Origin of the sequence: Paenibacillus zanthoxyli JH29 (assembly GCF_000520715.1) — a bacterium.
Taxonomy (GTDB): domain Bacteria; phylum Bacillota; class Bacilli; order Paenibacillales; family Paenibacillaceae; genus Paenibacillus_AQ; species Paenibacillus_AQ zanthoxyli.
On record NZ_ASSD01000175.1, the window covers coordinates 1 to 44819 of the forward strand.

The 44819-nt window shown below is 44.4% G+C and carries 38 protein-coding genes, 1 pseudogene and 1 riboswitch; of the genes and pseudogenes, 10 read left to right on the top strand and 29 right to left on the bottom strand.

All coding sequences use genetic code 11. The features are described from left to right. Positions 1 to 106: 106 nt before the first annotated feature. The 4 genes from L691_RS0106815 to L691_RS0106830 all read right to left on the bottom strand — a co-directional run bounded on the left by L691_RS0106815 (position 107) and on the right by L691_RS0106830 (position 2653). Positions 107 to 295 (bottom strand): hypothetical protein, encoded by a 189-nt coding sequence (locus L691_RS0106815; RefSeq protein ID WP_025689581.1) that lies wholly within the window; start codon positions 293 to 295, stop codon positions 107 to 109. 10 nt (positions 296 to 305) lie between these two features. After that, positions 306 to 686, bottom strand: a complete 381-nt coding sequence (locus tag L691_RS0106820; protein ID WP_025689582.1) for a YidH family protein — start codon at positions 684 to 686, stop codon at positions 306 to 308. A 100-nt stretch (positions 687 to 786) separates the two neighbouring features. Continuing rightward, positions 787 to 1233, bottom strand: a complete 447-nt coding sequence (locus L691_RS0106825; RefSeq protein ID WP_025689584.1) for a MarR family winged helix-turn-helix transcriptional regulator — start codon at positions 1231 to 1233, stop codon at positions 787 to 789. A gap of 76 nt (positions 1234 to 1309) precedes the next feature. Then, a complete protein-coding gene (locus L691_RS0106830) occupies positions 1310 to 2653 on the bottom strand; it encodes a voltage-gated chloride channel family protein (protein WP_025689585.1) in 1344 nt (447 codons plus the stop codon). Between the two features lie 64 nt (positions 2654 to 2717). Next, positions 2718 to 2777: riboswitch (Fluoride riboswitch) on the bottom strand. Between the two features lie 136 nt (positions 2778 to 2913). Between L691_RS0106830 and L691_RS0106835 the strand changes: the two genes are divergently transcribed. Then, positions 2914 to 4161, top strand: a complete 1248-nt coding sequence (locus L691_RS0106835) for a stalk domain-containing protein (RefSeq protein ID WP_025689586.1) — start codon at positions 2914 to 2916, stop codon at positions 4159 to 4161. Positions 4162 to 4288: 127 nt separating this feature from the next. On the opposite strand, the gene L691_RS0106840 is transcribed toward L691_RS0106835, so the two are convergent. The 3 genes from L691_RS0106840 to L691_RS0106850 all read right to left on the bottom strand — a co-directional run bounded on the left by L691_RS0106840 (position 4289) and on the right by L691_RS0106850 (position 8452). Then, entirely contained in the window at positions 4289 to 5179 is an 891-nt protein-coding gene (locus L691_RS0106840; protein WP_036735794.1) for an Abi family protein, read from the bottom strand. Between the two features lie 293 nt (positions 5180 to 5472). Beyond that, positions 5473 to 6330: a hypothetical protein gene (locus L691_RS0106845; RefSeq protein WP_036735797.1), complete on the bottom strand. Its 858-nt coding sequence runs from the start codon at positions 6328 to 6330 to the stop codon at positions 5473 to 5475. Between the two features lie 46 nt (positions 6331 to 6376). Then, a complete protein-coding gene (locus L691_RS0106850) occupies positions 6377 to 8452 on the bottom strand; it encodes a copper amine oxidase (protein ID WP_025689590.1) in 2076 nt (691 codons plus the stop codon). A gap of 272 nt (positions 8453 to 8724) precedes the next feature. Here L691_RS0106850 and L691_RS0106855 point away from each other — a divergent pair, with 272 nt between their 5' ends. Continuing rightward, positions 8725 to 9441: a response regulator transcription factor gene (locus L691_RS0106855; RefSeq protein ID WP_025689591.1), complete on the top strand. Its 717-nt coding sequence runs from the start codon at positions 8725 to 8727 to the stop codon at positions 9439 to 9441. A 64-nt stretch (positions 9442 to 9505) separates the two neighbouring features. Then, complete coding sequence (locus L691_RS0106860; protein WP_025689592.1) at positions 9506 to 11599, top strand: ATP-binding protein; 2094 nt, start codon at positions 9506 to 9508, stop codon at positions 11597 to 11599. Positions 11600 to 11614: 15 nt separating this feature from the next. On the opposite strand, the gene L691_RS0106865 is transcribed toward L691_RS0106860, so the two are convergent. Beyond that, positions 11615 to 12133, bottom strand: coding sequence for a MarR family winged helix-turn-helix transcriptional regulator (locus L691_RS0106865; RefSeq protein WP_025689594.1), 519 nt, complete (start codon positions 12131 to 12133; stop codon positions 11615 to 11617). Between the two features lie 148 nt (positions 12134 to 12281). On the opposite strand from L691_RS0106865, the gene L691_RS30590 reads away from it, so the two are divergent. From L691_RS30590 to L691_RS0106880, 3 genes are all read left to right on the top strand, one after another. Further along, positions 12282 to 13040 (top strand): flavodoxin family protein, encoded by a 759-nt coding sequence (locus tag L691_RS30590; RefSeq protein ID WP_025689595.1) that lies wholly within the window; start codon positions 12282 to 12284, stop codon positions 13038 to 13040. Between the two features lie 177 nt (positions 13041 to 13217). Further along, positions 13218 to 13679 carry a VOC family protein gene (locus L691_RS0106875; RefSeq protein ID WP_025689596.1) on the top strand — a complete coding sequence of 154 codons (462 nt, stop codon included), beginning with the start codon at positions 13218 to 13220 and terminating at the stop codon, positions 13677 to 13679. Between the two features lie 214 nt (positions 13680 to 13893). Then, entirely contained in the window at positions 13894 to 14481 is a 588-nt protein-coding gene (locus L691_RS0106880; protein WP_025689598.1) for an MFS transporter, read from the top strand. Between the two features lie 135 nt (positions 14482 to 14616). On the opposite strand, the gene L691_RS0106885 is transcribed toward L691_RS0106880, so the two are convergent. The 4 genes from L691_RS0106885 to L691_RS0106900 form a co-directional block, all read right to left on the bottom strand. Next, positions 14617 to 15078: a helix-turn-helix transcriptional regulator gene (locus L691_RS0106885; protein WP_025689599.1), complete on the bottom strand. Its 462-nt coding sequence runs from the start codon at positions 15076 to 15078 to the stop codon at positions 14617 to 14619. Beyond that, on the bottom strand, positions 15069 to 16199 hold the full coding sequence (locus tag L691_RS30595; protein ID WP_025689600.1) for a response regulator: 1131 nt from the start codon (positions 16197 to 16199) through the stop codon (positions 15069 to 15071). Before L691_RS30595 ends, L691_RS0106885 begins: the two co-directional genes overlap by 10 nt. Before the next feature lie 29 nt (positions 16200 to 16228). Continuing rightward, a complete protein-coding gene (locus L691_RS0106895; protein ID WP_025689602.1) occupies positions 16229 to 17830 on the bottom strand; it encodes a sensor histidine kinase in 1602 nt (533 codons plus the stop codon). A gap of 375 nt (positions 17831 to 18205) precedes the next feature. Further along, positions 18206 to 19189 (bottom strand): aldo/keto reductase, encoded by a 984-nt coding sequence (locus L691_RS0106900; protein ID WP_025689604.1) that lies wholly within the window; start codon positions 19187 to 19189, stop codon positions 18206 to 18208. A 191-nt stretch (positions 19190 to 19380) separates the two neighbouring features. Here L691_RS0106900 and L691_RS0106905 point away from each other — a divergent pair, with 191 nt between their 5' ends. Further along, entirely contained in the window at positions 19381 to 20298 is a 918-nt protein-coding gene (locus L691_RS0106905) for an AraC family transcriptional regulator (RefSeq protein WP_025689606.1), read from the top strand. Here L691_RS0106905 and L691_RS33425 read toward each other — a convergent pair. Further along, positions 20287 to 20922 carry an MFS transporter gene (locus tag L691_RS33425; RefSeq protein ID WP_232229117.1) on the bottom strand — a complete coding sequence of 212 codons (636 nt, stop codon included), beginning with the start codon at positions 20920 to 20922 and terminating at the stop codon, positions 20287 to 20289. The two genes, L691_RS0106905 and L691_RS33425, sit on opposite strands and share 12 nt — an antisense overlap. Next, positions 20853 to 21353, bottom strand: coding sequence for an MFS transporter (locus tag L691_RS33430; protein ID WP_232229118.1), 501 nt, complete (start codon positions 21351 to 21353; stop codon positions 20853 to 20855). The genes L691_RS33425 and L691_RS33430 overlap by 70 nt, the downstream gene beginning before the upstream one ends. A 170-nt stretch (positions 21354 to 21523) precedes the next feature. On the opposite strand from L691_RS33430, the pseudogene L691_RS31140 reads away from it, so the two are divergent. Continuing rightward, positions 21524 to 21685: pseudogene (locus L691_RS31140) on the top strand (alcohol dehydrogenase); the annotation flags it as partial. A 1100-nt stretch (positions 21686 to 22785) separates the two neighbouring features. Further along, positions 22786 to 24216 (top strand): radical SAM/SPASM domain-containing protein, encoded by a 1431-nt coding sequence (locus L691_RS0106920; protein WP_025689608.1) that lies wholly within the window; start codon positions 22786 to 22788, stop codon positions 24214 to 24216. 79 nt (positions 24217 to 24295) lie between these two features. Here the strand turns inward: L691_RS0106920 and L691_RS0106925 are convergent, their stop codons facing one another. The 15 genes from L691_RS0106925 to L691_RS0106995 all read right to left on the bottom strand — a co-directional run bounded on the left by L691_RS0106925 (position 24296) and on the right by L691_RS0106995 (position 44092). Further along, the gene (locus tag L691_RS0106925; RefSeq protein ID WP_025689609.1) at positions 24296 to 25051 is read right to left on the bottom strand and encodes a MurR/RpiR family transcriptional regulator; all 756 of its coding nucleotides are present in this window, start codon (positions 25049 to 25051) and stop codon (positions 24296 to 24298) included. 109 nt (positions 25052 to 25160) lie between these two features. Beyond that, positions 25161 to 26846 (bottom strand): glycoside hydrolase family 13 protein, encoded by a 1686-nt coding sequence (locus L691_RS0106930; RefSeq protein WP_025689610.1) that lies wholly within the window; start codon positions 26844 to 26846, stop codon positions 25161 to 25163. A 1-nt stretch (position 26847) separates the two neighbouring features. Beyond that, on the bottom strand, positions 26848 to 27270 hold the full coding sequence (locus L691_RS0106935; RefSeq protein ID WP_025689611.1) for a PTS sugar transporter subunit IIA: 423 nt from the start codon (positions 27268 to 27270) through the stop codon (positions 26848 to 26850). A gap of 31 nt (positions 27271 to 27301) precedes the next feature. Next, complete coding sequence (locus L691_RS0106940; protein ID WP_025689612.1) at positions 27302 to 28120, bottom strand: PTS system mannose/fructose/sorbose family transporter subunit IID; 819 nt, start codon at positions 28118 to 28120, stop codon at positions 27302 to 27304. Then, positions 28113 to 28916, bottom strand: coding sequence for a PTS mannose/fructose/sorbose/N-acetylgalactosamine transporter subunit IIC (locus L691_RS0106945; RefSeq protein WP_025689614.1), 804 nt, complete (start codon positions 28914 to 28916; stop codon positions 28113 to 28115). Before L691_RS0106945 ends, L691_RS0106940 begins: the two co-directional genes overlap by 8 nt. Before the next feature lie 22 nt (positions 28917 to 28938). Then, entirely contained in the window at positions 28939 to 29415 is a 477-nt protein-coding gene (locus L691_RS0106950) for a PTS system mannose/fructose/N-acetylgalactosamine-transporter subunit IIB (protein ID WP_025689615.1), read from the bottom strand. A 417-nt stretch (positions 29416 to 29832) separates the two neighbouring features. Beyond that, positions 29833 to 31635 (bottom strand): ATP-dependent helicase, encoded by a 1803-nt coding sequence (locus tag L691_RS0106955; RefSeq protein ID WP_232229119.1) that lies wholly within the window; start codon positions 31633 to 31635, stop codon positions 29833 to 29835. Beyond that, on the bottom strand, positions 31628 to 33613 hold the full coding sequence (locus tag L691_RS0106960) for an ATP-dependent nuclease (RefSeq protein WP_051459321.1): 1986 nt from the start codon (positions 33611 to 33613) through the stop codon (positions 31628 to 31630). Before L691_RS0106960 ends, L691_RS0106955 begins: the two co-directional genes overlap by 8 nt. A gap of 117 nt (positions 33614 to 33730) precedes the next feature. Then, the gene (locus L691_RS0106965) at positions 33731 to 34402 is read right to left on the bottom strand and encodes a hypothetical protein (protein ID WP_025689618.1); all 672 of its coding nucleotides are present in this window, start codon (positions 34400 to 34402) and stop codon (positions 33731 to 33733) included. A 98-nt stretch (positions 34403 to 34500) separates the two neighbouring features. Beyond that, on the bottom strand, positions 34501 to 36369 hold the full coding sequence (locus L691_RS0106970) for an ATP-dependent nuclease (protein ID WP_025689619.1): 1869 nt from the start codon (positions 36367 to 36369) through the stop codon (positions 34501 to 34503). 101 nt (positions 36370 to 36470) lie between these two features. Beyond that, a complete protein-coding gene (locus tag L691_RS0106975) occupies positions 36471 to 38237 on the bottom strand; it encodes a TniQ family protein (RefSeq protein WP_198022994.1) in 1767 nt (588 codons plus the stop codon). A 68-nt stretch (positions 38238 to 38305) separates the two neighbouring features. Further along, on the bottom strand, positions 38306 to 40363 hold the full coding sequence (locus L691_RS0106980) for a TniQ family protein (protein ID WP_025689621.1): 2058 nt from the start codon (positions 40361 to 40363) through the stop codon (positions 38306 to 38308). Between the two features lie 31 nt (positions 40364 to 40394). Continuing rightward, positions 40395 to 41276, bottom strand: coding sequence for a TniB family NTP-binding protein (locus L691_RS0106985; RefSeq protein ID WP_025689622.1), 882 nt, complete (start codon positions 41274 to 41276; stop codon positions 40395 to 40397). Further along, the gene (locus L691_RS0106990; protein WP_025689624.1) at positions 41269 to 43353 is read right to left on the bottom strand and encodes a Mu transposase C-terminal domain-containing protein; all 2085 of its coding nucleotides are present in this window, start codon (positions 43351 to 43353) and stop codon (positions 41269 to 41271) included. The genes L691_RS0106985 and L691_RS0106990 overlap by 8 nt, the downstream gene beginning before the upstream one ends. Further along, a complete protein-coding gene (locus L691_RS0106995; RefSeq protein WP_025689626.1) occupies positions 43343 to 44092 on the bottom strand; it encodes a TnsA endonuclease N-terminal domain-containing protein in 750 nt (249 codons plus the stop codon). Before L691_RS0106995 ends, L691_RS0106990 begins: the two co-directional genes overlap by 11 nt. Before the next feature lie 205 nt (positions 44093 to 44297). On the opposite strand from L691_RS0106995, the gene L691_RS30600 reads away from it, so the two are divergent. Continuing rightward, positions 44298 to 44783 (top strand): helix-turn-helix transcriptional regulator, encoded by a 486-nt coding sequence (locus tag L691_RS30600; RefSeq protein ID WP_025689627.1) that lies wholly within the window; start codon positions 44298 to 44300, stop codon positions 44781 to 44783. Positions 44784 to 44819 lie beyond the last annotated feature (36 nt).

Consider the following 44819-nt stretch of genomic DNA (forward strand, 5'->3'; position numbering starts at 1 on the left):
TGTCTGTTCGTTAATTGGGCAGACGTAGAAAAAAAACGCAGAAATACAGAAGGGCGCTGCTCCATTCCGGAGAGCGTCCTCTGTAATCTACGGCTTGTTCATCAAGTCAGTTATCCTTTTTCTTGCCGCCGCTCTTCATAAATTTCCACATCGCCAACAGGCAGCCGACCAGTCCAAGTCCGAGCAGGATCTGCTGCAAGGCGCCGAGCATTTTTGATTGATATGAAGGAATCTGGCTGCTGATGATAATGAGTATAATGGAGACGGCAACCATGATGCCGGTTCTGTTCTTCACTGTGACCCTCCTAAAATGGATTTCTGTAAAGCATTAACACGACCAGCACGATCAGCAGCAGTTCAATGGCAGTCAGGGAAAAGAACACCAGCCGGATGAGCATAGAGGACGAACGGAACTGCTCTTTGTTGATCCCGTCTCTTTTTCGCAAATAATCCCAGGTAGCTCCGGCTACCACGCCTCCCCCAAGCAGCACTGCGGAAATGCCTGCGATGGCCGCGACCATGTGGCCGACTCCGCTGTATCGGTTATCCCCGAACACGAGACCGGCCGCCAGAAAGCCGAGACCCACCAAGGCGACTGCGGTGCGAATCCAGGCCAGATACGTCCGCTCGTTCGCCAGATGCTGCTGTGTGTATCTCGATTCCGATTCATTCTCCTGCGGCGTCAAATGCTTCAACCCCTTAATTATTAAAACCCTTAATCCATCATCAGGTTGATGAATCAAGGGCTTATCTTTACTTTAGCGGCGCTGCTCCAGTAGTGACGGATTAAGAATCCGCCGAGCTTCCTTTGGCCTCAAGAAGCTGGTTCAGCACACTCTCAAGCTCCCTGCCTGGAAGAGCATCCAGAAGAACGGATTGAACGGTGCTGTACGCCCGGTCCACCTTCTCCTGGCCATACGGGGTTAATGAAGTATAGACGCTTCTGCGGTCCTCCTCGCATACATGCCTTTTCAGCGCACCGCAGCCTTTAGCCTCGAACCGGCTGACTAACCGCGACATCGCGCTCTGGCTCAGCCCAACCATGGATTCGAGCTGTTGCAGACGCAGCTTTTTCCCGGGTGCTTCGGACAAAAACAACAGCAAATAAAATTCCTTCAGGGACATCCGATGTCTTTCTTGCAGCGCTTGTTCCAGCCTGCCCGCCGTATTCGACTGAATATGGGTCAGCGCCAGCCAGCCGGCCATAAGCCCGTTCGATTCCGCAAATTCCATATGGTAAATTCCCTTTCGTCTAAGCTACCTTTATTATATCATCCGCGCATTCTTTTCACACGGCGTATACAGGGCTTTATCTTTTGACCGGATCGTGAGTTCCCTTGTCCTTCTGCTTCCTCAGATCTTTCACACCTGCCAAGGTTGTCCCTTGAGGGATCGGCAGGAGATAGCTCTTGGATGTCCCGATTAGCTGAGAGGTGTAAATGCCCGTATGGCCCGAGAACAGATAGCTGACGAGACAGGCAATGAACATGTAAATCGCCGCGTCCGACCCGAACAGCTCAATTCCCATCAGAAAGCATGCGATTGGAGTGTTAGTTGCGCCGCAAAATACGGAGATAAATCCGAGACCCGCCAAAAATGGAGCGTATAGATGAAAAAATCCGGACAGCGCGTTCCCCAGAGTGGCCCCGATTGCGAACAAAGGAGTCACCTCGCCTCCCTGAAATCCGGCTCCCAAGGTAAGAGAGGTAAAGACCAGCTTGCCCAAAAAAGCGAACGGAGAAACACTCTCCGTAAAGGAGTTCTGAATGAGCGGAATACCCAGCCCCAAGTAATCGCGGGTTCCCAGCAAATAGACCAGACCGATGATGACCACACCGCCCACCGCGCTTTTCAGCATAGGGTTCTTGAACAGCCTGGTGTACCCTTTTTTCAGCGCATGCGTCAATTCACTGAATGCAATACTGGTCAGCCCGAACAGGATCGCAGCGACTACGACCTTGAGGACGACAATCCACGTTAAACCGGGCACTTCGCCGATATGGTAATGAATATGGGAAACGCCCCAGAACGATGTCGTGACCAGATTGCCCGTAAAAGCGGCCACAAAAGCCGGAATCAGCGCTTCGTGACTGATTAACCCGATCGCAAGCACCTCCAGGCCGAACACAGTGCCCGCCAAAGGAGTTCCGAAGATTGAGCCGAAGCCGCCACTTATGCCGCAGATCAGCAGGATTTTGCGGTCGGCGGACCGGACGCGGAGTATTCTGCCGAACCATTCGGCCAGGCTTCCGCCCATCTGTACGGCTGTACCCTCGCGGCCCGCAGACCCGCCGAACAAATGCGTGACCAAGGTTCCGAATAAGACGAGCGGGGCCATCCGCAGCGGAATCGTCTCATTGCCATTGTTGATTTGTTCAAGAATCAGGTTGTTTCCCTTCCCGCTGTTCTTGCCGACCTTTAGATAAAGGAAGCTGACCAGCGCCCCGCCGAGCGGAAGCAGAAACAGCAGCCAGGGATTTGCGATTCTTACATCGGTCACATAATCCAGACTTTTGAGGAAAAATGCGGAAGCCGTACCGGAAAGTATGCCCACACCGCTCCCGAGGACCAACCATTTCAGCAGCGTGCCCGCTAGAGCGGCAATCCTCCATTTTTCGCTCCACAGCGCCCGCTTTTGTCTTGCAGCATTCATCTTCTTCTTTCCTTTCCTATGAAAATATCCATAAAAAACAGACTCCTACCAGGGAAGTGAAAATCCTCTGGTAGGAGTCATCAGCCTCGCGGCGGTTACGGCGAACTCCATCGCCCTGTATTAGTTAGGACGATTCTAAATCATTTTCGGGAGATCGTCAATGATATAACTTATAATAGAACTTATACGCACAGCAAAACCATTTCGCTTTTTCTTAGTCTAACTATACATAATGAATCCATCTACAAGGTGATGAACTTATGACGATACGCAGAAACGCACTGCTTTCCATTCTCGCCCTATCTCTGTTATATGCATCCTCCGCTCACGCGGAGGATGCGGCCAAGCCGAGCACCCCGCCGGCTGAAACGACCTCTCGGACGGCCGGAACCGATCCGGCCGCCGGGACCGTTCAGGCGGCTCCGGATGCCCAGACTATCCAGCCGTCCCAGACCATTCCCGCACCGATATCCATTTATCTGGACGGCTCGCTGCTTCAGACCGAGGCCGAGCCGGTTAATGTGAACGGCACGCTGCTCGTTCCCATGCGGCGTCTGTTTGAGGGGCAGGGGGCCAAGCTGTCCTGGAATAATACGGATAAGACGGTCACGGCCACGAAGGACGGCACGACTCTGACCTACCGCATCGGGGATCTTTCCGCCACGGTGAACGACCGGATAGTGGAGCTTAATGTGCCCGGGCAAATATCCGGGGGATATACGATGGTTCCGCTGCGCTTCATCAGCGAAGCTCTTGGCAGCACCGTTACCTGGGACCAAGCGGCCCGCTCCGTCCAAATCTCCACGATGACCTTTGAAACGACTATCCGGTGGGGCGTCAATCTGTGCAGCTCGCCGGATTCAGGCAGCGGCCCGGCGGATGGGGCAGCCCCTTCGCTGAAGCTGGTTAGCCGTTCAGCGGATGTTGGCGTCCGTTCACCAGCTTCGGCTCCCAGTTCGCCGGATACGGGCGGCGGCGCAGACATCCTGGGGCTGCTGCCTACTGGATCAAAAGTCCATGTCGTGCGCGAAGTAGACGCCTTCTGGCTGGAGGTGCGGACCCCGGATAACCAAACGGGATACATATCCGCAAAACCGAAGTACACCGACTATACCAGCCCGTCCCTCACCGATAAGCAGACGGACGAGCTGATCGCCTACGGCGAGACCTTTCTCGGTACGCCTTATGTATTCGGAGCCTCGCCGGATCAGACAGGCAGCTTCGACTGCTCTTCCTTTGTAAAGCGCGTCTTTCAGGATACGCTCGCGGTTGACCTTCCCCGCGTGTCCTACGACCAAGCCAAGACCGGCACGGAGATCGGGCTGGACGAGCTGCGCAAAGGCGACCTGCTGTTCTTCAGCGCGCGTGATTTGAACATCGGGCACGTCGCTATCTATGCGGGGGACAACCAGCTGCTGCATACCTATTCGGTGAAATACGGCGTCCGCACCGAAGCCTTCAGTGACTATTGGAAAAAACGGTTCGTGACGGCGCGGCGGGTGTTTTGAAATTTTGACTACACTAAAGGCACAGTCTCACCAATTGAACAAGTGGTACTGTGCCTTTGGTTTTTAGGAACTGATTCTTGCGATCATCATCCTCTTGGGTTACGGATTTCATACAAACCGTAGATTGTTACTGCCCGATTTGTCTCCTACTGATTAACAAAGCCTCCCAATCTTCCGGGAATCCTATACGATCCAACTCTACAACTTCTTTATACTTTGTAATCAATGCCTCCAAACGTGTTATGAAATCAGTCCATTTTTCATAATCTGGAATCAGATGCTTAAGAGCAAAGAGATGTGCGAATATTTTATTTTGTTGAATGCCTAATTTTTTAGCATGAGAACTCAATCTCGGTTTACTGGTTAGAGGGCGATTATAGAGTCTGCCATAGTGGGCACAAATATTCCGAACATAAGACAAACATTGTAACCAACTTTCAAGATAAATTGCCGGAATATAATAGTTGCTTCTTGCAATCTGATTTTTATCTTCATTCTTCATGTTCTTGAACAGTTTCGATAAAGCTCCAAATGAAAGAACTTCAACTGCCACCCAAATAGGAATAATGCCGTTATATTTCTCGAAATGATGCTTAATAAATATTTCTTGGGACCGCTTAAATTCCTTGTTTAACTCATTCAAGAAAGAGCTATGGTATGTAGAGTTCTCAAAATGCGTTCCATCTAAATACCCTAACGCCCCATATTTATGAGCGATAAGATAAGAAATATGAGTCCGAAAAGCAATCTCGATCTGTTCGGTCATATCCATAAGAAGATATCGAAATTGATGATCAAACTCGTATAGAGCGCAAATTCGGGAAAAAGTAACTCCTGGATTATATCGATCATCTCTCTTTAAACTTAAGCCATAGGCGGTCAGGCGATAGTAGTTAACCCTCTGCAGCGTGCGAATTGCTAAATCCTCATTATCAATAATCAAACCACGGCTTCTTAGAATTTCAATTTGCTGCTCAAATGTAGCTGGCGCCTTTACATGCGAAATCTCCTGATCCATTAAGTTTCCTCCGGATATAAAAAGGCCCACCTTGGTACGCATTGTTAAGAGGCGTGGTGGGATCTGTTACCTATATTATACATCATATTCCTATTAACGTCAATTCAAAAGCGAGCATCCTTGCATACTGAAAGATACCAGAACCCGTTTGTGCTTTTTTTTGCGGTGGAGCTTACCCCAAAATAAAACTGTACGGCAGTCCTCCAAGCACAGGATATTGGATTGCTGGTCACCTGTTCACCTCTTCATTCTTACGAGTGCAGCTTCTTAAATCTGCCCGCTATCGGGACGCTTTAAGGAACCTCAATCGTGAAAGGAACGGTGACAATCCAGCTGCTCCGTTTGAATTGCCCCCACATTTTATAGATACCGCTCTCCGGAAATGCAACCGAAAAGGCGGCCTGCGGGCCGGAGGAACCCCAATTCAGCGGGTGGACATGGAGAAACGTTCTCGCCGTGCTGTCCACGATCATCACATGCCCGACCGCCCCCAGGTATAGCTCCAAATCGCGAACGGGCCGACCTGTCCTTGAATCTTTGAAGGTGAAGGTCATCATGGTGTTCATCTTGGCCATCAGATGGTCGTAATGAAGGGAAACCTCCATGCCATCAAACTGGCCGCTCAGTTGTGCGTCAGGCTTGAGTGGCTGCGGCGCTGGCTTCTCGCCGGGAACTTCCACGATTATGCTGCGAGTCAGCGCATGATACCCGGTTGGCGTAAAATCAGCGAACAGCGTGTACGGACCACCGCTTGGAAAAGTAACGGCAATTTCAAAGCTTCCGTCGCCGTTGTAATTGGGGTGAATATGCTGGAAATGCTGCAGGTCACCGCTTACGGCAACGAGGTGCAGCAGCTGTTCATGGACAATGTCCAGCTTGGTCAGCGGCTTCCCCGCTCCGTCCGCAAGCTGCAGCTTTAGCATGGCCGGTTTGCCCGCTTCAGGCTTACCTTCCGGCCACGACCAAACCGCCTCGATGGCTTTCTCGGCCGATGTCTCGGCTGCGGCGCCGCCATGAGCATGTCCCATGGACAAGGACATCGGGTCCAAATACGGGTCCTGCAGCTCCTCTTTGGCGGCAGCGCCGCATCCGGAAAGCATGACCGTAACGACAAGGATAAACACGGACAAGCGGTTGCACTTCAGCTTCATTTCCCACTCCCTCCACTACCCGAATACATATCCGAAGTTATCCCTATTATTTCTTCGTATCGCTTTCCGTCGGCGCAGGCAGATCGAGAGTCGGCGTCCGGTCAATAAAATTGAACGGCTTCAGCATCGCCGACGCCCATTCGGTCGACATCATCGGCCACTCCTCCGAACGCGGAATGTGCGTTGTTCCCGTCGTAATCCAGACCACGTCATCTTTTTCATAGATATCCCGGTCCTGAGATGCCCATTTCGCAAGCCCTGTATCGTTCGGGTTCTGGTTGATGTACTTGCCCTCGGGGTAGATTTCGTCCGGTGAATAAGGAGTTACCCAAATATGCTTTTTCAAATAGCCCGCACGCTTGATCAGATAGTCGTCATCCCCGAACAGCGGGTCTTCTGCGAAAGGATGAGTGCCGCCCGCATTCGCGATAATTTGGTAGCCGGTCAAGTAACCCAATTTGTTCTTCTTCTCCGGGTTGGTAACAAGAACAACCTTGTCCGGATCGAATTTCTGTGCGGCTTCGAGCTCCGTATGATAAGTCTTCTGCTCCAGCACCATCTCCGTCTTCTTGCTCGGATTGCCCGTAATCGGCGCCGCTTTCGGATCAAGCTCCAGCACGGTATTCTTCTCGCCGTCCACATCCATGTCGAGGCGGAAATTATAAATATGCTGGTGATACACGGCCACCGTATGCTTATCGACAAGTGTACCGTTGCGGATTTCCGCATTGTTCGGATCAATATAGTGCTCGTCCGTACTCTTTACGCTGGTTGCTGCCGCGCCTTTCACCGCCTCAATGCCGGATGCGCCGACGTTGATCTTGATATTCGCGTTCTGCTGGAACACATAATCGAATGTATAGTCATAGTTCCCGACTGTGGAGATGAACCGGACGACAAGCTCGAGACGGGCCCGGCTATCGGTCACTCCGGCCTCGCTATGCGTCCAGTCGGAATCGGCGTAGCGCTCGAAAATCCCGATAACCTTCGGTGACGTGTACGGATTGCCGTTATCGTCGTTAAGCGTGGCGTCAATGAAAGTGGTATTGTTCGGCACGTCTGCGCCTAGCACCATCGGACGCCCAAGCTTGCCGACGCCGTATTCGCCGGAATCCATGTACGTCTTCCAGTACCAGTTCAGGCCGGGGTCGCCATATGGAACCGTCATCCCGCCAAGTCCGCCGCTGTACATAACTTTGCGCTGCTTGCCATGATCGTTGAAGGTCGCTGCGGAAATGACGGGACCGCGGCGCGCGTCCAGAATAACGTGGAATTTCCAGCCCTGCCAGCTGATCTCCTGCCCTTTGATCGTATAATTAACGCCTTTAGGCTGAGTGATGACGATCGGTTTAGCCGGCTCTCGTGTGCTGTCTTTGTCACCTTTCCGGTATCCATGGTCGTTCATCGGCACCGGGATCACACCGTCATCCTCGACTTTAAGCACTTTTTTCTCATCTATATCAACGGTTACAACCAGGTTCTCGATCGGATGGGTAAAAAAGTTGCCGTCCCCCGTGTCCAGATAGGCCGTGTATTTGTACAGGCGGCGGTTGGGATCGGCGTTGTCCGGTCCGTAATAGCCTACGGTAAGACCGACCAGCTTCACCTTGTTTACTTTGCCCGCCAGCCCGCGCTTTTTCAGCGCTGCCAGGAACTCGGGATTTTTGTACACCACATCGGACGGATCTTCGGCAAAGCTCACCATCGCATATCCGCCGGTTGTGTTCTCTTTCCATTCCACGATTCGCTTCGAATCGAGATCCACAACTCCTTCGTACACTTTACGCTGCTCGGAGATAACGAACGCCGCCTGGCGCGGAAGCTTGTTCGCCTTCATCTTTTTGGCCGCGTCGCTTAACAGCACCCAGTTCCATACCTTCTTCTTGTCCGGCTCCTTCAGCGTAATCTCGGTAAAGCGCATGTCCTTTTTGTACTTCGAGCTGTGCTTGATAATATAAGACACCGACCTAATCTCCTGCTCCGTCAGCGGATTCAGCGGATCATACGCCACTTTCGGAGCAACGATCGCCGCCGCCTCGGATTTCCACGGTGACCCCGGAATTACGCTTGTCAAAAACAGCGCGGCCGCCGCAGTTCCGGCCAGAATCATTTTCTTTTTCATCAAACATCCTCCCCATTCTTAAAGATCAGTTCGCTCAACCCAACCCCAATTAATGTGAGGTATGTTAACGTATAGAGCTTGGCTGTTCGTCCTGCTATTCGAATGGTACTCATCCAAAGTAAAGATTCTAAGGTGTTCCAGGTAAAAATGATTCAAGTTTTTATTAAATTCAGGTAAAGTGGAATTAGGCTCGATACTTCACCGCATTAACTGTTAACTAACTTGACATAGTTTCAGTCTTGTTTGACCAGATCATGGGGAGGGATTGTACCATGCCGGGAGAGATGATCATGCTCGTCGATGACGAAGCGGATATTGGAGAAATCATTGAAATGTACGCGGTATCGGACGGTTTTCAATTCCAGCAGGCGATGAACGGGGCCGAGGCGCTTCGGATGGTGGATGCGTATTCGCCGGAGATCATTATTCTTGACGTGTTTCTGCCGGATATTGAAGGCTACGAGCTCTGCCGGCAGCTCCGCGCGGTCACTGATGCCCCTATCGTATTTCTTACCTGCAAATTTACGGAAATGGATAAAATCATCGGACTCAGCGTCGGCGGGGACGATTATATGAGCAAACCGTTCAGCCCGCTCGAGCTGATTGCCCGGATTAAAGCCCATTTGAGACGCACCCGGATGGCAATGCGGCGGATGGAGGAGCCGAGAAAGGCCAGCATACTCGCCTCCGAGTCGCTGCAGGTGAACCTTTCCGCGCATGAAGCTTATTTGTACAGCCAGCGCCTGGAATTATCCGCGAAAGAATACCAGCTGCTTACCTTTTTCATGAATCATTCCGGACAGGTGCTTACGGCGGAGCAGCTGCTGGACAAGCTGTGGGGATACGGCAAGGGCCTTGGCAGCAAAACGCTTCAGGTGCATATTGGCAACCTGCGGCGCAAAATCGAGGACGACCCGGCCAGACCCGAACGAATCGTAACGATTCGCGGCGTCGGCTATAAATTTTGCGAGCATGCGGCGATTATTTGACTTCTGCAGGCACCTCCAGGACCGATTCGCGCCAAAATCGCTGGCGGCGCAGCTGCTGTGCGTGATGCTACTTAGCGCCGTCGGGCCGCTTTTGCTGATTGGCTGGTTGACAAACGAGTCGACGCGAAGTCATTTTGATACCTATGCCAAGATGCAGACGGGTCTTGTTGAACGGGATTACGTAACCATCTACCAATCCTACTTGCAGGAGCAGATTTATGCCATCGACGCTGAAATGCGTAAGGTCGAGCATGCCGTAACAACCGCCCGAAGCCAAGCCGAGGCCATCCTTAACGGCGGCGCGCTATATCCCGGCCGGCCGCTTGCCCTTACCTCTCTCGGAAACGGGGCCTATGTCGAGGACCACGGCAGATGGGCCATCAAGCTGACCAAGGAACCTTCAAGCGCTTTCCCGAGGTCCATGCTGCGGGATTTGGCGCTCAGCACCTATCTGAACCCTTTTTTCGCGGGAGAACTGGACCGTAATCCTAATATTATTGCCATGTATTATATGCATCCGCTGGGCGGTACGCTGTATTACGGCTCTCAATCGGGATATGGCCGTCTTTTTAACGGAGAGGGTCCTATTACCGGCTATGCCTTCTACCAGGATGCCCTGCAAATTTCAAGTTCGGAGGATAGGGTGGTCTGGACGAAGCCGTATTGGGACATCACTCCGAATGGCCGAGTCTTCACAGCGACGGCGCCTATATATGACAGCAGCGGTACGCTTCGGGGTGTCGTCGCCGCCGATGTTACGGTTGATGATTTTGTGGCTCATGTCCTGGGTGCCCATTTTAAGAGCAGCGATGCTTTCGCCTTCCTGCTTGGCGCGGATTATCAGATGATGGCCGTTCAGCGCCAGGGCGCCGCAGTGATCGGTCAGCTTGATCCTGAGGAATTCATAGCGCTCGCGGAGGGCAATGGGTACGGACAAGCCATGCTAAACGGCCAGACCAAAATGCTGTTTGCCAAAAAAGTGCCCGCCACGGGCTGGTATTTGGGCTACGTGCTGCCAAAAGAACGGCTGCTCGCCGGTGTGACCCGCTCCTCCTCGGAGCTCACGGCCAGCACAAGCAAGCATCTGTTCCATCAATTGACGCTCATTTCCATCATTTCCTTCCTCCTTTGCACCGCGCTTGCCGTTCTGCTATGGCTAAGAATTTCCCGCCCGCTTAAGCGGCTGGACGGTGCCTTTCATGATATGGGCAACGGACAGTTCCGATTAACACTTAAAGATACGCGCATCCGGGAAGTGCATCGGCTGCTTCAGTCGTTTAACCTGATGTCCGCACGAATCGGAGAGCTGATGGAGCAGCAGACGAAGCTTCAAGAGGAGCTTGAGCACAAAGTCGAGGAACGGACACTTGCGCTAAAGCAGGCGAATCATGAGCTGCGGCAGCGGATCGACGAACTGACACGGCTGGGGAACTGGCGGAAGAAATGGTTCTCCCATATCTCGCATGACTTGAAGACCCCCGCGACGATTGCCGGAGGATTCATTGATGCGATCATCGACGGCAAAGTCCAGCCGGCGCATATCCCGCGCTATCTGGGCAAGATTTCGGACCGCCTGTGGACCATTAACCAGTTGGTGCAGAATCTGCATGATTTAAGCTTGCTTGAGACCAGACAGACCCGATTAAAATTGGAGACGATGCCTGTATATGCCCTGCTGGAACGATTGCTTGCTAAATGGAACGACCCTCTTGTTCTTAACGGCCGGACATTGAACTGCGAGCTGCCGATGATCATGGACATGCCAGTCACCGCCGATGTCCACTATTTGGGCAGAGCGGTCGACAATGTGCTGGATAATGCAGTGAAATACTCCCATCCGAGCTCTGCCATTACCATTCAAGCCCGGATGGCGCCCCGTTCCGTGCTGCTGCATGTGAGCGATTACGGAATCGGCATACCTTCAGAGTCGCTGAAGCATGTGTTCGACTCCTTCTACCGGGTCGATCCTGCGCGCAACAGCGGCGTTCCGGGGAGCGGGCTGGGGCTGGCGATCGCCCGCGAGGTCCTTCATATGCACGGCGGCGAAATTCATGCCTCCCTGAACGAGAATCCCGGATGTACGTTTACGATCGAAATCCCGCTGGAGGAAGCAGAGCGGGACGTTAGAATCAAAGACCCCGTTAGGCGTAATGCCTGACGGGGAATTTTCATATCATTTATTTATCTCTTTGATTCCAATTCTTATATGCTTTAAATTTTCTATAAAAGATTTTAAGCTTTCACTTTCCAAAGATCCCAGCAGTCTGCTTAATAAAGCGAAATGCTTTGGACATAGCTCATCCATAAGTTTTACACCCTTTTCAGTTATTTTAATTGTCAGCATTCTCCCATCAGAAGGATGTTTACATCTTTCTACAAGCATATCTTTTTCTAGACCATCTAAAAGTCCACTAATTGTTGCTCTTGTAACATTTAATTGGCTGCTTAATTCAGATGGTATTAATTGATGATTATCCTTGTTGTACAAAGTCATAAGTACAGAAAATTTGCCATCAGATACCCCATATTTTTGAAATTGACTATCCACTATCTTGAAAATTTCATCTGTAGTTCTAATTAAATATAAACATGCCTGAATAGCATTTATATTTAAAGGGTTATTTTCATTTGAATACTTTAGCAAATCCTCTTTTTTAGGTATGTCTTTTAAATCGAAATTAAAATTCCCCATAATATCCTCCACATAAATAGATTGACAAAATTAATTAGCCGCCTTATCATAATAGTAAATTAATGGTATATTTTTGTCTATATTTTTTTAGCCATTTAGTTAGGCGCCTTATTATATATCTAATTTAGGTGAAAGGAATGATACAGTTATGAAAGTATTAGCAATAAATGCAAGTCATAGGGGAGAAAAAGGATTTACTCAGTTTTTAATCAATCAAATTAGAAGTGGAGTTATTGATGCAGGCTCTGAATTTGAAACAATAGTTCTTAATAAATATAAAATTAATCAATGCTTAGGTTGTGAATTGTGTCACACAGAAAAAAGTTACTTGAAGTGTATTTATGAAGATAAAGATGACATGAAAGGTATTTTGGAGAAGATGTCTAAGGCAGATATTATTATATATGCTACGCCTATTCATGTTTTCAATATGTCAGGATTAATGAAGAACTTTATTGATAGGTTTAACTCTACAGGGGATATAAGCAAGGTTACTGTATCTAAAAAGGGGCTATTTTTTCATCACATAGATGCCAATATTTGCTCGAAACCTTTTGTTTTATTGACTAGCTGTGGAAACATTGAAAATGAAACATCAAAAAGCGTAGTATCTTACTTTGAAACTTTTTCTAAATTTATGGATGCGCCAATGGTTGGTGTCCTTATAAGAAAGTCTAGCTTTTTACTAAGAAATATGGATGAAAAATCAATTCCTAAAAAAGCTATAATACTTAATGCGTTTCGTGAAGCTGGGAGAGATTTAGCTACAAAAGGCACAATCAGTAAAAAAAGCAAAAAGTATGCTGAATTAAATATTCTACAATTCCCTGTTTTAATAAAACTTTTAATGAAGATAAGACCTCTGAAGTCAACACTTGTTAAAAGTGGATTGATTAAATTAAAATGAGCACTAAATGTGTAACATAAGAAAGTATAGACATCAAATAATTTTCATATATCTATACTTTCTTATTTTTACAGTACATTACTTATAGCGGGTAATTGCATTTAAATATGTAATATATTTAAATCTTCGCTTTGTGAAAATATAAAACCGACTATGATTAAAAAGGAGAAAAAGAATATGATTAAAGAAAGCATGCAACTCCAAGGAATTCATCACTTGAAATTTACTGTCTCAGACCTTGAGAATAGTCAATCATTTTATGAGAGGGCTATAGGGGCGCGACGCATCACAGCTTATGATCATCGCCATAGTGACGGTTCGCTCTACGCTATAATTTTGGAAATACCAGGCTTAGGTACATTACTAGAGCTCAGACTTAACCCAAGTCGTGCCAAGAAAGATTGTGGATTGGATCCAATAACGATAGCTGTAAAAGATAGAACTGCATTGGAGAGTTGGATTGAACATTTTGATACAGTTGATATCGAGCATTCATCGATTCTCACTGCACTCATAAGCTGGCTAGTTGTGTTCGAGGATCCTGATGGGCGCCGATTGAGACTTTGTACACTAGAGACACACAGCCCTGAAATACTATCAGACGAAACATCCTCTTGGCTAATAGACATTAACCGATAAATAATTTTCTCAATAATAAAAATTTGCAATATTAGCCTAACTTTAACTTCCAAGCTTCTTTTTTAATTCAATCCATTGTAATATGCCTGTTGCAAATAACAATCCTAATATACTTTTTAAATCTATTTTTATCACTTTTTTATTATAAAATATTTTATAATTATTTACTAATTATGTATAAAAAAATCATACTATACTATTCATTAAGTGGTAAATGGCGACCGGCGTGTTCGAGGCATTCCGCACTTTGGTCCGGATTCCGGCGCTGCTCGTCGCCTACGGGGCGGCGGTAACGATATTAATGAGCTTTGTCACCATGTTCTTCGGGCTTAACGAATTTGCGGTAAAGCAGCTGCATCTGTCTCCCGAGCGCATTCTTTGGCTTAGACTGATCAGCATGACCGGAGTGGTATCCGCGTTGTTTTGCGGTTCCTGGATTCGCCGCTTCGGGCCAGTTCGCGTCCTCGTGGCGGGATTTCTTACCGCTGCGGCTGGATTGGCCGGGGAAGCGGCGTTATCCGGCGTCAATATGGCGCTGTTCATCGCCGCGACGGTTGTCTTTGTCGCCGGAATCGCCGCAGCCGTTCCAGCGATCATTTCCCGGATCGGCCTGCTGGGTTTGGCCGCACGCGGTATGGCTCTGGCGCTCTACGGATTTTTTGTATTCGTTCGCAAGTCTGGGCCCAATCCTGGCCGCTGCGCTGATGCCCTTCGGATTCGCGGCTTTATGCGGGACGCTGTCCGTCATCATGTTTACGGCAGCGGCCGTTTCGGCGTGGAGCGCCAAACCGTCCGCGGATGAAGAACGTCTGAATGCAGTTAATTCTTAAAGAGGAGATGAATCTGAACAAGCCTGCGACCGCGTCCACTTGATTAGCGAACGAAGGCCACAGGCCTTTTTTCGCCCTAGAAGTCTCCCTTGGGGCCTGTGATAAAGTCATGACGAACAGCTTTCTCCGACTCTGATCATATGGTCCTCTCTGTACTGGCCGGGGCTTACGCCCACATGCTTCTTGAACACCTGGCAGAAATACCGCTGGTTATCGTACCCGACGTGCTGTGAGATTTTGGAGATTTTGAAGCTGCTCTCCCTCAGCATCCGTTTCGCCTGGTGAATGCGCAGCAGCGTGACATATTCAAGAATCGTCTGCCCGGTCGATTTGGAATATAAGTGGCTTACATAGGAAGAGTTGAGATCGAACCGCTCCGCCAATTGGTCGAGCTGGATATTTTCATGATAGTGCGATTCCAGATAAGCCTTGATTTCTTGAACCACCTTTTCCTTCAGGGTCGTCTTCGTTACGTTCAAATAGAAATGCACAGCCTGTGCACAATCGTGGCACTGTTTCCGCAACAACGCCCAATCCGGCGCTTCCAGCAGCCCTTCGATTAGCCGCAACGGTCCCCGATCACGCTCCCGATCTTGATTCCATAATCCCGCTCGATCAGATCGAGCAGCCGGTTCACCCACTGGGCGGCGGCTTTCTTCAAGGAAACAGGAGCCATCCATCGCCCCCTCCCCCACTCCGTCCAGCGTTCGAGCAGCTCTTCAAACGGTTTCTGTTCGTAGCGGGTAAAAGATTCAATCTGCTCTGACCAATCGGAGAGCCATCGTTCGGAAGCGCGGGCGACCTCCGGCCAAGCGTTACCGTCCGTTACCGGAACGCCGAAGAACAGACCCATTTGACAAGCCTGGTCCGCCGCCAAAAAAGAGAGATGAGCATCCATGATTCCGCTTACAACCGGACCGATTCCAAACGACAAAGCAGGATCGTCCGAGTCCGGGGAGCTGTCATCCGAAAACGCTGAGGCCGCAGCCATCAGAATTTCCGGTAATGACTCGGATTCCTCCAGGGCCGCCATGCACAACAAGATGACTTTCTGCTGCTCGTAGAGCAGCTCCACGTCGATTCCGCGACTCGACAAAAAGCCGAGAAGGGCATCCGTACCGCCATTGTTCTTCATCCGTTCGAGCCAGAGCGCCGCCGCGCTTCCGATCACGATGGCCGCGAACTGGTCATACCGTTCATACGGCGCCCTATCGAACGACGGACGTTTGGCATGGACGATGAGATCGGTAAACACCGCCCGGTCCAGCGCTCTAGCAATCCGCAGCTCCGGGCGGTTCCCCGCCGGGTCCCTTTTACGCTCCAGACGCTCAATCGCTCTTACGACGGTCCGGGACACTTCCTCAAGCTCAGCCGGCTTGATCAGATAATCCACCGCCTCCAGTTCAATCGCTTCTTTGGCATATTCAAACTCGGAATATCCGCTCACGATGATGCATTCCGCTTTGCAGCCTTTCTCCTTCAGGGCACGGATCAGCTCCAGACCGCTCATCCCGGGCATCCGGATATCGGTCAGGACAACGTCCGGATCGGACTGCAGAATCCGTTCCAGCGCCTGCCTGCCGTTGTTGGCCGTCCCCGCAATGCTTATCGCGGATACGTTCCAGTCGATCATGGTTGATAGCGTTTCCACCACAAGCTGTTCATCATCCGCTATAAACAGTTTATACATGATGTGTCCCCCACCTTCATAGCCAGATGTTAATCGATGATGCCGATCTCAAGGGTAACTTTGGTTCCGGCGCCCGGAACGCTGTCTATGCTAATCCCGCGGTCTTGACCGTAATGCAGTTGGATTCTCTCCTGTATATTCCTTAAAGCATATCCTCTTGGCCTGATGACCCCAGTATCAAATCCCACTCCGTCATCCTCGACCTCGAATACCAGCGTCTCTCCTTCCCTTCGGCCCCGAATGGCGATGTTCCCTTTGTCCTCTTTTAGCTCGATTCCATGAAAGATCGCATTCTCCACCAGCGGCTGAATCAGGAGCTTCAGCATGCGGATCTGCTCGATTCCCGGCTCGATGTCGATGTCCACCTCAAATTTTCCATTATAGCGGACGTTTTGAATCTCCAGATAATTTTTCACCTGATCGATTTCATTGCAGACAGTCGTAATATAATCTCCGTTGTTCAAGCTCAATTTAAAAAAGTTGGAAAGGGACATCGCCATTTTGGAAATATTTTTGGCGCCGATTCGCTCCGCCATCAAATAGATGGAATTCAGCGTATTGTACAGAAAATGAGGATTGATCTGACTCTGCAGCGCATGCAGCTCGGCCTCCTTTTCCTTCAGCTTGGCTTCGATCAGTTTGTCGGACAATTCGCTGTTGGTGCGGAAGGTCCGCAGGAATTGGTTGCCGATCTTTCCGATTTCATCCTTCTCCTCAAAGAGGATGCCTTCGATTTCCTCCCGTTTGGCCGCCTTTCGAGCGACGGAGGAGAGCAGGGTCAGCTGCTTGGTGATCCGTTTGGAGATCAGATACGAACCATAGGCGGCGAGCAGGAAAGCTACCAGCGTCAAGGTAAGCGTGACATTGCGAATCAGGACTACTTCCGAATTGATGTTGGAGTAGGGGATCATGCTAACCACTTTCCACCGGGTCCCCGGATTTGTATCGAAGGTGACGACATACCGTTCACCATTGATCGTATCGATGCGGGTGCCACGTTCAGGCAGATCGTAGAGCAGGTTCAGTTCCTTTTGCGGAATCTGCTGCAAATCGGCGGTCCGGGAATTGTAAAAAATCACTTGATTCTGATCCAGAATCATCAGATGCCCGTTCTCCGCATTCGTGATGTCTTTGAACATTTCGTCGAACACCCGTCTGTCAATGGAAATGATCAGCATGCCGATCGGTTCGAGCGTATCCAGGTTGTTTAACCGTTTGCCATACAGCAGCAAATCCGGACTATTTTTGACGAGACGGACCTCATCGCTGTTCAGCCACAATCCCCGTCCCCCCATGCCGCCCACCTGCCGATACCATTTCGACCGGGAGACCGCCTGATAGATATGGTCGTAAGTGAAGCGGTCCCATTGGTTCGTGATGATCAGCTCCCTTTGCTCACTGCCGACGTACACATAACGAATATACGATTTGTTGTTGGAAATATTGACGATCAGGTTGCGGGTGGCATTCTGAAGGTCGTAGATTTTTTTGAAATCATTCTTGTCATAAGAAAGGAAGTTCTGAACATCGCGGGAAGACAGCATCAGCTTCGAAATCGTCTCGACGTCATTCACGAAGGTCTGGATATTCCAGTTGATGGAGCCGAGCAAATTGGAGGTGGTGTCGGACACCTTTTTCCTCGTAGTGCACGAAATCGCTTGTGCGGAGCTCGAACCAGGAGGTCCCTTCTCCGTGAATGCTCTTATTCTCCCTCCAATCATGGAGATAGAACAACCGGAATGTACCGTCTTTGTAAAAGGGAATGAGGTCTCCCACCCAAGCCCCCTCCGGCTTGTAAAACAAGTTCGACATGGTACGCTGCCCCTTTCTTGTGTCCTAACTTGATTATAAAGGGGTGTGAAAGCGCTTTAAATTCTAAGTTCTTTGTCAGATGTTCAATATTTTTGGTTTCCCGTAAAAAAAATAGCCCCAAGATCCATAATGACCTTGCGGCGGTAAGTCTCTCTGAACCGAACTTAACTAAACAATGTGAATAACGGCCTGCCCTAGCTAAGATTACCCAAAACCGGGTGCGGTATATATGGCTCTTCCAGGCTCGCCATTTCGTCAGCATCCAGCTTCACTGACAGCGCGGCAGCGGCATCCTCCAGGTGATGGGGCTTTGTTGCGCCGATGATCGGGGCGGTTACCGGCTCCTTTTGCAGCACCCACGCAAGCGCAACCTGCGCGCGCGGAATCCCCCGTTTGGCGGCAATCTCGGCTACTTTCTCCACAACCTTCTGGTCAGCGTCGGCCATTTTCGAATAAAATGCTTGTCCGGCTGCGTCCTTCTCCGAACGGGCGGTCTGTTCATCCCAATCCCGGGTTAGCTTGCCTCTGGCAAGCGGACTCCACGGAATGACGCCGATTCCCTCTTCGTGGCAAAGCGGCAGCATTTCCCTCTCTTCTTCCCGGTACAATAAATTATAGAAATTCTGCATGGAGACAAATTGGGTCCAACCGTTGCGTTCGGCAACATGCTGCGCCTTTAGGAACTGCCAAGCATACATAGAAGACGCTCCGATATATCTGGCCTTGCCTGCCTTCACTACATCATGAAGCGCCTCCATCGTCTCTTCAATCGGTGTCGTGTTATCCCAGCGGTGGATCTGGTACAAGTCAATGTAATCCGTACCCAGCCGTTTCAGGCTGTTATCAACTTCGGTCAGGATTGCCTTGCGGGAAAGTCCCGCACCGTTAGGACCCGGACTCATACGGAAAAATACCTTTGTCGCGATGACGACCTCATCCCGGCGGGTATATTCCTTCAGGGCGCGTCCGACAATTTCTTCGCTTGTTCCGTCGGAGTACACATTCGCCGTATCGAAGAAGTTAATCCCGAGCTCCAGCGCTCTTTTAATGAAGGGTCTGCTCTCCTCTTCGTTCAGCGACCAGGGAGCCATTCCGCGTTCGGGCACCCCATAACTCATGCAGCCAAGACATAATCGGGAGACTTCCAGACCGGTACGGCCAAGTTTGACATAATCCATAGATGGCACAACTCCTTTATTTGGTATAGGCTTCTTCGCCCCGAATCGGGCATACCCTTATTATCCGATAAAACGGAAAAAGACCGTTATCCCATTTATCTTAAATGATTGCCTAATCCTCTCACTCCCATTAACGCCACCGGCGCAGATGTTTTATAATTGAGTAAGAGAAAACCGACAAGGAGGAGCCTATGTCTGAGGAAATACGAAACCAGAAGGATGAACTCGCCAAACTCATCGAACGTCATGCCGCCCGGGACGGAGCTTTCAAGACCGCGATTCCCTCTTTATATTTTTTCCGCAACTCTAATTTGACCAGGCCGGCCCACAGAGTGTACAAGCCTTCCCTATGCATCATCGCTCAAGGTTTAAAAGAGGTACTGCTGGCACAGGAGCGGTTTGAATATGGTCCGGCCAACTACCTGATTTCATCCATGAATCTGCCGGTGATCAGCCAGGTCATCAAAGCTGCTCCGGGCGCTCCGTACTTGAGCTTCAAGCTTGAATTTACGCAGAGTCAGATTCTGGAGGTTATCAATGACTCTGACATTCAAATCGCTGCGAAAGAGAACGCCAAGCGGGCATTGTTTGTCGGCAAGATAGAGAGTTCTATACTGGATGCGATACTCCGGTTAACCCGTCTGCTAGACAATCCGAAAGACATTCCGTTCCTTGCTCCTATTTACACCAAAGAGATTTTATATAGGCTTCTGCAGGGGCAGTATGGCCCGGCGCTCGCCCAAATCGCCATGGAGGGAAGCAGCACCTACCGAATCCGGGACGCGATCGAACAAATTATCCAAAACTGTGACAAGCCACTGCGAATTGAAGAGCTTGCGGAAACAGCCAGCATGAGTATTTCTTCTTTTCACCGGCACTTCAAAGAAGTCAGCGCGATGAGCCCGATTCAATTTCAAAAACAGCTGCGCTTGCAGGAAGCCCGGCGCCTTCTGCTATCCGAGTCGGCGGACGCCGCCGATGTCGCCTTCCGGGTAGGCTACGAAAGCGCATCCCAATTCAGCCGGGAATATTCCCGTATGTTCGGCGCTCCTCCCAGAGCAGACATCAAGCGTCTGAAGGAAAAATATGACCACGTGCTAGACGCATAATCCTCTTGTCCGGCGGGGGCAATTCGTCCACCGGCTAGTCATGCCTAGCTTGACTAGGCGCGCTAAAAACCCGTTGGAATAGATAGTTGTGGCCAGCCCTGGTGAATCAGGCAGCAGATCCGTGAAATAGCTTAGCCCATTGCCCATGACAATAGCCACAAATGTTGCCTGCAGAAGCTGCGCTGCGATGAGCTGCCAGGAATGGGTCGAAACACTTAAGATGATGTAATAGACAACAGCGATGAAGCAGCTGCTAATCATCAGGGTGTGGTTTGATATCTTTTTGCCCAGGGCACCCAGTACGAGCATTATGGGAATTTCCAAACCGGCACAGACACTAACCACCAATCCGACATCCGTATGCGTGCCTTGAAGCTCATTCACAATAAACAACGGCGTGTTGATAAAGTTAATGGCATTGACGGCAAACAGAAAGATAAAGGCGATAAGCGGCTGTCTGATCTGCCTGCTTTTGAGTGAAGAGGTACCCGTACTTTTTCTCTTCCCGGTGCTGCTTTGAACCGCCGTTTTACGTTTTGGAAGAAACAAGTATATTAAAGAGGCAATGGCAAGATAAATGGCCGATGTCCCAGAAAAAGTCCCATATATCCGGATAGTCCCCAAATGAATGTCCCGCCTAATGGTCCTACCAGGAACCCGAGAGAGATAAGAAAACGTAATGCCGACATCGCAAAAGTCTTGTCATCGGACCCGCTTGCATTTGCCGACTCCTGGGCATAGGCGTAGATTTGCGGGATGGCTGCAGCTCCCAGACCATTAAATAAGCTGACCGCAATGAGCAGAATAAAGAAATCAGGAAACACTAAATACGAAGCGTACCCCAAGGCAGATGAAAGCATGGCTGAAATCATGATCCATTTCCGGTCCTGTCCGCTATCTGAACGTTTGGCAATAAGCGAGTTCACCACTACGCCGCTTAATGAACTTACGGCCATAAACACGCCAAAGGCTCCCGCATTCATTCCTAAATCCTCGGGACAATACAGGGCTAAATACGGCGCTGTAATCGAAAATCCGATACCAGTCAGCAGCATACAAATGACGAATAGGTTTCGTGCGCCTCACAGTCGCACCAGAAAACCGGCTTTCTCAAGAAAGTCCCGATAAGATCACATGTATCCCGTGTAACTTTATCCTTTGATTGATGCCATATCTTTAATGCAAATCGTCTTAGCATTCCCCTCTTTGCCTAAACCAGTGGAATGGCGGAATCCGGGAAACGCAAGAGATGCTCGATTTCTTCGCGGAGCACGGCATTACCTCCAAAATTGAGGTGATTCGTGCGGACCAGGTAGACGAAGCGTATCAGCATGTACTCCGCAGCGATGTGCGTCACCGGTTCGTTTTTGACGTATCTACCTTGTAATTCGTACAGATGGGGGTGTCCCATAATGTGATGCCTTTTTTTAGGTGGGATTTAGGTAGGTGGACGGGGCCACCCGAATGGAAGCGGGTGATTCTTCTTTAATTTAGGGGGGTGAAGTAAATAATACAGAAAACCTGAAATTCTGCATCTTTTGGTCACCTGACAATAGCTATGTATAACATGCCTACGGAAATACAGGTTTTTCTCCGCTCCGCCTCAAATTCAGTCAACACAGCCTCAAATTCCTGTATGATCGCAGGTTTTCTTTGAGAAAAAACGTTTTTGATCGAAAAAAGCTGCACTTTCAGCTGTTTTGAAATGATGCTGAACTAAAATCATAACCAACCTGACCTGTCCCTTGATGTTAGAGCGATTACCCTAATTCCTAACTTGTTTTGATCGAGGAATTGCCCAATAGAAAAGCAAAAGCCAGCAAGTCTCCAATAACCGAAAGACTTGCTGGCTTCTTAACTTTTTTAGGAAGGCGGCCGTAACACAGGTATATTCACTTATGGCACAGCTCCTTTTTTTGTTTGCCGCCAGAGGTTTGCCAAAGGCTATTTCAAAGAGCAGCGGAATACTTAGTCCCCAATTTCCAAAATAAGGGTATGAAAAGCCGACTTATGTGAAAAAATATACAATATAGCTAAAGACGAGGTGAAAGTAATGAGTGAATTACAGGAACTCAAGGCTCTTCTATGCGAATCCGGTCTCTCGAAACATAAGCTTCTAAGAGAGATCATTGATGCTGTAACGAATGATGGGAATATGGAAAGATGCAGTAAATGTCACGGGGGATGCATCAATTGTGAAGTAGGATGCAATACCGGTCCTGCAAGGTGATGCAAAGATAACCATCGGCAAACAATAAACCATATAACTTGATGAGGTGAAAGTGATGAGTGAATTGCAGGATATCAAGGCTCTTCTTTGCAGATCCGGTCTCTCGAAGCGCGAGCTTTTAAGAGAACTCATTGATGCTATAACAGAGGATGACTGTACGGCAAGATGCGACGTAGGATGTTCCGCATCCTGTACTTCATGTCAGCCCGGATGTTCTAGCGGTGGAAAAAGACCACAATGATACGGAGGTTATGGTTATGGGTCTACTGTTAAGCCCGAAGGTGAACCTGCGGCCGGATGGGGGCAGGGCCATTTTGTTTACCGCCAATCCAGGGGATAACAGGGATACGGTATTCAGCTTTCTATATCCGCAGCAGGCTGTTATCCTGTCCTTGTTTGACGGGGAGCGGGACCTGGCTGCCGTTACTGAAGCCGTGGCGTATTTGTTCGATCTGGATATTGAAGCGGCGTCTGGGCAAGTCGATGCCCTGCTGGCTGTTCGGGTAAATCAAGATCAGACCATTCGATCATTGATCATGGATGCTTCCAGCATTGACCCGGAAGAGGCACGGATTTATGATCCCAAGACTTATATCATCCCGACAGAGCTGATTGACATGGAAGATGTCCGATGCCAAAAGCCCTGTTCCCTGCTGGTGCTTCCTACCATGCGTTGTGTGACCAATTGCAGGTATTGCTATGCGGATCGTGAGGGTTTTAGAGGAAAACCGGAATTTGATTTAAACCTGTACCGTCGCCTGTTGAAAGAGGCCAGCGAGTGCGGTATTGAGACCATTGAAATCTCCGGGGGTGATTTATTTTGCCGGGAGGATGCTTTTGATTTGATTGAAAGCACTCTGTCTGCCGGTATGTATCTCAATATACCCACTAAATGTCCCCTATCTCGTAGTCAAGTCCGACGGTTGGCGGCAACCGGACTGTCATCCATTCAGATTAGTATTGACGCTCTGAACCCGGAAATCATTGACCAGCTTATGGGGCTTAGTGGCTATGGGAAGAAAATACTGCAAACTTTAGATGATTTGGGGGAAGCGGGTATCAAGGTTCGAACCAACACAGTGCTAACTCCGTATAACATCCGGGATGCTGTAGCCCTGGCCCGTTATCTGGCGGAGAAGCCTCATGTGTTCATAAGCCACTTTACTTGCTATGGACGTTCCATATATCGCCACGACGACAGCCTGTTCTGTTCCCCGGAGGATGTAGCGATCTTTGAGAAGGAATTTAGTACAATCAAAGAAGACTTTCCAGACAAGGTAACCTTCAGCGGAGCCAATGACAATCCCTACATAAGGGACGAAGCTGTGAGGGCCAATAACTTTTGGGAAAGAGCTTATTGTACAGCTAACCGGCGCGGGGTTGTTGTGCTGCCAGACGGTAAGGTAACCATCTGCGAGGAGCTATACAATCATGAACATTTCATTATCGGTGATTTAAAGGAACAGACTTTGCTGGAAGTGTGGAATTCGCCAAAAGCCTTGGAACTTGCTTACCCGGATCAGGCTGCCGTTTCCAACGGACCTTGCCATAATTGCTCCGATTTCCAGCAGTGTCATGAAGGTCTCGGAAGATGTGTCAGGGAAGCTCTTAAAGCTTATGGATTGGATCAGCACTACGCTCCAGATCCCCGTTGTCCCCGGGCCCCTGTGGGTAGCCGATTGGCTTAAAATCTAAAAACCCTTGATTCGTCACTCATTCCGGTGAATCAAGGGTTTCATTCTGTACCAAGCATGTTCTGCAAAATGATTATTCATCAAAGAGAACAAACTCACGATATTTTCGCGCAATGACATCTAGTATCACTTCTAGCCCAATCAACGAATGAACGACTTGCTTTTGATAACTTGGCAATGGAGTTGCTTCAAAAAAGAATGCATAGTCGGCATGCTCAACCAAAAAATTACTTCCGAATTTCGTAATGGCTGCGATCGTTACGTTTTTTATTTTTAACACCCGAACGACATCTTTTATCATTTTGGTTTCGCCGCTGAACGAAGTGAATAATACCAAATCCTCTTCCGTTATAAGAGAGCTGTTAATCGCCAAATTTGTCTCGCCTGAAATCAATATATTTTGTCGATTAGCAATCATTAAATCCTTAGAAAATTCCTTTGTGAAATTATTCTGTGAGAAGCCGGTGGCGTATAAAAAGACCATTCGGGCACTTTTCAGCTTCTCCAGAAAGGGCTGAAAATTCGTTTGCTCCACATATCGAAAGATCCGGTCCAAATCCTGCTTTAATAATAGAATCAAATCGCTGGGCTCTAGTGAGGATAGGGTCATGTCCGACCGGAGAGCATACTTTAAATCTGAAAACCCATGATACCCCAGCTTTTTTGCCAAGCGAAGCACCGAGCTTTTTGAACTCAGCATGGCCTCGCCTAATTCGACAATATTCATGCCAATGACATCTTGGGGGCGATTGGTTATGAATCTTACCATTTCTTTTTCAGAATCGGTCAAACCGTCATAATGTATCTTTACACGCAAGTCAAAATCCATATAGCTGCTCCTCATTATGTAATATTACTTAGTATCATCATTCATTAAAAACAGTATACTGCAAAAAAAGACTAGTAAGAGGAGATGCTCTACTAGTCTGGTCAGTTTATTATGATTCAATAAAATAAATTACAGCCTCATACGGTCGAAGCTCCAGATTGTCCAGCTCTTTCCTTGTATCGGGATAATTGGATAATAGCAATCTGCCAGATGAATTTTTCAGCTCTTCAGGCAACTTGTAATTAACTTTGCTCTCGGAGAAGGAGCAGACGACGACTAATTTCTGCTCTGCGAGGGTACGCGTATACCCGTAGACAGCGGAATCGCCCGGATTGATCAGTTCATAAACTCCGTCAACCACGACCGGCAGCTCTTTCCGAAGACGAATCAATTCTTTGTAATGGTAGTACACCGAGTTTGGATCGGCCAAGCAATCTTCCACATTGATCCAATCATTATCCGGGCTGAAATCAATCCACGGTGTTCCATCAGTAAATCCATACTTTTCTTTTCCACTCCACGGCATCGGTGTGCGCACATTATCACGGGATTTCAAGAAAATGGACTCTTTAATGTACGCTTCGGGAAGTCCTTTTTCCTCAAATTCTTTCTTCACACCATAGGTTTCAATATCCTTATATTGATCAAAAGAAGCAAAGCGGACATTACGCATTCCCAGCTCTTCTCCTTGGTAAATATAAGGCGTGCCTTTCATCATATGAAGGAGGGTTCCTAACATTTTTGCGGATTCTACTCGGTACTCCTTGTCATTCCCAAAGCGGGTAACCGCACGCGGCTGATCATGATTACTCCAATAAAGCGAGTTCCACCCCCTGCCTTCCAGTTTGTCCTGCCACTCTGTCATAACGTCCCGTAAATCGCTCAGCTTAAAACGGATGTCTGAGAACTTTCCATAGGGTCCGTAGTCCAGATGCATGTGATCGAAATGGAAGACCATATTTAATTCTTCCCGATCCGGGTCTGTGTATAAAATCGCTTGGTCACTATTGGTATTTGCAGTCTCGCCCACGGTCATAATATTATATTTGCTCAGTACCTCTTGATTCATTTCATGGAGAAATTCGTGAACGCGTGGTCCATTAGAGGCGCCGATATAATACGATTTGGTATAGATCGCGTCATCTGCTGCATCCGGCCAATCCTGACGTTTACTGATCAAGCTGATGACATCCATCCGGAAACCGTCGATTCCCGTCTCGAACCAGAATTTCATCAGATCATAAATCGCTTCACGAACCTTGGGATTCTCCCAGTTCAAATCCGGCTGTTCTTTAGCAAACAGATGCAGATAATATTGCCCTCGGCTTTCGACATACTCCCAGGCCGGACCGCCAAAGGTCGAGCCCCAATTCGTGGGCGCACTTCCATCTTCTTTGGGATCTTTCCAAATATAAAAGTCTGAAAACTCATTGTCACGCGATTCACATGACTTCTTAAACCATTCATGCTGGTCGCTTGTATGATTAACTACCAGGTCCATAATAATCTTGATATCCAAGAGATGCGCTTGATCCAAAAGTCGTTTAAAATCATCCATTGTTCCATATTCGGGATTGATACTGTAGTAATCGGATATATCATACCCATTATCCACCAGCGGCGATTGATAAATCGGATTCAACCAGATCACGCTGATGCCCAGATCGGCCAAATACGGGAGCTTTTCAATGATTCCGTTTAGATCGCCTATACCGCTTCCGGTTGTATCTCTAAAACTTTGCGGATAAACCTGGTAAACGACGCTTTTCTTCCACCAATCTTTTTCATTCGCCATATTATTCATCTTCTTCATCATCCTTTGGCATATTGGCGACGAAGTCATTCACATATACTAACTGCTGCCTTGCTTCATTCACGGCATTAAGCATTTGATCCGCTGTTAAATAATCATCGTCAGGCTGCACCAGTACAGAAATGATAACCGGCAGATTTATTCCCGCGATAACATGAAAATGCGGACGGCTTAAATACGCTGCGAATGCCTGATTCACCGATCCTCCGAGCAAGTCCGTGAACACCACTACTTCATCTTCTTCCCCTACATCCTCCAGCAATCCCTTGACTTCTTCCTTAACCGGAGTGTTGGTCAGGTATGCTGAAAGGGCATGAACATTGCCAATACCTTTAGTGATATAGTTTAAAGTATCTTTTACGCCTTCCGCCATTCGATCGTGGCTGGCAATGATAATTTTTCGCATCGACTTCGTTTCCTTCCTCTTTCTTTATCAATTAAACACCCAAAATTCCAAAGTAGGAGCAGACTAACGCTAAAGCAATGATCAAAAATATGATGCTTGTGAGGCTGAGCTTCTTCGACCCGATCAATTTATAGACGACAATGGTTAAAGCAGCCGGTAGCAATGCCGGCATAATTTTGTCCAAGATCTCCGTTTGAATGGGCAGTGTGACTTCCCCCGCTTGATATTTAAGCTGAACATTCATTTTTACAACGGCTGGAATTAATGCGCCAACTACAGTTAACCCCATGATGGAGGCTGCTTCAGTAAAGACATTTAATCTGTCGCCCAGGGCAGTGATTAATTTCAATCCAGAGGTGTGGCCCACATCGAACAATTTAATCCGGAAAAAGAAGAAGACGATATTGAGCAGCAGCCAAATAATCGCACCTGTTGGATTTCCTTGCAGCCCCATATATCCGGCAATTGACCCCATGATGGTCGGATACAGTACCCATATAAGTGTATCTCCAACACCCGCTAACGGTCCCATCATCCCTGTTTTGAAGGCTTGAACCGCCTCTTTGGATTTGATTCCATCTTTTTGTTCCATCGCCACCGAGGCTCCCAGGAGAAGGTTAGCCATCCAGGTAGTCGTATTAAAGTAGTTAAAATGATTATTTAACGATGCTTTATAATCCTCATCTTTTTTATGGATTTTGCGTAAAACCTTGTTCAGTCCAAACACAACCGCCGGAGCTTGCTGGTTCTCGTAATTAAAGGTGTTACAAGCCATGAACATATATCGGATCGCTGCTGACCGAATGTCTCTTTTCGTTACCTGATTTGTTGCCGACTCTGAGTTACTCATCGAATTCGTCTCCTTCAACTGAGGTATTGCCGCTCCCCGCCGCTGCTGTTGCGAGTGTACTGCTCATTTTTTGTGTGAAGTAGTAATAGGCAAAGGCGAAGCCTAAAATGGCAATTCCCAGGATCGGCAAGCCCAGATACGCGGAAATCACAAAGCCAATCAAGAGCATCGTCAAGTATTTCTTCACTGGCATAAACTGAAGCAACAAGGCAATCCCGACTACCGGCAGCATAGACCCGGCTATGGATAATCCGTCTGTAAACCATTTCGGTACGACATCGAGCAACACCCTGACGATTTTATCTCCGAAGATCACACAAAGTAAGGTCGGAACCGCTGTGGTTAAGCCGAAGATAAGGGGGCCTATCCAAAAAATACGGTTCATTTTGGCGAATTTTCCTTCGTTTAGCGCTTTTTGAGCCGCATGAGACACATAGGAATTGAGGATCTTGCCCAGCACATCCAATTGAATGCCCAGCATTCCGACAGGTACCCCGACCGCCAAGGCAATGGCTTTGGCATGTTCAATATCACCGGTTGTACGGATAGCTACGTAAATCCCAACAAGTGTCGCAAGACCGTAATTGGGTACGGAGGACCCGCCTATATTGGCTACCCCCAAGGCCATTAATTGAAAGGTCCCGGCTATAACCATCGCTGTCGGGACATCTCCCATTATAAGCCCGGCGATCATTCCGATAATGGATGGGAACCAGGTCGTAATGACAAAGCCTTGTTGGTCAAGAACCATCCAGAAAGCTAATGCAACAATGAGTATCGCTTGTATTATCTCCATGTTTTATCCTCTTCCTGCTTAGTTATTTAATATAGGTTTCCAGTGGCTCTTCGGCATCTCCCAGCACAAAGTGAAAGGTGACTGGAATTCCTTTTGCTTTTAAAGCTTTTAAATCGGCTACTTCTTTTTCATTGACCGAAACCATCTTCTTTACCGTTCTTTTACCTTCACCGTCAAAAATAATCCCGACGTTTACTTTCGGAATTTGAACGCCGCCCTCAGCAAGCTTCAGCAACGTTTCAGGTTCTCGAACCACTAATAAAACATTATGGTCGTCATATTTTCCAGCATTGAAGTTGGTAATGGCCGTATCCGTATCAATGATCGACATCCCGGTTCCGGCAGGTTTACTCATACGCATAGCTGTTTTTTGGACTTCATCTTTACTCACAACATCATCCACTACCATCAGCCGTTTGGCTCTTGTGTGTCCTGCCCATTGAGTCACCACAATTCCATGAATCAAACGTTGATCAATTCGCGCTACTACGATACCCATGTCTCTAATCTCCTTTTGTAAGTGTTTTCTTAATGGCTATGAACCAGAATATCATCAGAAGAAAACGCTAACAATACATTTGGAGGAAGTTAGGAAAGCGCTTATCAAACCGGGAAAAGTATCAGATGTACGGGAAAATTCCCGCAGTTCTCCAAGCGGGGGGCGCAGATAGAAAACCCCTGATCCATCAGTCTTTCTGACGAATCAGGGGCATGTACTGTCTCAAACATATGTTGAAAAAAATCTCAATTATGAAGTAAATTGTGAGTAACCACTATAATTGAGACAAAAAGGCGCCATTTTCAGCGTTTTATCTGTGTCCATTTGAGATATATCACAACTATAAATAGGATAAATAGTAAACTTAGCATTTATAAACAAGACAAGTCGATTGTTTAGTATTTATTGTGATTCAAATTACTTTGACCGTTGAATATTCCAATCATAAAGATTGGTCCAAAAACGGGAAGGTTTCTTTTTCCACCCTCTTTGTACCTTTGATCTAACAAGATAACACCTACTTTTAGCTCTACTGACGCATACAAAAAAAATTCGGTATTCCTCCTTAATTTTCCTTTCAGTTGTACTTCTGTAGCTAGGAAAGTTACCTTCCTCCATTCCTAATAAAACAATTGTCTCAAATTCCAACCCCTTTGAGGAATGGCGAGTACTAATTGTTACCTGGTTCACTGGTTTACCCAACTGACTAAATTGTTCAAGAGTGAAGCCTGCAAATTTCCCTTCCTTAGCAACCTTCAACAAATTATCCAAGTTTTCATTTTCATCGGGATATACCTCAGTATTTTTTAGCAGTTCCCTCAATCTGGTATTCTTCAACACGCATTGAATCCAATCCACAAGTTGTTCATTGCCAAATAAACTTCTTTTTAATAAATCGTAGAGTTTTCTCTTCTCAAGTATAATATCTGTGCCTAAAATATCTACACCATGTCGAGTTAAAAAGCTTTTCCAAAATAGAAAAATTGACTCAAAAGAATTCTGCTCAGAATCAATCAGCCAATTAGCACAATCTTCTAACCACGCTACAACATGTGTACGCTCAAATTCATGTTTGGCCGCATAATATGGTATCCCTCCTCTATCAAGAACTTCCCCAAGGTCTTTCATCTGAAATTTGTTGCCAACCAGAATTACAATCTCTTCAATGGGTACTCCTGCTTCTAGGTTTTGTGGAATCACTTCACTAACAACGTAGTTGTACTGTTCAATCATATCCGTCTCACACACTTTAAAGCTAAACTGAGCTCTCTCATCTCCCCTTGTTCCTGCTCTATAATTTCGCCTACTACTTGGATTTAAGGCAACTTCAGAAGCATCAATAATATCCTGATTACTACGGTAATTAGTCTGTAGCTTTATTTTTCTTACGCTAGGTAATTGAGACAGTTCTAACAGGTAATCTGGAACTGCCCCATTAAATCCATAGATTGATTGATCAGGATCTCCTACAGCAAAAAAAACACTTGTAGTTCCATCCATCAATGACAGAATCATTTCATGAAGAGGCTTACCCAGATCTTGATACTCATCGATTAATATCCACGGGAATTTAGCCTCTAGACTTCTCCTAACATACTCTTCGTTTTGTATTAATTGCGTTGCATAAAGGATGATAGCTGAAAAATCCACATAATTAGACGCCCTGAGCTTACGTTCATACAGGTCTGCTGCCTTTAAGGCTAAATCAAATGAAGGTATAGTTACCTGGGATCTACCCTTAATGTTAATACTACGTTCACTATCCATCTCAGTTAGGCTCAACTCATTTTCCGAAATATTTAATTCCTCTCTAACGCGTTGAAAAAGCTGATTTTTCTTTTTTGTAGAAATGATTTTGAGAGGTAGAGGGATGTTATACTGTGGAAACAAATGAGCAAACTTCGTTATTACTTCAGAAATACAAAACGAGTGAACTGTCCCTAAAAAAACATTTCCTCTTTCTTTGAGACCCAATTGTTTCAAACGTTTTTTGAATTCTTTAGCTGCTTCATTACTATAGGTTAAGCATGCTAACCCTCTAGGAGGTTTAATGATTTCGGAAAGGAGCTTCATTATTTTCAAAGTCAACACTGTCGTTTTTCCACTTCCCGGTCCCGCAAGCACCGCTGTATTTTCAAGTGAATTAAACGCATCGTATTGTTGTTGATCTTTTTTTATTTGAGCAAGCTTTTTCTTATACGCCGTCTCCATTTCATTCATCTTCCTCAACTTCCTTGCAAATATAATCAATTGCCCTCTTGATATGGTCCGGCATATGGCTCAAAGTACAGTGATGAGCTAAACGTTGAGCAAATCTTCCCTTACCAATTCTGCTATGAGAGGATTCAATTTGCCGCAGACAAGCCCAACAGTCGCCTTTTTCGAGATTTGCCGAAAAATTCCTTTTCTGTTTGTCTCCTCCTGCAGTCAATCCACTAAAAATTCCACTTATTATTTCTCTGCTCGCCTCATCTTTATAGCATCCTTCCATGATATCCACTTCAGCTGTATAATATCCGATAAAGAACCCCTTCTCGCGGAATAGATCGTCCATTTCACCAAAATCTTCTGGAATTTCAGAATCACTCAATATATCATTATCAATGACTAGTTTCTCTATAATCTCTAATCCTAAATAGCCAATATCATTTCCAGAATTTTTGTTTAGAAGATGATATTCTCTTTCTTGATTAATAATTTCATAGTAATCCCCATCAGTAATAACTGCATACGGAATTCCTAACTCTCCCAGAAGTTTGATGTATGGAGAAAAATTTGTGGAATTAATATTACAAACAAATATACCTTTGTAATCTAGTGTCTTTCCCATTAAATCAGCAAATACTGGAACTAAATATTCCTCTGTAATCCCTTCAACAAGCAGGACAGCTTTTCCGAAATAAATTTCGCCTCGATTGGCATCTATATATCTTGCTAAGTCAGCATACTCTTCCTCACTTAACGAAAGCTCGGCACTTGAACGCGCTTTAGTTGCTCCCTTGCCTCTTCTGTAGAGATGCATGACGGATTCCAACGGTGTGATGGATGCTATATGTGTTGAATGAGTTGTCATTATTACAGAATTAGTTGAGCGATTAAAGACATCCTTGTAAATAGAACGTTGGATTGCTGGATGTAAGTGAGCTTCAGGTTCTTCGATAGCTAAGATTGTCGCTCCTTCATCTATCGGATTATACATATCCATAAATTCATATAGTTCTGATTTAAGCACGGAACTTAGTCCATCCATTAATATGTAGTTTCCATGCCCATCTGATTTATATGTTTTTTGTAATATCCCCGCTTTATCTTTTCCTTTTAATTCTTGATATAAAATAGAATTAATAAAAGTAGGAACAGTTCTATCTTCAATTGCCAGTAACATCAACGTTATATATAGAATATTAGTTAATCCCAGAGATGTATCACTTACGGTTCTACCACCGAGAAGTACTTTTAATGTAGTTAAAATCCTATTTGTATTAACTTCATTTGTTCCAAGTTCAACAGAATCAGGTTTAACATCAATAAAATCTTTAAATCTATTATCTATTCTTCTGTTTAAATCTTTTAATTCACTTAAGCTTAGTACTTGATCATTCTGTGCCTTTATATTTTTTGCTATTGCCTCAAGCTTAGACTTTTCAATATCATATGCTTTAAGCAATACACTTAGAGGTGATTTCCTTGAATTCTTTATTTCAGCCTCAACATCTCGTAAAGCCCTAATTACCTTTATATTAAGATACTTTCGATCAATATGAGTAAACTCATTATTTTCATTTTCACCTTTAAAAATCTTAAAGATATAACCCTCTATGCTTCCATCTTCTCTTAATCGAGGGAAATATCGATATGTAAGTCTTAGAGTATCCGGACTTGCTTTCACAGTAGCATCACTTAGTTGACAAAGTAAATTTTTATTATGGCTAAATCGTTTGATTTCTAATACTATTTCAATAATTATTCCTTTCTCCATCGGGGATTCAAAACCATTATAAAAATCCATATCTTCTAAAAAACGTTCTTGATCAGTAAGTGTAGGGTCAAGAATTAATTGAATAGCTCTAAGAAAATTTGTTTTACCAACGTTATTTTCACCAATTACAACTTGCTTATCTTTAAGTTGAACATCGACAAATTCAAAATTACGATAATTGGTTATTTTAACTCTAGAAATGTACGGCGACTCCATCATTATTCATCTCTTTTCTTGGTTGATTTTCAAAATTACAAAACAATTATTATAGCAATAGCGATGGTTATCAAATCACTCTCTTCTTTAACCTCCGCCTAAAACCGAATTGATATATCATTATTTCAGCAACTTTTGCTTCCTCAAATCGTTCCTGCGGTTAATTTTTAATTCCATTTCCTCTCGACTTTTTTCCGCCTCATCATTCTCTCTCTTTTTCTCTTTTAGTGCCTCTTCTATAACGTTCTTAACTAACACAATCCAACGAAATCTCCCAAAATAAATATAAATCAACAAAATTAAAACCAGTGCTATAAAGTATATATTTGTGTATAGCGCTCGTGATGCTCCCTTCATAACTTTAAAGTATTCCGTAGTTAATTGATTAGTCTGTTCCTTTAAATTTGCTTTCTTATCATCAATCGCCAAGTCTTTGTTGAATTCATTATTTAATTCTTTATTAGCATTGTAAACCCAATCAATTGGTTTCATATTAAAGTTAATTTGAGTATTTATAGAGGTAAAGATCATTGTAAAGATCAGGGCGAGGATAGCAATAACTGATGTAAGTTGTTTATAATGCTCAAATTGAGAATCAATGCTGGTTTTTATTGTGACGATTTCTGTTTCTGTATGATCATCCACAACTCCTTTCTTTAGAATATTAATCTCTCCTAGCTTTATAAAGCCTAATCCCCACAGTCCAATCCTATATTTTTTTCTTATGTAACGACTTGCCGTTTCCATCTGGTCAAATCTAATGATTTTAGGCGTCTTGCTTTTCTTCTTCAAATTTGATCCCCTTCAAAATTTAGTATTAGTCAAAATAAAAACTGTAGGCCTGGCAAAATAATCTGCCCGGCCCAACTCTATAACTTTAGTTAAAGCTTCTAAGCACTTGGAGCCGCCTCAACTATCATTTCTACCGCTGTAGCCGGGCTTAAACCAGTAACAAAATAAAAGAATCTAAGTAAATCATTGTTAACTTGAGGCATACCATTAATTTTCCTGCTAGCTTTCCATGGCTTATCTCTGCTCCATTCTTCACCAAATATCTGTTGCTCAAAGTTTGGAGAATGAACTAATCTTCTATGCTCTTCACCATTTAGTTCTTGCAAAATCTCTAAGTTAGCACCTGATTCTCCCTCTAAATCAACATCATGAACTACTATGTAAGGTACTTGAAAACCATTTAGCACTCTTTGAAAAGCTCGAATTGTCCATTTTCCTCTACAATTTATTATAGTTATATCTCTACGAGCATGGACATATGCCTTAGAATCTAACTGTTCTTGTTGAATTAGCTTATTTGCAATAGCTTCTACTGCTGCAATTTCGCAATCTCCTTCTACTAAACAGACCCTTTCAGCAAAGAACGCTTCTAGAACAGCTGGATCAAAATCCAGTAGCATTCTTAAACGATCCCTAAGATTGACTGCGCTAGCACCAGGGAATAAATCATCTGTTCTTTGTACACTGTACAAACCGTTTTGAGTGTCCCTTCTTAAAATACAGATACCGTCATGCCTATCGGCGACATTAATAAAAGTGGGAGAATGACTGGTACAGATAACCTGAGCAGTACCATATCTCGCTATGTCCATTAAAACATCTCGCATCTTCCTACACATTTGGGGATGAAGATAGATTTCCGGTTCTTCTACAAGGAGTAGTATATTCTTGGCAGGTTCATCTGGATTTCTTTGAGTGGTGATTTCTGAAAAAAGCTCTAATAAAGAAATGACTAGTGCACGTTGCGCACCATGGCCTTGATGCTCAGGCCTGGTGTTCAAACTTCCATCCGATAATTCTAAAACAGTTTTGGAGGCAAGATCTGATGTAAAATCAGGAGGATTAAAGTCAAGTTTCGCCGAGAGAGGAATTAATCGGCTTAATTTATTTGAAATTTTAGCTTCAAGATTCTTTATTACTTCATTACCGTCCCCATTTCCTGAAAAGACCTCTTTCACCTCTACTGCAGCCTCTGTAAACTTCCGAATTGCTTGATAGCCAGAAAGTTCAGTCGAAAACATCGCCTCTACAATCTGCCGAGCAGTAGAAGACTTCTCTGATACTCCCGCCTCTTCTTTTGTGTGTTTTAGAGCTGGGACAAAAATTAATTTTGGTAACGCCGCATCAACATTTTGCTGTAACCCACCTGGATTTAGTTGCCACTTAGCTTCGCCGTCTATAACGAGTTCAGGATAGGAATCTAATATATAACTCTGTAGCTCATTTCGAATTGCCACTGTAACTTTTTTAAGCTCTTGCCCTTTTTGAGTCTCAAAAGCCTCAAACGCAGTTTTCCAGGCATCTCCTAACTGAATAAAAGACTCTTTTGTTGCACCCTTCTCTGGCCAATTCATTATTTCTTTCTGTGGATGATATGCAGATACAGTAAAACCCTTTAAAGGCTCCTCCCACACTTTTTTTATACGATAACGATCATTATGTACATGTGTTCTAATTCCTTGTCGAAGTTTGTCATTATCAGTCAGTTCAGTAAACTCAAACTCTACTTCTATCGGTCCATTGGATGCATTTTTACCTGGAAAATGATCAAGTGAAGGTTTGGTAATATCACTATTAGGTAGCGCTAATCGAATCGCTTCTAAAATAGTTGATTTGCCAACGTTGTTTCTACCTAGTATTGTAAGAAAATCTGCAGATCCTTCTCTTTCGGGGACAGTTTCTGGGATAGCTACTTTTAGCTCTTTAATGCACTTGAAATTTCTAATAATAACTTCATTCAACCTCATATACTATAACCTCCCATGTTCTTCCAAGTAGTTCTATATTACTAAAATAGGGGTCTATTGTATATATCTTTAAATACTCTACGATGAAAAAGTATGACCGACTATATTACTATATTTTCTCTTAAGATTTGCATTTCACTCTTCACATAATCGTTAATTTCAGGAATTATCCCACACAAATATGATTGTCTAACTCCAATAAAGTTATAAACATCTTTAGAAAAGATTTTATTTTCGGAATGCATTTTAAAGTAATCATCTATTTTTTCGTATAACATCTTTCTCCTCCTCTCCAACCGAAGGCCCCGTTGCTTCTCCTTCATTTCTTTTACATAGCTAACATAACCCCATTTGGCGAGGGTTTTGGGTGTTACCCCAATCTGGGATGATACGCCTCCAATTGTGATTGTCACATCCTTTAACATATTTGCCTCACAGCATTGGATTAACTTTTCCCAGTAATCAAGTTTCGGCAATCGCTCTTTAGCCGGCCGTTTTAGTAGGATTATTTCCCTCATGACCTTGGGATGAAGACGATGAATTAAGTAATGATATTTTTCTTTCCAGCAAGGCCAGTTTTGAATGTCCGTCAAAGAGATATTTTTACTCACCGCAGTTGCAAAAGAAGCCAGTAGCTTTTCATCCACTGCTACTGACCTAAAATCCCATAAATCACGAGCATTAAAGTATGCTGCAATCCTTATGCAGGCATTTAACGGGTAACCCGAATTTCTTTGAAATTCAGCCAAGCTTAAAGGCTTACTTTCTTGTATAAACCGGTAACCGTCTGCGAAGTAACTCTTTTCCTTAACTTGTCCTTCTCGATCATATGCATACTCACAACCGCAATCTAAACAAGCCATATGAGTCTTTAAATACGAACCATCCTTATAAACCTTGGATAATGTTCCGGTTTTGACAAGAGCGTTGGCCGTTCCATACGATGAGCACCATGGCGATAAACAAACAATTGCCTGCTTCTTTGCAGTGGTTGCTATAACACTTTTCTTAAAAGACTCTGGAATTTTAATTTCAAAAAAATCAGAAATACTTATATTGTAATCAAACAATACTTTGAGTATCAGGTTCAGGTGAAGCTTCCGACGTTGCTTTAACGTCCCCCGAGCATATTGCAAGATTGTATCCAACCGAACACTGTATGCCTCTAATGTTCCTTTTAAATAAGTTCTATCGTACATCGGCTTGCTACCATTAAGAATGTAGAGCAGCTTCATTCCGCATTCCTGTTCATGGACTAACGATAAATACCGGTTATAAAGAAGCTCTTCCCAGGCCAAAGATAACCATTGCTGTTGCTTTAAAATGTCGATGTTCTCAACATACTCACCGACTTCTTCACTTAATTCGCTGTAGCAATTTGGACATATGCTTGGATTAAACAGATTATTAACATCTATGGGAAGACCACATTTCCCGCAGTTTTGAAGCAGATAACAGGAGTGTTTTACACAGGAAGAAACCCCATTAATTCTCCAGAGAGATCGGATGTATGCGTCCTCTCGCAAACAAATAGGGCAATAGTGTATTTCTCTCCGAATCATTCCCTTCAAAAAACGAGATTTCTCTGCTGTACCTTCACAGTAAAATACACGATGTAGATTATGAAATGTGCTATTGTATAGTTCATCATTAGAAATACCGCAAAAATGCGTTAGCTTTTCAATCTCTAATACTGAATTTGGGAGTGTATCAATTAAATTTAGATCCGCCCTTTGGATATGAGTCATCTCTTGCTTCCTGCATTTATTCCACAGGGTTAATATAGATATGCCATTTTCCATCGCAAGGCGGATTAAATAACTTGATAGTGATTCATCTAATTTTGGACGGAACTGTACTGAGAACATTCTCTCATCACCACAATGGTTTTTTAGTATAAGTATTCCCATTTTGTGTCGAGAGAATGCTTTTTCATCTAGATTTTTTTATGAAAATCCTCAATCTCCTCACTAATCATACTTTTTAGTTGTCGATAGCCTGCTACATGAATATAATTGATTCCTAGCCTCCTGGCGACTAACGATACATTTAGTTTGTAATATTTATTATAGGTATCACTAATGATATTTCGTATCTCAAGTCTCTTGTTAGTCTCATCTGCTTGTTTAAGAAATTGATTATACTCATTTATCATTCGAATAATATAGTTAAGTAAGCCTGGAAAACGATATCCAATATACTCTCTGCGATGATTCAAAGTCTTATATACATCTCTAAAAGGGAATTCAACTCCAAGTTCTCTCCGTTTAATAAGTTCGTGATCGAATAACTCCCTTAATTCTCTCTCTTGCATGTTTAAGCGGTTAGAAAGCTGTCGCTCTCTCTGCTGCGTAATAACTTGAACTTGCCCATGATTTCTCAATGTTGCTTCAGAGACATTAACTGTAGCAGCTACTTGTTCTATGGAGATATTAAGTTCAGAATCAAATAAATCATCCAATCCACTATCAACTAATTCATTAATTTTCGCGTATTTTTTTAATGGTTTTTTTAGGGTAGACGGCTTATTAATTAGGTATTCTTGAACATCAGAATCTGCGTAGTAGTAACTGTAAGTTACAAGTGACCACCCAAATGCCTGTTTAAGCTTCTTATATCTAAATTCCGGATATTCACGCCAATCAATATTAACCGATCTGAAATAATCAATAGTTCTCCAGCTTTTTTTATCTTGGACATTACTATATGTTTGATTGATTTGTGCCGGCAGCAGATTACGATAGGCTAAATATCCAAAAATCTCGCTGATATAGAATAAGTTCTTATTTAATTTTGCTGTGACTTGAGACCTTGTCAGTCCATCAGAAGCCAGCCGTAAAATCGTTGAAATCAAATCAATTTGTCCATGAATCTCTCCCCACGCCTTTGTAACAGGATGATAACCATACCTCATGAAACAGCTGGTGCAGGTATAAAAATAAGAGTACCTAACCTTTTCCTGGCGATTCCTACTTTCAATTCTCTCTTTACTCAGTTGCATCTTTACATGTCTTTTCTTATGTTGTCGACACCATGGGGTAAGGCACTCTGAGGAGGGAAGTATTTCTCTCTTTACTAAAATTGATTCAAGGTATTCCGAGGAAACTTTCATAAGTGCAAACTTTTCGATGGATAACCCCACTGCTCTTAATACGTGTAATACATCCTGCACCCGAACACGTTTAACTATACGATTACTTTTTATGAATGAAGCAAGTGATTTTATTATGTTTTTACTGAGATAACCAATATCTTTACGAGAGTATATTTTTTGTTGGCCTTGCGCAATAAATAGTAATTTTATTGCTAAACTCTGCTCCATAGATAACCCCTTTTGCTCCTGTGCAAGCTCTGTATCATTAAAGAGTAAGAATTCCCAATCTTCATAGTACTGTTTTTGTTTACTGAACTGATCTTCATTTTTTGGCACTTTTTCATATTCAGAAAGGAGAGAGCCAGCACAAGCTTGATTGGAGCATGTGGGGTCAAATAGAATATTATCTGAGTAGCTAATTTTTCCACTGCAGTGACCACATTCGGATTTAAGTCTCACTTCGTGAATAGGGCAAATGTCAATCTCTTTTATTTGCCATATTAATTTTAGAACGTTATTTTCTTTCACACACAAGGGACATATTTTCCGTACGTTAGTATTAAATACATCTCGTAGCATAGTTGCAGCTATCTCAGAATCTTCAAAGGGATCGTTAAAAAATTTAGAGTACATCTTCAGGCTAGACATGCCATTAAGCTCTTCTACAGTCAAACCCAACAAAACCGCTAAAGCCTCACGTTCAAATATGCGCAAATCATAATCAAATCTCGAAAACTTAATATGACTTTTGGACTTATCATTGCTATGACTCACCGCTGTCCATATATCTTTTGCTTCACATCCGTTTAGATGGGCCATTCTATGTATAAAAGAAGTCAGGGATTCCCCTGACTTTGGTGGGACACATATTTTAAAAGTACCATCGTTCATTACGCTCATCGAAAACACCTCATATTTCTGAAGGAGTTGCTTAGTGATCAGAGTCTCTATACAAGTTGTAACTGGCCTTAGCAAGTGTACTCACCGTTAAATGTGCTTGAGAGAGATCGCTAAAGTCGGGTTCAAACACACCTAGCAATCTGTATGCCTCAATGATTATGGAATGCAAATAGCCAATTCTCCCCTGACAACATTCGTGCAAGAATGCTGCAGTCTCCTCACTATCCAGAAATATAGGCTTTGGCGGTCGAATGGCTTCTTCGATTCTGCGGAGAAGTAAACGAAAGTTATCATCCAGGACTTCAAAACGGCTAACCGTTTCTCTCCCAAATCTTCTGACATACTCATCTTCCATCGTCCGCAACACTTCTATCTGAGGTGTGCCCATACATACCAGACATACTTGTCCTTCATTCGTCAGGTCCTTAAACATCTCCATAGCTTCTTGATTATCAAAACGCTTTGTACGAATTATAAAGTTCATTTCGTCAAATATAATCAATTCTGTTCGTTGTGCACGCAAAAGTGTCAAAGCTTGTTCTTTTAAAAAGTTTACACGCGCATCAGAACGGATGATGGGAGCCTTCAACGCTTTAAGGATCCTCTTATAAAAATCCACCTGTGTAAACGGGTAGGGTAATTTAACATGTAGCACCGGCATGACGAGAATCGTCTTATCATCTTTCTTATATTCGTATGGCGGATTTCGTTTCATATACCTTTTACCTATTTGAGTCTTACCAACTCCAGATAAACCCGTTAACAGTAGATGCCTCGGATCCTCATTTTGTTTTCCCGCTTTCAAATGTACCCTCATGGAATCAAAACGATCCCAAATCCGATCAACCTCTTCATGGCGTATAAACAGATCTGCTATGCGTTCTGTAAACTCAGCAACTTCTTTTTTACTCATCCCGTTTCCCCTTCCTCTTTTCCTCAGCTGCCATTGCAGCTTGAAGAAGCTCTGCGCGTCGTGAAATTTGTTCAATCTGTTGTTTCTTTTGTTGATCAGCATATTGATTACTAATACTGATAGAAAGCGCACCATTCATTTTCCGAAGCGTTTTAAGTGTCCTTTTATGCTTTTGTCCTGATTCAAGCTCTTCTTTTATTTTTTGGAAAGCCACATGAACTTGTTTGGGTCCGGGAATTGTCTTCATATTTTCTTTCTGTAGTTCTCTATGCTTCTCCATCATTTTTTTATAAGAAAATTGATTTACATTGATCAGCTCTTCGTAAGGTGGAGTCACGCTTCTAAGTTCCACGAATTCATTCTTCTTGGGGTGCAATAAATATATTTTAGAGATATCATCGAGGTCATATTTCACTACATACTTTACGGTTCTTTTAGCAATAAGATCTTTGTCTTCTTTGCACTTATATATCTTGTTCTCCCAACGCACGCCGTCCCGTGTATATGGTTTTTTCGAGGTTAACATGAACTCGATCTTGTATTTCTCCTCATACTGCTGATCGATCCAATCCGGATATCCGTCCTCTTGGATACCTGCCCGGTATCTAAGAACAGGGGCAGGTGTTTCGGTATGAGACAAACCCTTGTGTTCTTCATACGGATAAATGTCTGTAAGGTAAAGATTCATAATTTTTCGAATCTGATTCAGAGTAAGACACGCTTCATCCTCTGAATCTATTTCTCCACGCATCACGGGATTGCTTTTGGTGGTTCCCAGCAGCTGATGTATTAGCTTTGAATTAATAGTCTGGAAAAGCCTCTCAATAACCGCACCATAGTGAGGGACTTTTACCGGTCTGTGCATGATTTCTGAATGCAGTGTTTCATTCACCAGCCTTTTGATGTCAGTTCCTTTAAAATCCAAACCATTATCCACATAGATAATATTCGGAATCCCAAATGCCTCCCAGTCATTCTCTGTATCATATGTATCTTTATTATTCTTAACGAAGACTCCGTGTTGGATCGCCTTTCGAACAATATCCATAGAGGGTGGCTCAAATGAGATGTATAGGCACCAAGGCATTCGACTAAATACATCAATACCTAGTGTAATCCAGGGTCTTTCAACCACACCTGTAAGCTCATCAATAACCATAATATCCAGCCGAGTGTGATCAATTTGAATAATATCGAGTGGGCCTAAGGCATCTCTATTTGCATACCCGCGGGCAACTTCATCGTATATTTTTTTGGCATCCCTTAGACTCCGATAAGTTGCCTTTGCTTTGTCATCAACTCGACTTATGATATTTCTAATCGTTGTATAACTTATTCTTTCTACTCCATTCTGTAGACACTTTCTATTTATTATTTCCTCGATGTTTGAGATTGAGATGCGATACTTTGTAAGGTAATGATTCTCTATAACCTCTTTTAAAATTTGTATTTGCTCCTCTGTTTTTCTCACATACAAAACATCCAGTATAGTTTCAGGGTGTTTCGGATCGCAGATAATGAGCTCCATATTATCCTTTCGACCGGTGTATCCTTTGCCTTTTTGTGACACCAGGCCCTCTTGCCCGCAACCATAACCTATATTATTTTCAGCATTTAAGTAAGCCCTTTTATATCTCATTAATGTTGATCTGGTAGTTTTTTGTTTGAGAATAATTCGCTCAACTAGAGCTTCTTGTGTCATATGTCGAAGTACTTCCCCCGAATACAATAGATAGTCAAATTTATCATGGAATTGATTCTCAGCGCGAATATTCCCTTCCTTGATTTGATCCAGTAGTACTAGTGGTAAAATCAATTCAAATCTAATAGTAACTTCCTTCTGCTTCTTCTCAGATAAAGTAACCGACGTATTATCCTGAAGCCTTATCATTTTTTGCTTGGACAGACTTTCTCCTGGAACATAGGTGGGATGGTTAATCAATGCGATAAGGTTGATCTTTTGATCTTCTCCGTCCGACCTCCGAATCCATACATGAGGTGGATCAATAGCAACGACTTTATGAGACCTTCCATACAGCGAGAACTCCGAGTAAACTTTTAAGTTACTAATAGTCACTGTAGTTTCTCTCCTTAAAATTAATTTGCATCTTGCTATTTTCTTGATTGAACATCACTAGCGAATTTGAGTTAATCAGCTGATTGAAATCAGTAGTAAATACTCCAACTGCAATCAAGTAATGAATTAAAGGAATTAACAATAGTGGATCTATCTGATCCCCAAAAGTTCCCGCCAGTCTTCTAACGGAACAACTTCTCAAATGAATTAGTCTCTGAGCCACCCTGTTTTCCCATTGCGGATAATAATGCCGTGGACGTAGGAATCTTTTTAAGTGCCTGAGATTTCGGGCAATAACATCGGGTAACGTTTTGGGATAGATGACTTCATACAACCAACCTTGTAATCGAGCGTGTTCCTCACAGAAAGAATTAACCAACTGTAATTTTGGGTCTTTCATAGCCTCTTCTTCACTCTCTTTGATCTGACAGAGCATTGGCACCGAACCACGCTTGAAGAATAAGACATCAGGCACATGAGACCACTTCTTCCCGTCTTCATTCACCACAGTAACCTCTACAGGCTGTTCATAATACCTTATTATTTCCCTGTCTATCTCCAAGTAGTAATAAAATAGCCTTTCTCCCAAAGACTCATAATTTACTGGCCGGTGTATTTTGGTGCTATAAAAGCTCCCGATAATATGATGATGGTTATGACTGTAGCGATTATTCACCTTTCTTTTTGGCTTATATAACTCATCCTCTAACTCCCAGTTTGTTTGATTCCACCACTTCATTAGAAAACCTCCGAAATAATAGATCCGTTTTCCGATAAAATATTATTATATTATAGATTATTTTTCCGTAATTTTATACATCTTTTAACCGATTTATGTTCATGAAGGAGTTCAATTGAATTTTTCGGTGGATTTCATGTTGAAATTAGCTGAATTTTCACTTTAAGGGGTATAATAAAAAGATGTTATAAGGGGGGTGAGCACCGTGAGTATTGGACAGAGAATAAAACAAATTAGAAATTCACACTCCATGAGCCAGGCTGCTTTTGCTTCCCTTATTGGAATCTCTCAAGGTACATTGAGTGAAATTGAGAAGGGTAAATTTAATCCTTCAGTTGAAACAGTGATATCTATAAGCAAACAATTTGAGATAAAAACAGATTGGATTTTACGGGGTAATGAATTAGAGGAGAGTTATAATGAAGAATTGGATAGCTATAAAGAGTATCTTCTAAAAAGAACATACATCTTAATCAACGAAACAATCAGTCATTTTTCCGAAGAGCTACAAAGCGAAATGTCATCCAGAGAAATCTCGTCACTTATAAATAATACTTGGACATCTATTTTTAATTCATCTTTAAGCCCAGAAGAGAGTTTTCTTTTAAAGAAATACCGTATGCTATCGCTTAAAGACAAAAAGGAACTGCAGGCAATAATGAACCTGAAGCTTTCTGCTTATGAGGTTTAACTATATCTAAATATATTAATTAATATATTAATATAT

Coding starts and splice junctions, on each gene's coding strand:
- L691_RS0106945 (WP_025689614.1), bottom strand. CDS start 28,916: ATGGAGATAATACAAGCGATACTCATTGTTGCATTAGCTTTCTGGATG.
- L691_RS33430 (WP_232229118.1), bottom strand. CDS start 21,353: ATGCTGCTGACTGGTATCGGATTTTCGATTACAGCGCCGTATTTAGCC.
- L691_RS0106825 (WP_025689584.1), bottom strand. CDS start 1,233: ATGGAATTTGCGGAATCGAACGGGCTTATGGCCGGCTGGCTGGCGCTG.
- L691_RS0106905 (WP_025689606.1), top strand. CDS start 19,381: ATGTCTGAGGAAATACGAAACCAGAAGGATGAACTCGCCAAACTCATC.
- L691_RS0106850 (WP_025689590.1), bottom strand. CDS start 8,452: ATGAAAAAGAAAATGATTCTGGCCGGAACTGCGGCGGCCGCGCTGTTT.
- L691_RS0106855 (WP_025689591.1), top strand. CDS start 8,725: ATGCCGGGAGAGATGATCATGCTCGTCGATGACGAAGCGGATATTGGA.
- L691_RS0106830 (WP_025689585.1), bottom strand. CDS start 2,653: ATGAATGCTGCAAGACAAAAGCGGGCGCTGTGGAGCGAAAAATGGAGG.
- L691_RS0106860 (WP_025689592.1), top strand. CDS start 9,506: ATGCTACTTAGCGCCGTCGGGCCGCTTTTGCTGATTGGCTGGTTGACA.
- L691_RS0106955 (WP_232229119.1), bottom strand. CDS start 31,635: ATGAATGAAATGGAGACGGCGTATAAGAAAAAGCTTGCTCAAATAAAA.
- L691_RS0106960 (WP_051459321.1), bottom strand. CDS start 33,613: ATGATGGAGTCGCCGTACATTTCTAGAGTTAAAATAACCAATTATCGT.
- L691_RS0106865 (WP_025689594.1), bottom strand. CDS start 12,133: ATGGGGAATTTTAATTTCGATTTAAAAGACATACCTAAAAAAGAGGAT.
- L691_RS30595 (WP_025689600.1), bottom strand. CDS start 16,199: ATGTATAAACTGTTTATAGCGGATGATGAACAGCTTGTGGTGGAAACG.
- L691_RS0106980 (WP_025689621.1), bottom strand. CDS start 40,363: ATGAGCGTAATGAACGATGGTACTTTTAAAATATGTGTCCCACCAAAG.
- L691_RS0106875 (WP_025689596.1), top strand. CDS start 13,218: ATGATTAAAGAAAGCATGCAACTCCAAGGAATTCATCACTTGAAATTT.
- L691_RS0106975 (WP_198022994.1), bottom strand. CDS start 38,237: ATGTTCTCAGTACAGTTCCGTCCAAAATTAGATGAATCACTATCAAGT.
- L691_RS0106985 (WP_025689622.1), bottom strand. CDS start 41,276: ATGAGTAAAAAAGAAGTTGCTGAGTTTACAGAACGCATAGCAGATCTG.
- L691_RS0106900 (WP_025689604.1), bottom strand. CDS start 19,189: ATGGATTATGTCAAACTTGGCCGTACCGGTCTGGAAGTCTCCCGATTA.
- L691_RS0106995 (WP_025689626.1), bottom strand. CDS start 44,092: ATGAAGTGGTGGAATCAAACAAACTGGGAGTTAGAGGATGAGTTATAT.
- L691_RS0106935 (WP_025689611.1), bottom strand. CDS start 27,270: ATGCGAAAAATTATCATTGCCAGCCACGATCGAATGGCGGAAGGCGTA.
- L691_RS0106970 (WP_025689619.1), bottom strand. CDS start 36,369: ATGAGGTTGAATGAAGTTATTATTAGAAATTTCAAGTGCATTAAAGAG.
- L691_RS0106940 (WP_025689612.1), bottom strand. CDS start 28,120: ATGAGTAACTCAGAGTCGGCAACAAATCAGGTAACGAAAAGAGACATT.
- L691_RS0106840 (WP_036735794.1), bottom strand. CDS start 5,179: ATGGATCAGGAGATTTCGCATGTAAAGGCGCCAGCTACATTTGAGCAG.
- L691_RS0106920 (WP_025689608.1), top strand. CDS start 22,786: ATGGGTCTACTGTTAAGCCCGAAGGTGAACCTGCGGCCGGATGGGGGC.
- L691_RS0106950 (WP_025689615.1), bottom strand. CDS start 29,415: ATGGGTATCGTAGTAGCGCGAATTGATCAACGTTTGATTCATGGAATT.
- L691_RS0106930 (WP_025689610.1), bottom strand. CDS start 26,846: ATGGCGAATGAAAAAGATTGGTGGAAGAAAAGCGTCGTTTACCAGGTT.
- L691_RS0106835 (WP_025689586.1), top strand. CDS start 2,914: ATGACGATACGCAGAAACGCACTGCTTTCCATTCTCGCCCTATCTCTG.
- L691_RS30590 (WP_025689595.1), top strand. CDS start 12,282: ATGAAAGTATTAGCAATAAATGCAAGTCATAGGGGAGAAAAAGGATTT.
- L691_RS0106925 (WP_025689609.1), bottom strand. CDS start 25,051: ATGGATTTTGACTTGCGTGTAAAGATACATTATGACGGTTTGACCGAT.
- L691_RS0106880 (WP_025689598.1), top strand. CDS start 13,894: ATGGCGACCGGCGTGTTCGAGGCATTCCGCACTTTGGTCCGGATTCCG.
- L691_RS0106845 (WP_036735797.1), bottom strand. CDS start 6,330: ATGAAGCTGAAGTGCAACCGCTTGTCCGTGTTTATCCTTGTCGTTACG.